The organism is Photobacterium minamisatsumaniensis, assembly GCF_050336695.1.
GTDB lineage: Bacteria > Pseudomonadota > Gammaproteobacteria > Enterobacterales > Vibrionaceae > Photobacterium > Photobacterium minamisatsumaniensis.
Genome location: NZ_JAKJSI010000053.1, coordinates 1 through 54,068, shown reverse-complemented (window position 1 = coordinate 54,068; position 54,068 = coordinate 1). Strand labels below are relative to the sequence as shown.

Sequence of the window (54,068 nt, the reverse complement as noted above, 5' to 3'; positions counted from 1 at the left end):
GATTTATACTTAGTTAAATGTCATTAATTACAATTATCAAATCAAAAAATTGCATATTGAAAATATTTCCTAGTCATCATTGCAAAGTGTTTCTTAATATCAAAAAACATCTTATTATTGAGACATATTTCGTCGTAATGCTTGTTTTTTTGCTGCTAGTTTTATTATTACTTAAGCAGCATCAATGGAACCAGTATGTTAAAGCAGTTACTCACTACCCCCTATTTACCTTTAGTCGCCTTCTTATATTCTGGAGTGGCTATGTCAGCAGACAATTTCGATGACCCTTTGGCTGAGTTTAACCATACAATTTGGTGGAAATCCGATGGCTGGAGTAATGGCTTTCCATTTTATAATCGTTGGGAAGGAGAATCGATTGTAAACAGTGCTGAAGGCATGGCGATTACTCTTGATTATTCTCCTGTTGCCGATAATAGCGTCGAATTTCGTTCTGGCGAACTTAGAAGCCATGACTATTACGGCTACGGCTGTTTTGAAGCCGAAATAAAACCAGCCGCTGCCTCGGGCGTCATTACTTCATTTTTCTTATTCGCCGGCCCCTATGACAAACCAGAGAATGGCAATGGTATGCACAACGAAATTGATATTGAGTTTCTTGGTAATAACACCAATTTACTTCAGGTTAACTATTGGACCAATGACGACCGATACGAAAGAAGCAATGAGCACCTTATTTACTTAAATTTTGATGCATCAGAAGATTTCCATCGTTACGGTATAAAATGGACCAAGAATGCTATCAAATGGTACATCGATGGTGATTTGGTATACAAAGTAAAAAAAGCTACAGCAACGACTCCTATTCCGTCAAAAGCAGACAGTGAGCTTCGAATCATGGCCAATGTCTGGGCAACTGATAACCGTATATCAAACTGGGCTGGTGAATTTGATATAAATAGCAGAACGGCACACACGGCTTATTATCGTAACATCCGGTTTGAGTCAGGTCGAAAATGCACGTTTGAATAACCAAAAACGGTGGCTAGTACAGTTTAACCCGTACGACCTTCATCACTTCAATCTCAAAACCTGCAACAGTTTCTATTGCGGGGTAATAGGTTAAATTAACCTTTGCCCCCTTCAAGCTTTTGTACTTTTTCTGACGTTTGAACTTAAATGGCACATCGATGCCTTCTAGCATCAGTGTATGCAAGATCCAATCAGCATCTTCACGCTGCGTATGAGATACCACCTTGACCCCTTCGGAGTGCACTAAATCACGGTGATTATTCAATAGCTTATCAACATCGGACTTCATAATAGGCTTCTACTCACGAAAAATGTCAAAGTTGAGACAGAAAATCGCATCATAACTTACTATTATAAATTTGTCCTTAGGTCTTATACGCAGTTTAAGTGCCAACGTGGTATCACAATGGTACAGGGATAACCGTAACATTATCCCATAAAAAAACAGAGTGCTTAGCACTCTGTTTTTCTTTTGAACCGGATTAACCAATGATTCTCAAATCACCCATTCATCGTTCTAAAATGATAAAAACACACCTGCAATTGTTGCACTCATCAAGTTTGCGAGCGTTGCTGCGAAAATAGCCTTAAAGCCTAAACGTGCGATATCAGGTCGGCGACTAGGTACAACACCACCCAGACCGCCCATCAGCATTGCAATCGATGTTAAGTTTGCAAATCCACATAATGCAAAAGTAACAATCGCTTGTGAATGCGTACTTAATTGGTCTTTCACTACCATTAGATCAGCAAATGCAACAAACTCGTTCACAGCAATCTTTTTGCCAATAAGGCTCGCAGCAATCGTTGCTTCAGACCATGGCACACCAATTAGCCATGCAACAGGCGCAAATAGGTAGCCAAAAATGAATTCTAGGCTCAGGTTATCAATACCAGTCCAGCCACCAATATGGCCAAGACCACCATTAATCATGGCAATCAAGCTAATAATAGCTAACAAACTTGCCCCAACCGCCATCACAATTTGTAAACCACCCAACGCACCGCGTGTCGCTGCATCAATGATGTTCACTGGTTCATCTTCTTCATCATCAGAAGTGCTTTCTTGATCATCAATGATTTCTGTTTGTGGCACCAAGATCTTTGCCATCATTAAACCAGCGGGGGCCGACATGAAGCTCGCTGCTATTAAATAGCTAATATCAACGCCTAAACCGGCATAACCAACAAGCGTGCCACCAGCAACCGACGCTAAACCACCCACCATAACAGCAAAGAGTTCTGAACGAGTCATCTTGGCCAAATATGGACGAACAACTAACGGGGCTTCAACAGAGCCAACAAATATATTAGCCGTTGCCGACATTGACTCAGTACGAGTTGTACCTAAGAAACGTTGTAATAAGCCACCAATAGTGCGGATGATAAAGCCCATTACACCAAGATAATAAAGAACAGAGATCAACGCAGAAAAGAAAACAATGGTAGGCAGTACATTAACTGCAAAAATGAAGCCGAGCTTAAACTGAGCCAATTCTCCGAATAGAAATTCTGTACCCACACGGCCATAGTCAATGATGCCAGAAACTGCTGATGACACATTATTCAAAATCTCTCGGCCTACTGGGACATACAAAATGAAACCAGCAAAAACTAGCTGGATAACAAATGCACCACCAACGGTACGCCAATTGATTTCTTTACGGCTTTCAGAGAAAAGAACTGCTACAGCAAAAAGCGTGATAACGCCTAATGCGCTGACCAGATAGCTCATGGCCAAACTCCACAATGTTGTTAGTAAACGATTGCGGAGGGATTCTATTCATAATAAAAAGTGTGACAAGGATCATCTTGTTACACACATTTACAGTTTGGAAACATGAAGACACGAAGTAGTATGTTTTCCGTGCAATATCTATGAATTTAAGCCCATTAGTGCAAATACGGGATACTGTTGTTACCTCCGGTGACAATCACTGCTCTTTCATGACCGTCGGTAGCGTTTTTTTCAGCAATATCACCATGACTAATCTTTCAAAATCTTGTCCCAATAAACAGGCTCACCGATCTGACAGCGTACAAACTCGATAAAACGGTGTACTTTTTTGGGAAGAAACTTATAACGTGGGTATATCGCGTACAAAGGCATATATTGATTTAAGGCCCAGTCTGGCATTAAACGCACCAGCTTGCCCTGCTGAAATTCTTTCTCTAATAAATAAGTAGCTAAGTATCCCACGCCATGCCCTGCGAGAGTTGCATCGAGAATCGCATCAGCTGAATCTACTCGATAATTACCTGTAACCTTTATATCTATGCTCTCTTCACCCTGCTGAAAGCTCCACGTGTTATCTTTACGCTCTCTACTGTGATAAATAATACAGTTATGATCAATAAGATCGTTGGGCTGATATGGCACACCATTCTTGGCAAGATAATCAGGGCTGGCTGCGAGCACAAAGTGGCAATCCGCTAAATGCCTCGCCACAAAGCCCTCAGGCGGATTCGATGTCATCCCAATCCACAGGTCTAGCTGTTCGGCAATTAAATCTACCTTATGGTCAAACAAGCTCATTTCAACATCAAGCTGCGGGTATTTAAGGTGAAAGTCAGCGATATATGGTGATATGTGGTGACGAGCAAATGACTGAGCGCTCCCAACCCGTAAGATCCCCTGCATGCTATCGTTCGATTGCACTAGCTCACTTTCGGCTTCATTCACTTCATCGACAATGTTGGCACAGTGTATGGCAAACCGCTGGCCTGCATCTGTCAATGCGAAAGAACGTGTCGTGCGTTGAACTAACTGTACGCCCAGCCTTTCTTCAAGTTGCTGGATTTGTTTACTCACCTGTGTTCTTGATATATCAAGTAGTTGAGCTGCTTTAGTAAAGCTACGCTGATTTGTTAGGGCATTAAAAACGATCATTTGCTGGGCTTTCTTTATCATTATTTTGCCTATCTTGATATTCAGACCACGGTAGCGTGCTTGTCTCTATTTTATCAAACAACATTATAAAAAATAAAAAGGGGCTGAACGCCCCCTTTAATAAGGTTAACAGTTTTAGGGCTAAATCTTAAAGAAAGACAGCTGCTGTTTTTGCTGCTCAGCAAGTTGAGACAACTCATTGCTTGCCATAGCGCTTTGACTAATGCCTGCCACATTCTGATTTACAATCTCAGACATGTTCGTCACATTACGGTTGATATCTTGAGTCACTTGCGATTGTTGCTCAGCCGCTGTTGCTACTTGTGTATTCATATCGCTGATCTGCACAACAGATTCAGTAATGCCAACCAACACGTCATTTGCCTGACTCGTTAGTACTTGATTTTGATCAAGCATTTCAAGGCTGGCCTGCATACTATCGTTGGCATTATTTGACTGCGCTTGAAGCTCTTCAATAATTGTTTGGATTTCTTGCGTCGAATCTTGCGTTCGCGCTGCCAACATACGTACTTCATCGGCAACAACAGCAAAACCACGGCCAGACTCACCAGCACGTGCCGCTTCAATGGCTGCGTTCAATGCTAATAAGTTTGTTTGCTCCGAAATCCCACGGATCACTTCTATCACTTTGCTGATCTGCTCTGATTGATCTTTTAGTCGAGTGACTACACCTGCCGCTTCAGACAAGGTTTGCGACATTTGCTGGCTTGCTGTATTACTTTCTTCGAAAACACTCAGCCCTTGGCGCGCAAGTTCATCGGTTTGCTTCGCAGTAGCATCTGCCGTTGTTGCATTATCGCTCACATTATCTGCCGTGCTTGAAAGCTCATTCACCGCAGACGCTACTTGATCAATTTCGTTTTGCTCTGACTGCGCATTAACTTCAGATTGTGTCATTACCGCAGCTAACTCAGTGGCAGCGGCCGCAACGTCTTCACTGATACGAATTAAAGAGCCCACCGTCGTGTTTAATTGTTCAACGGTTGTATTCACATCGCCACTCAATTGAGCAACTTCATTCGTGCCATCTTGCTCAGCACGTACAGTCAAGTTACCTGCTGCCACTTCACGCATAACAGATTGTAGTTTCAATACTGGGTTTACAATTAAGCCAGACAACCACCATGCACATAGCAAAGCGATAAATAATACAGAAACTATCGTAATGAAAATCGAGGTCATCAAGCTTTCATGTTCAGCATTCGATTTATTCTGCTCACGTTGAGTCAATCGATTTACTTCATTTGATAATGCTTCAATACTGTTCACCATGATGTTGCCTTTCTCACGGTACTGAGTCGTATAGTTGCCGTAAGTATTATCATCCAATAAGCCTTGGTGACGCTTATTCAACACAGGGATCATCGTATTAATGCTGAAACTAACGTACTCATTAAGAGCTGACGTTGCCTGCTGCACCTCATTCTCTAACCCCTCTACTTTACCTAGCTCTCTGAGGTTATTTCTATTTAAAGACATACCACGCTTCAGCTCAGAGTCTAAACGGCTTAGCTGCTCTGAGTCATATAAACTATAAACGGCACTAATACGCATTTTATAGGTATTATCTATTAGGCTCGCAATTTCATTTTTGCTAACGAGTGCTGTTGATGTGGTCGAATTCATTTGTTGTTGTTCTTGCTCTAACCGGTTACCTGAAATAACAACGGTAACGGCAAGGGCCAAAACCAGAAGAATGACTGGAATTATGACTTGAGAACGAATAGATAAATTTTTTAACGAAAGCTGCATACAAACTCCGGGGGACGTAATTCACATCGCTTCCATGCGAAAGTTGACTTATAGGTGACTGTAATTCGCTCGCAAATATAGACGTAGATCACACTAATGTCTAACAATGTCTCAATGAAATTCAATTAGATAGAAGCAACATCAAGACTTCCTGCCTACTTTTGAAGCTATTGTTTTGTCCGAATACTGATAAATATCTAAGATCCTGCCCGGTTTAATGTTTTTTTTACCCTAACTGACTACTTATTAAACATTTATGACGAGCGTCATATAGTGTTCAAAGTTCTGAAACATTACTGTCATATAACTTCCCTAATCTTGGCATCGTTCATTCAAACCTATTGGCAATAACGCCAAGCTTTTTAAGGATTAGGAAAATGAAAACAAAGGTTATTGGTGCGCTAGCCCTAGCAGGTTCAATGGTTTTCAACCCTGCTGTAGCAAACGAAACTGTTTCTGTTGTTGGCTCGAACTCCGTCACCCCAATCATGGAAGTATTAGGTGAAACCTACGCTCAAAAAAACGATGTAACTGTTGAAGTTCAAGGTCCTGGTTCATCAGCTGGCGTTCGTGCAGCTCACGATGGTTCTTCTGACCTAGGCATGAGTTCTCGTGACCTTAAAACAGCTGAAAAAGCAGATAACATTAAAGAAGTTGTTATCGCTCGTGACGGTATCGCAGTTGTTGTTCATAACAACAACCCAGTAAAAGATTTATCTAAAGAAGAAGTTTCAAAAATCTACAAAGGCGAAATCACTAACTGGAAAGATGTTGGTGGCGAAGACAAGCCAATCGTAGTTGCTACTCGTGATACTGCTTCAGGTACTCGTGGTGCTTTCGAAGACATCATGGACCTAAAAATGAAAGTTAATGACATAACTGTTTCAGCTATCTACCAACGTGCACAAGTTGCAAGTGGTAACGGTCAGCTGAAAACAATTGTTGCTAATAACCCATTTGCAATTGGCTACATCTCTCTAGGTTCTGTAGACGAGTCTGTTAAGCCACTGTCTATCGACAACCATGAGCCATCTGTAGAAGCTATCAAAGCAGGTGAGTACGGTGTACAGCGTCCATTCCTTGTTCTTTACAAAGAAGGTCGTCCTTCACAAGCTGCTCTAGACTTCCTAACTTGGATTAAGAGTGCTGAAGGCCAGAAGCTAGTTGCTGATAAAGGCTACATCTCTGTTAAGTAATAACTAATACCTTTACCGGTCATCTCATTTGATGATGACCGGTTTTTATTGATTCCTCGGTATTTGGCTAAACCTTGTTTAACCGATATCTGGAGTAGAAAGTATGACCATCGCAAATAACATAGCAAGCTCAACTAAAAGATCATCGCTCAAAGCCAAAGATAAAATTGACTGGCGTGAACTGTTCTTTAAGTATTTATTTTTATCGAGTGCAGCCATTGGCATTTTGTCACTCATTTTAATTGGTTATTTCATCTTCCGTGAAGGCTACGATGCTTTTGCCCAAGCTGGCGTAACAAATATCGTACTGGGTTCAGACTGGCTTCCACCAGCACTATACGGTATTGCACCAATGATTGTGGCTTCGGTTGTTTCAACCGCCGGTGCTGTTGTAATTGGTGTCCCGATTGGTGTTTTAACCGCTATCTTCATTGCAGAAGTTGCACCAAAACGCCTAGCAAACATTATTCGTCCGATGATTGAACTTCTAGCTGGTATCCCATCTGTTGTTTATGGCTTCTTTGGCTTAGTTATCATCGTACCGCTTATTCAAGATGTTTTTTCTGTACCTGCTGGTAACACTGTTCTAGCTGGTATCATAGTTCTGGCTGTTATGATTCTTCCAACAGTTATAACCGTATCAGAAACATCTATTCGTGCTGTACCTCGTAGCTATAAGGAAGGTTCTTATGCGCTGGGTGCTTCACAAATGTTCACCATTTTTAAGCTGCTTGTACCCGCTGCTCGCTCAGGCATCATGACTGGCGTTATCTTAGGTGTCGCTCGTGCATTAGGTGAGACAATGGCAATCATCATGGTAATGGGTAACTCTCCGGCAATGCCTGAAGGCTTACTGGACTCAGCCCGTACCCTGACAGCAAACATCGCGATTGAGATGTCTTACGCTACGGGGTTACACGCAAGTGCACTTTACGCTACTGGTATTGTTCTACTTGTCTTCATCATGATGCTTAACGCTGTGCTTCTTTACTTAAACCGTGAGCGTGCGAGGTAATTATTATGGCTTTACAAGGTACAAATACACAAAAGCAGCAGATGAAAGATAAAATTTCATTAGTGCTAATCTGGTCAGCTGCCGCGGTTACAGTAGGTTTCTTACTGTGGGTTGTTTGGTACATCCTAAGCAACGGCTTATCGCACGTAGACTGGACATTTATTTCAAGTGACTACACCACTATCGGACAAGAGTCTGGTATCTGGCCAATGATTGTGACTACCCTTTACATGGTCGCGGCATCTGTAGGTGTAGCAGCACCATTAGGCATCATGACTGCAATTTACTTAACTGAGTATGCAGCAGTCGGTAGTCGTTTAGTTAAAGTTGTTCGTTTCTGTACAGAATCACTTGCTGGTATTCCGTCGATTATTTACGGTTTATTCGGTATGACATTCTTCGTTGTAGTAATGGGCTTTGGTTACTCTATCCTGTCAGGTGCACTGACACTGAGTATTCTAATTCTTCCAGTTATCATCCGCACAACAGAAGAAGCATTAATGGCCGTTCCTCAGACTTACCGCGAAGGTTCATATGGTCTGGGTGCGTCAAAAATTTATACAATCTGGAGACTTATTCTGCCAAGCGCTATGCCTGGTATCGTAACCTCCATCATCCTCAGCGTAGGTCGTGTTATTGGTGAATCAGCACCGGTATTCATGACAGCAGGTATGGTAGCCCGTATCCCAGAGAGCATGCTTGACTCTGGCCGTACGTTAACCGTTCACCTGTACAAGCTAACACAAGAGCTTTACACCATTCATGAATGGAACCAGGCATATGCAACTGCCACCGTTCTGATTGTGATTGTTCTTTGTATTAACTTGTTAACCAAAATCATTGCTAGCCGTTTCAATACTGCGTCTTACTAATTTCTGAGGAAAAGAAACATGAACAAATTTAATATTGATAACCTAAACCTGCACTACGGCGAAAACCAAGCTCTTAAGCAAATTTGCTTACCGATCCCTAACCGTCAGGTAACGGCATTAATCGGGCCTTCTGGTTGTGGTAAATCAACACTATTACGCTGCTTGAACCGTATGAACGACCTTATTGAAGGCGTTAAAATTGATGGCAACCTAACCATGGATGGCGAAGATGTTTATGGCAACATCGACGTTGCTCAGCTTCGCATCAAAGTAGGTATGGTTTTCCAAAAAGCAAACCCGTTCCCAATGAGCATCTACGAGAACATTGCTTACGGTTTGCGTGCTCAAGGTGTTAAAGATAAAAAAGTACTTGATGAAGTGGTAGAAAAATCACTTCGTGGTGCAGCGCTTTGGGACGAAGTTAAAGACCGTCTAAAATCGCATGCATTCGGTCTATCTGGTGGTCAGCAACAGCGCCTATGTATTGCACGTACTATCGCGATGCAGCCTGAAGTTATCCTAATGGATGAACCAACCTCGGCACTTGACCCAATTGCGACCAAGAAGATCGAAGACTTAATGGAGTCTTTAAAGAAAGACTTTACGATTGTTATCGTTACTCACTCAATGCAGCAAGCACGCCGCATTTCAGACCGAACTGCCTTCTTCCTAATGGGCGAATTGGTTGAGCACGATGACACTCACGCACTATTTACAAACCCTCGCGATGACCGCACCCGTGGTTACGTGAACGGTGACTTTGGCTAATTAGAGGAGTATTCCTCAGTTAAAGTCGTATTGAACTGAATAATAATAGCGATGGTACTATTGCCCCCTTCTTGTAAGGGGGCTTTTTTTGTTTTAATGTGTTTTGGACATTCATTTGCAAACATAGTGTTCTCCCATTCCATTACTATATTCAAATGACTTTCTTAGAAAAATAGACACCATTTGAAATCGCTCTACGTGTACATTTAACTACTGGCGTTTCTCTTAAATAGTTATTGCAAGGTGACGGTGAGATGTATGAAAGCGATAAATACGTTGGCAGTACTCGCTTACCATACCTTGAGTTAGATAACGGTGAATTGGCAGACAAAGGCGCGTTATTTTTTAACAAAAAATTTTTGGATGATATCCAGAATATGGAATGCTCATAAGATACGAAGATAAAACGATTTTCATCGACACAAGTAATACGAGAGTTATTAACGGAAAATACTTAATTCAGTTTGATGGCTTAACGACGATTAATGAATTACACCGTGTGCCTGCGAAAGGATGTATATGAATTTCAATGGCGATCAAATCAAAATTGAAGAGCATCAGCTTGTTATTTTTGGCAAGGTTATTTGAAGTAAGAATAGTAAATACTCGGCAAAATAAATTGCCGAGTTGTTGTAATACGTCACCTTGAATACTTGAGTTATTTACCCATGCTTTGAAGAGTTTCTTTTTGAGCCTTCTTGTATACATGCCTTGAAATTACCCACTGAGATTTCTTTTGCATGTAACTCTATACCACCAGCGTTTTTATAAGTTGTGTAATCTTTATTTGGCATATGACCAGAAATATACCACGCATTTCCATCAATGTTATCAGAACAGGAACCTGAATCAGTTAATGTCCACGTCTGCCTTAAATAACAATTTTTAGCCGTTTGGATATATGTATCTTCTGTTTTAACTGTATCGCCCTTTGAACCCCAAATTTTTACTAATGTTACTTCCGTAGCTACTCCATCCATACCATTTGCATGTTTATTAATATAAAAATTCCAGTTCCCTTTCAACTCACTATTTTCAATAATGAAGTTATCACATTTTTTTATGCCATAGTCATGAAATGAACTGAGTAACTTTTGATTATCATTAGCAAAACTTGATTGGCTAACCAATAAACATGCTGATACAGCTAAACTTGTTATTACTTTTATTCTCATTTGTATATTCCTTATTYATTATAAATAAATTCCATTTCTAAACTTTAATCATAGTGAATAGCATGGACTCCCCCTAATCAGGCTTTGCCACATTTGGTAATGCCTGACGACCAAATTCCTTGGAGACCATCATGTCATTCTCTATCTATGGCATTGATTTAGCCAAAGTCATAGTTTCATTATCCACGGTGAAGATCATCAAGGCAAGCGACTGATTCACAAAACAATAAACAGAACGAATGTAGAACGGCAGTCCCAAACCTACCATTACCTCAGGGCGGGATCGCACTTTGTTAAAACTATTGATTTAACCAGTAAGGTAATGACCTAATAGAATAAGTATTTTCTCGGTTGCTTTATATATCACTTTTCCATCACTTGTCTTTAGTTGAAGGCACGAGTTTTTATCTCTCATCTCATGGATTGAACCTGAATTTATAAGTAACGCCGTACGTGGACACTGAAAATCGAGAATAGCCTGCACTGGGTTTTGGATGTGGTATACAGGGAAGATGCCTGTCGAGTTCATGACCTGAATGCAACTGAATCACTAGCGATAATAAGGCAAGTGGCGCTGAACTTGGCGAAACTTGAAACAACCCAAAAACGAAGTATGAAGAACAAGCTACAGCGTGCATTGTTAAGTGATGACTACCGTGAGCTTCTAATTTTTGCTGATGTTAAATCAGTTTAACAAAGTATGCTCCAGCCCTGAGCCATTACCCCTAACGACTGACCTTTGATTTTATATTCCGACTGTTTTCATGTTTACTCCATAACTTGAACAGCAATATTCTTGTGTATCAGCGTACACTAGGTCATACCGATTTAAGATAAAATAGTAGGGAATTTGGTTTTCGCAATTCGCCTATCTCCCCATTCTATCGCCCAAAAAATCCAGCATTTGAGCCAACAAACAGACCACAACGTCTTATTCTTACAAAGGTCTGATGAGGTTGGAGCTGCTCGCTATGCGTTTGTTGATGATCATTTTTACGTTATTCACATCCATCTGTCTCGCTGAAACAGAGCAAAGTACAGAAACCAATACAGAAGCAAACACAGAAACTGAACAGGTCGTCGCTAAACCCGCATTCACCGATAAACTACAAAACCTTGAAGATGAAATTGCGGTTCTTTATAAAGAATCACTGACTAAGACAGGCACCGCTAAAAATATCGTCGAAATGCAGATGATCAAAAAAAACGATGAGATAAGAGCGGAGTTACAAAACCTCATCAACAAAAGAACAGACGATACAGCCCCCAAGATTATCAAGTTTGTCGATGACCAAGTCGAATACCTTTCAAGAGCCTCGCAATTCCTTTCCGAACAAATAAGCTCAAAACAAAAAGAACTCGATGAGGCAGAAGAAGAGCAAAAGCTTCTCATTCAAAAAAATATTCAGGATGCAACCCGCTTTTATCACCGACTGTTAGGCGACCAATGGGTAAATTACCAATGGCTCAAATTGTTAGACGTTCCTCACCCTGAAGAGTCAGAGGCTCTTATTGATGATATTGAGCAACGGCTAGACTTTATGTCAGCAATGCTCACCTTTGACAACCAACAAGAATCAGCACTTCAAAACCAATTAAAAAATGCCACTGAGGCCGAAAAACCATCATTACAATTACAGCATATTCTTGCTCAAAGAAAAGTCGCCAGTGATATCGAGGGACTACAATTTTTAGTCGACCTCGGTAACAAAATGAAACTAGATACGACGCGTTATACTAAACAACTGTTCGAGACAACGGGTAACCTCACCAATGAGTTACTCGATATAAAAGTCATCTGGTCGATATTCACAAGCTGGTTTGATGACATCAAAAGCTGGTTAATTGAGAATACGCCGCAATTATTGTTCAAACTCTTTGTCTTTTTAGTCATCATTTCCATATTTCGTGTATTGAAAAAGATCACTCGCCGAATGGTGACTAGAGCCGTATCCTCTCCCACTCTCCATTTATCACAATTGATGAAAGACTTCTTTATATCGATGTCGGGAAATATTGTCTTTTTTATTGGTTTACTGATCGCCCTCTCGCAGGTAGGGCTTGATCTCACACCAATATTGACCGGCTTTGGGGTCGCAGGTGTGATTATCGGCTTTGCCTTGCAAGATACTCTATCTAATTTTGCCTCCGGCATGATGTTGCTGATTTATCGTCCCTTTGATGTGGATGACTTTGTCGAAGCGGGTGGTACCTCAGGGAAAGTGAGTCACATGAGCTTAGTCAGCACGACAATTAAAACATTTGATAACCAAATATTAATCGTCCCGAACAGTAAGATTTGGGGAGATACGATTAAAAACATCACCCACGAGCGTGTACGCCGCGTTGATATGGTGTTTGGCATTGGATATAGCGATGATATTGAGCGTACCGAACAAGTATTACTCGAGGTCATCACAGCCCACTCAATGGTACTTCGCTCGCCAGAGCCCACCATTAGACTTCATACACTTAATACTTCATCGGTGGACTTTATCGTTCGCCCTTGGGTTAAAACGGAAGACTATTGGGATGTGTATTGGGACATTACGCGTGAAGTAAAAATGCGTTTCGATCGAGAAGGCATTTCTATCCCCTTTCCTCAGCAAGATGTTCACCTGCACATGGTTGATAAAAAATCGACCGACTAATTACCGGTTACTCTTCAAGGTTTAAACCAAATAAAACAAGCGCCGTTATGCTATAAAATAAAAATGACGTAGGCTTAACAATCAGTTGAGACGGTATCAGTAAGATACTATCTTTAAGGTTGTACAGAATTTAATATAACCTGAATACTCAATCGGTTGTCATTATTTTATGTTCACACGAACTACACCTTGATATATAGTAACAATGAAAGAATAAAAACATCGTTCAATTAAAGTTATTTTTTGACCAGTTTACATTCAGGAAAAGCATGTTTAACTGGTAATCTAAGCATTATCATTGGGAATCAATTATGATAAAGAAACGTTATCTTGCTGCATTAGCAATGCCCGTTATCCTTGCAGCTTGTGCATCTAACGATACACCGGTAATCAATATGACAACTGACGCTGATATTGCAACTCATAACTGGGTACTTACAAAAGTAGATAATAAAGCAATCGAGCTTCCTGAACCATTTAAAGCGCCAAACCTACAGCTAACTGCAGATCTGAACGCGAATGGCCACTCTGGCTGTAACCGTTACTTCGGCCAAGCCGAGCTACAAGACGGTAAGCTACGCATTGAAAAAATGGGGATGACTATGATGGCTTGCCCTGAGCCTGCGATGGAAATGGAGCGCCTGATGAGCGCTACATTAATGGATTGGAGCACCGCAGACGTTGCAGGTAACCAATTGACACTAACGGGTGCAGAGCACAAGTTGACGTTTACTCGCGCTGCAGCAGAGTAAAGCAGTAACACCTCTATCTTGATAAACGCCTGTATAACAGGCGTTTTCTTCTTTCACAATTATTCAGCAGATAATACAAAAATAAAACCTCCTACCACTTAGCACAGTCCAGCGACTGTTTCCGGCTGAGGTTTAGCAACCTTCATCGCTCTTACGCAATTTCGTCCTGAATTTTTGGCTTGATAAAGAGCCACATCGGCATGATTAAACATTGAGTCTATGGTTTGATCAGTAAGGGTGTATAACGTTACAACCCCAATAGAGACGGTTACCACATCAGATACTTTCGAACCTGAGTGTGCAATAGCAAGACGCTCTATAACCTGACGGCACTGCTTGGCGACAACCTCACCATTTGTTGTATTTGGTAAAATAATGCCAAACTCCTCCCCCCCGATCCTTGCTAGCATATCTGCAGGGCGCTTTAATACTCGCTCCAGCTCACCCGCAACTATGCGCAAGCAACGGTCACCAGCCTGATGGCCATAGGTATCGTTAAACGCTTTAAAGTAATCAATATCTATCACCATTAATGCTAGCGGCCGACCATCACGGCTTGCGCGCATGAATTCTCTTTCTAAACTTTCATCAAAGTACCGGCGATTCGCAATACCGACAAGCACATCGGTTTTTGTCAGCCTTTCCAATTTTTTATTGGCTTCATCAAGTGCTTTATTCTTTATATCAAGTGACAAGAGTATTTGATGATTCCGCTTCATAATAATAAAGCCATAAAACATCGATAAACCGAACACTAATACCCCAACCGCAAACACCATCAATGGCAACTTTGTTCGTTTTGATGTGAAGTACAGTTTCGTTGGGATAGCTTCAAATACCCACCTTCGTCCCCCATCATCAAGCACTGACTTTGAAACAATAAATTGATTCTCTGGCATCAGGTGTTCAGAATCTGTCAATTTATTATTAAAGAGCACTTTATTTGCATCGATTGCCCCCACATCTATTAGCTTGAAAGCCATACCTTCCGTTTCTGCGTCTTGCAATATATTCGCTAGAATATCAGTGAGATTATAAACGCCCAACACAAACCCAAGTAACGATTCTCGGCGTTTTTTCACTGTTTGAGGAGAGACAGTCTCATACACCGGCAGTAAAATCAGTAAACCAACGTTTGCTGATTCAATGCCGGATTGAACCAATTTTACGCCTTCTGATATTTGTATTTTGCCACTATCTGTGGCACTCATGATAGCGTTAAGACGAATCGCATTTGATCCCAAGTCAAACCCAATAGCCGCTTCATTGCCATTTACTGGCTCAACATAATAAACCGGGTAATATTCATTACGAACGGAAGCTGTGACCATTTCGCCAGAGGCGACACGCTCGGTAAATTTAAAATTCGGTATTCTTATGCTCGCTTGTTGTTCAAAGGCTTGCCGTTGTTCTTCAGTTACCCTTGGAATCCACTCTAATGCTTGGATATTCTGATGCCGTGAAATTGAGGATTGGGCGATGCTTGAAAATGCACTTGGCTCAAGCCCCCCTAAATTATCAAATGCCACTTTAATACTGTGTAATACTTCTAAATGTAATGCGATTTCCTGCGATAACGCATCAACTTTTTCTTGGGTATCAGACTCAAACTGCCGCTGAATATTTGAAGTTTCAACTTGATAAAAAAGTTTAAAAAGAACACACAACAAGATTACCCCAGTGAGTACCGTGCATGCCGTGATAAAAAGAAGCCTACGATCCATGATGCCCTTAATTGTCTATTTTGATACTTTAATTAAAGACAATATTTTTTAATTTTCAAATACCTAGATCCCCTACCACATAATTCAACGCAAAACTGAGACTTCAGGTAGATTATTCTTGTTAGTGATACCTTTTTTGGCTGGCTAGCTACAATTGTATTGTAGGCAACATACTTTCACCATTTGCTAAGGTAAGCCGTTATGAACAAGTTAATATTACTGTCAGCTGTTGTGTTTTCTTTTTCTTCACAAGCATTTGAATTACAAGGTAGGGAAGATAATTATCATATTTCTGAGCAGAACGTGAAATATATAAARTCTGATTATAAACCGTCATTTAATGATATTCAGGGGCAAAGAGAAACAACCGACTTCCCAAAGCTAGACCCCAAATACACACCTTCAAATTACAAGCCATCATTTGATGATATTAAAGGACGCTCTTAACGATTCTATTTTATAAATTGATCGATTTATGTCTATTCAAATGAATAATACCAAATAAAAAGAGCGCTAAGCGCTCTTTTTGTTTATTCCATTCACCAACACTAGTATTAGTTGACTACTTTCAAACTAAACCGCTTTAGCTTGCCATTGTTTACGTAACACTTTTGCGGCTTTGACCATATTTGTTAATGCATTTTCTGTTTCTTCCCAATTGCGGGTTTTTAATCCACAATCTGGGTTGATCCACAAGCGCTCGGCTGGAATCAAGGCCTCCGCTTTTTCCACTAAATCAACAATTTGCTCAACCTCAGGTATATTTGGTGAATGAATATCATAAACACCTGGACCAATTTCATTCGGGTAATCAAATTTTTCAAACGCTTTCAGTAATTCCATATCTGAGCGTGACGTTTCAATCGTGATCACATCAGCATCTAAAGCAGCAACAGCTTTAATGATATCGTTAAATTCGCTGTAACACATATGAGTGTGGATCTGTGTTTCTGGCTCTGCGCTTGCCGCTGAAATCTTAAATGCCTTCACTGCCCACTTTAAGTATGCTTGCCACTCACTGACTTTCAACGGTAAGCCTTCACGGATTGCAGGCTCATCAATCTGAATGACTTTAATGCCTTTATTTTGCAAATCCGCCACTTCATCTCTTAGTGCTAGCGCGATTTGGTTTGCTATCGCTTCACGGCTTAAGTCTTCACGTGGGAATGTCCAGCCCAGAATAGTAACAGGACCAGTTAGCATGCCTTTTACTGGTTTTTCAGATAACGATTGCGCATAACTTGTCCACTCAACAGTCATCGGCTTTGCACGATAGATATCAGAAACAATGACTGCCGGCTTAACACACCGAGAGCCGTAGCTTTGAACCCAACCAAAACGCGTGACAGCAAACCCTTCTAGCTGCTCTGCAAAATACTCAACCATGTCATTACGTTCAGCTTCACCGTGTACCAACACATCTAAACCAAGACGCTGTTGGCGTTCGATGGCATCTGCAATATGGCTTTTCATTGCTGTGGTGTAATCTTGTTCTGATAGCCGCCCCGCTTTAAAATCACGTCGCTGAGTACGAATTTCCGATGTTTGAGGAAATGAACCAATTGTCGTAGTAGGCAGTAATGGCAAGTTTAATGACTGGCGTTGTTTTCTTGCTCGTTCATTATATGGCAACTTACGGTCAGCTAAGGCATCGCTTATTGCTTGAGTTCGTAGGCTTACTGCTTTGTTATTAACACGTTCACTGGTTGCCCTCGCCTTAATTGGCGCACTGTAGCGTACACAATCATCAATGGCGATTTGGTTTCCATCCAATGCTTGAGCTAGCAGCGTAACTTCACGGCATTTTTGCTTCGCAAACGCTAACCACTGACGAACTTCTGGATCGAGTCCTGTTTCTAAGTCTAAATCAATCGGGGTATGAAGTAATGAACAAGATGTTGCCACCCACAGTCGTTCACCTAGCTGCGCTTTTATTGGGATGAGTGATTCAAGTATTGCACTAACATCTGCACGCCATACATTTCGCCCATTAATCACACCCGCTGAAAATACCCAGTTATCAGGTAAAGCATCTGCCACCGTTTGAAGCTGCGCAGGTGCTGAGGCTATATCGAGATGTAAACCGTCAACCTTTAATGCTGTTATACGGTCGAGATGGTGGGTAACGTTATCGAAGTAAGTCGTCAATAGCAGCTTGGTGCTTCCGTGTAGTACTTGATAAGTAATCTTGAACGAATCAGCCCACGCTTTAGGTAACTCTAACGCCAATATCGGCTCATCAATCTGAACCCACTCAACACCCAAGTTAGCCAGTTTACTCAGTATTTGTTGGTAGGCTGTTAGTAACCTTGGTAACAGCGAAAGACGGTCAAAACCCTGTTCTTTTTCTTTACCTAGCCATAAGTAAGACACAGGGCCAAGCAGTACAGGCTTTACTTTGTGACCGGCTTTTTGTGCTTCAGCAACTTCTTCAAACAATTGCTGCCAGCTCACCTTAAACTCATCATCCGCACTGAATTCCGGCACAATATAATGGTAATTCGTGTTAAACCACTTAGTCATATCAGAAGCGGCACACGCACAGCCTGTTGGAGCCTTACCACGAGCAACACGGAATAACGTATCGAGATCAGGAAAGCCAGTCCGGTGCCTTTTAGGTACATGTCCTAACAATAGGCTTGTTCCAAGCACATGGTCATACCATGCAAAGTCACCCACCGAAACATACTCTAAACCTGCTCCTGATTGGTCACCCCAGTGACGGTGACGTAACAAGCTACCCACTTCCTTTAATTCAGATTGGCTGATTTCTCCACGCCAGTATTTCTCTTGTGCAAATTTTAATTCTCGTTGGCTACCAACGCGTGGGTAGCCAAGAATGTGTGTAGTCGTACCCGCTGTTTCTGCTACGTCTTTTCGTTCTACTATCGTCATCGTGCTCTCTCATCCATGTCAGCGGTATTCCGCGTTGATGTATAAACAATGACGCACAGCCGAATTATGAGCAATTTCTAATACTTAATGATTAGCATGAAATATATTCATAATTATTAGAATCGAAAAAACAACAACACTTTAGCCGTCTAGATGTTTACACATCCAGTAATACACAGTACATTGGCACAAAGATAGGTTGCATACTCAACCTGTAGACAGACATTGAAGCGGATCTTCAGCTGCCTCTTTCAATCAACAACAAGGATGAATTTGCAACGATGATTGAAATAAAACACCTTAGAACGTTATCAGTGTTACGCGACACGGGCTCACTAACGGCAACCGCAAATACGTTGTGCTTAACCCAGTCAGCGCTTTCACATCAGTTAAAAGATCTGGAACAACGCCTTGGCGGTCAGCTATTCTTACGGAAAACCCGTCCAGTGAAATTTACGGCAGAAGGACAAATACTCCTGCGCCTTGCTGATGACCTGATCCCAAGAATAACCAAAGCAGAACATGAATTAGCCAGCTTAAAAGAAGATACTAATGGACGTTTACATATGGCCATTGAATGCCATTCTTGTTTTCAGTGGCTCATGCCTGCGTTAAAAGAATACCAAATACACTGGCCTAGTGTAACGCTCGATTTCTCATCTGGATTTGGTTTTGAGCCGATACCTGCCTTATCCGCAGGTGAATTAGATCTTGTTATTACGTCAGATATACAACCACGTAATGAAATACATTTCGAACCCTTATTTGATTTTGAAATGCGACTCATCGTTTCACCACAGTCACATCTTGTCGATAAAGAATATATAAGCCCTGAAGATCTACTTGATCAAACCATGCTGACCTACCCCGTACAGAAAAACCGCTTAGATGTGGTTAAACACTTTTTACAACCTGCTGGTATTGAACCGAATCATTGGAAACAAGCTGACAACACCCTAATGCTCATTCAAATGGTCTCGGCAGGGCTTGGTGTGGCCGCATTACCCAATTGGGCCGTTTATGATTATGCCCGCCAGGGACTCATTGTGAGTAAGCCACTTGGGGATGGACTATGGCGTCGTTTGTTTGCAGGAGTTCGAGCCTCAGAGCGAGAAAGGCATTACTTATCGGCATTTTTTGCCACAGCAAAACAGCAATGCCAAACGCATTTAGAAGGGATAAAGCCAGCATAGCCGCAATTAATTAATAATTGCGGCTATTTATGCTAAAAGAATGAGGCTATTTAAATTGATTATTGATGGGATCGTAGTGGTAACCCAGCGATTCCATTTTTTCATTTAGCTCGTTGAAGTCTAGTTCGTATCGACTCACGAGCTCTTCAACCGTTGAGCATTCAAGACGCAGCCTTTCGTTAACGATGCCCAGCACAATGTTTCCATCCATGCTTAACAAGTTATTGATCTCCATACCTACCTCCTTGATACCAATTAACCAAATATTGATAACCAATATAAGCATAGTCAGAGTTAAGCTGATTGAAAAAATCCGCGTCACATATCTTACTTTTCCTCTGCAATGTAATAAGCCGAGGTAATGTTAAACAAGCGCGATTTGTAGGCTAGCTGAAACAGCCATAAAACAAGCCGCAACAACAAGTTGCCACTTATTCACAACCTTACCTGTTAGTAAGTGCATCGCCCATACCAATAAAGCACATACCATTAATAGTAATGAGCCTATTACATTGCTGGTTAATTCGCTTAATGCTGTTTCACTCAATGAAGAGGACAACCATAAAATACACAACACGCTTAACATCGCACTAGCAAAGCCGGCGAAAGGCAGTAGGCGATGAAATGCCTGTAGGCGAGTACGAGCTTGCGTTAATAATAAATGCGCAGTCAATGAGCCAAACAGTACAACGGCACAAAGGCTCAACGCTGCACCTTGCAGCGTTAATACTGGTAATAAACCTAACCAAGCAATAAACGCTAACGCATCTGCTGCATAGAAAACCTTTAGGGGACCAGCATCACGGGTTTTGCCGGTTTTAACTTTCAATGTGAAGTAACCCAACGCCACCATGGGTAAAACAGCAATTGGCTGAAATACCGATGCAATAAGCCAACCAAGAATCAGTACTGGCAGCGTTTTGTGTACTCGACCACGTTGCCCTGGACAGATATCGCCCTTAGTAAGAACGAGAGTCAATATAAGCTGAGCGCCAAGTAGCGCAGGAATAAGAAACATAACACCTGTGTTCATAAAACGGGTTCTTTACTATTTGTAGGCCAATTAATATGGTGCTGATAATAGCAAGTCCCGCCTACGATACCAAATCAAGTACAACCAAAAGGCAGCAACATACTGTCTATGCTAATTCAGCATTATCCTATGTGCATATCAACTTACTGGATCAGTATCACTGAAATCAGTTGTGCTCTATAGGATAATGGTGAGTCACAGTTTACACATCCTGTTAATTACGTCAGTGAATGGGATTTTTGTACTAATATCGATGAAATCGATATAAGCGAGAATGATGCACGAAACACCGAATCAGATAATACGATCTATAAAGCTATACATCCCTGATTTATGGAGTGCGGATGCTCATTCAAACAGCTTTCGCAATACCCGCAGTGGTTACCTTTGTAGCAGAGTGAGTATGCTGGGTTCTGTATGGGGAATGCTTGTACTCGCTTGGCTACCTTTTGACTTGGCTTTTCTCGCCGAGCATCAAAGCTACCCTATTATTCTGGCGCGGGCACTGCTTGGTATTTTCCTTCTTGTTCTTGCTAAATATAACCATCAAGTCACTTCACTAAAGCATTCCAAGTCATCCATTATTCTTATGGTCATCTTAATGAATGCTTTTTATCTGTACTGCATGTGGATACTTGATTTTCCAACGGTTTACAGCGGCTATATTTATGGTTACACGTTATTACCTGTTATTCATGTTGCCATGTTAACCGTATTGCCAATCACACTGAAAGAGAGTTTGAGTTTACTCACTGTAACAGCATTGAGCCAACTGATAGCTGACTACCAATCTACATCCTTCATTAGCCCTGAAAACATTGCGAGTTATTGGTTACAGACAACATTAGCTTTTATCGTTATTTGGTCTCAGCTGTCAAAGTTGTATATGTTAATGCGGCTATACCGACAAGCAACACTCGATCCACTGACGGGGATTTATAATCGCCGAATGTTACTCCAGCTTGCACAAAAAAATTTAACACTCTGTAAAAGTAAAAAGCAGCCTTTCTCAGTATTACTTATTGATATTGATAAATTTAAACGTATTAACGACACATGGGGCCACAATACAGGCGACCATGTTCTGCGTGGTTTTACCGATTTAATCCAACGTCAGGTTAAATCAACCGATTTATTTGGCCGCTATGGTGGAGAAGAGTTCGTCCTATTCTTACCGAATACCCCTTCACATATTGCGCAATATATTGCCGAGCAAATGCTAACCAATATTCGCCAACTCAAGTTTCCTACCATCGAGGAAAACAATCGGTTCTCTGTTACTGCAAGTATTGGAATAACAAGCTATTGTGAAGGTGATAACATCAGCACGATGCTAGAACGCGCTGATCAAGCACTCTATACATGTAAAGATGCAGGTCGCGACTGCTCAAGATTATTTTTAGCGGAGCACTTCCACGTAAAAGATCAGTGCAGTACAGTCACGGTTTAAGTGAATCAGAAAAAGAGTCAAGATGGACTCTACAAACTGAGACTGGCTAAGTTTCACGCTAGGCAGTCTCAATATGAAAAATCAGCATCTACTCAGGGCGGGAAAGGCTTTTTTATGGGTCCAGCCGAATATCATGCCAGTGATGAATAGCGTGATAACAATGCTAGCCCCGCTGGGCAAATCATAATACGCCGATGCAACGATCCCTGTAATGATACCCACACAACCAATACCAATACTCGCGATAAAGAACTGGCGTCCTTTTATAGAAGAGGCACAGAGTGCAGGGATCACGAGTAAAGCAAACTCAAGATAAATCCCAGTTAGCTTCACCGTAATGGGCATAAGCAGCGCAAAAATAATGTAGAACCCTTTCCCTTCCATGAATTGTGGCCAGCGCAAAATCACAATTAGCATTAGCGCTGTTATTATTGCCAGTGGCCAAAAATCATCCCACGTCGCCCATAATAGCTGTCCATTCAAAATGTTTTGAATGAAGTCCGCACCATGCGGATCCTTACTGACCAAAATAATTGCTAACGAAGCCGATACCGCGAATAAACTACCAATTAACGGCTCAAGGTGCTGCTTATAACGCGTTTCGATAAACGCAATAAAAGAGCAAAAAAGTAGAGATAACCCCCAAGCACCCGCCATGCTACCTAGCCAACTGCCAGAAAATAATGCTGATGTATTTAACCAATAATGACTGACTACGGCACCAAGTGCTGCAACTTGAGCAACCGCTAGATCAATAAAAATAATTTGGCGCTTCAACACCTGCTGCCCTAATACTACGTTGCCGATTAAAGCGATAACCCCACAAGCAATGGCAGGTAGTAACCATGAATAGTTCGCAATCATTTATCTAACATCACTAATAACTTATCGATCACTTCATCGTACAGATCTGACAGCGATTGACCTTCTGAAACAGAAAGAGGGAGTTCAATCATTGGCTTTTTCGTCTGTCGATGTAGCCAACTTGCTGGCCGTTTATCTTGATGAGTGGAATAAATTATCGCATCAATGTCATCGTGATTTAGCTGGCTCAGTGATTGTAGGTGTGAGGTTGTTGGCGATATCCCCGGCTTTGGTTCGAGATCGGCAACTTGCTCGACACCTAACCAGTCATATAGGTATCTATAAGTCGCATGGTACCCCACCACTTTTTGACCTTTTAATGGCGCAGCTTTGTCTTGCCAATCATTTAATTTTTTCACCCAATTAGCACGAAAGCGCATACCATCTAGTTGATACTGACCATGTTGCTCTGGGTCTAGTGCCTGAAGCTTACGGGTAACAGCACGAGAAATCGCAATCATATCTTGCGCCGCAAATTGGACATGTGGATTGCCATGCGCATGAACATCTCCCATTGCACGGTCAACATGGTTATGGGTATCAAGCATTCTTACAAAATCAGAAGCATACAGCAGGCCTTTGCCATTCTCTTGAACCGCTGGATTACCACTCCGGTTTTGTAGCATCGGCAACCAACCAATTTCTAATTCAGCCCCTGAACACATCACCATATCAGCTTGGCGCATTTTGGCGATCAGTGATGGTCGAGCCTGAACATAATGGGGGTCTTGCTTCGCTGTGGTTGCCGAAAAAATATCGGCTTCAGGCGCATGCTCATGGATAAGCGCTTGCCATTCCGGTTCACAAACAAAAATATTAAGGGCTAATGCTGGGGCTGAAAAAATGGCTGCCCCCGCAGCCATCATTCTTAGCCCTTGCTTAGAAAGCATGAGCACCGTGCGCACCGAATGTCATTACATACTGTAAGGTGAAGACATTATCAGTGTTTTCTTTACTACCGTCTTTTTCACTTTCTACGCGTGAATATTGAGCGCGAATAGTGCCGAAGTGAGATGAATTCCATGCGACCATGGCATCGAACTCTTTATCTTTCTGGTCATGGAAACCAATGTTAGGAGTGTGACCATGAGAATGGTGACCGTGTTCATGGCCATAATAGTTTTCAGCCTCACCATAACGAATACCCGCCGACCAGCTTGGGTTAAAACGGTAGACACCAGAAGCATAGTAAGCGTGTAAATTATCCGGGGCAGAATGGAATTTTTTATCCGCTAAGTTATCGAGCATCATGTATTCAGCTGCAAAGGTAAAATTGCGGTACTTATAGTTACCGTCTGGCGCCCATTTCCATACAAAATCTGCACCGTATAAATTTTCACCCGTCATTGCTGCACTATGACTATGGTCATGATCGTGCTCATGACCACTGTGCCCATGGGCATGATCATCATCGAAACTATTCGCCTTGCCATTTTCATTGCGTAAATAGCTTAAACCAAACTGCCAACTTGATTCTGCCGATAAATCTCCTCCCATTTTCATGGTGGCACCGTACACACCAATTGTTGAACCGTCTTCAACTGCAGACATCTTGTCACCGCTTAATGCCTCAACACCAAAACGTACATACAGATCCGTTGGTAGTACGACGCTCGCACGTACACCATCATCATAATAGTGCGAACCGAGAAAGGTTCGGTAAGCTGCAGGTCGCTCAGCAAAGTTATCTTCATGCATATGCTGGTTATTCAAATAACCAAAATCTGATAGGAAACGGCCTGCGCGAATATTCACCCCGTTCGGCATTGCTAAGGTTTCAATAAATGCTTCTTCAATCAGTAAATCGGTGTGATCACCATGACTCTCAAGCACCGTTGTTAGCGAGCCATAAAACTTATCATCAATGTTCGCAGACATATTAAGCTCGGTATGACCCAAGCCAAAACCTTCCTCTCTTTCTGAATTATTACGCTGTCCATCTTGATAATAACCATCCAGCACCACGCCAATCTGTGGATTAGAAAGCGTATTTGCTACAGCAGGTACTGCGACCATAGTACCGATAATAAGCGAGAGTATTTTCTTTTTCACAAGTTACATCCTAATTGTTATGTTATAACATCTCTTTTGTGGCGATACGTTATAACATAACAATTAGATCATCAAAAAATGAAATGTTTCATTTTGTTAACCAACAGATGGCCAATGCAAAGATATAAAACCAATTCGCTTTCTTCACTTACCATTGAATACTTTTTCATCAAACAATCACATTAAAGCGCGAACGAATGCTCGTTCGCTCATTAGTGTGTGCTTGATCAAATAATAACCCTAAGAAAAGTGGCATATTTAGCAGCATAAAAACGAAGGAAACCACCATTTTCCTGATTCATGGACCAAACAATAAGCGAAAACGAACATGAATAGTTGGTTTGAAACAGATGTTGTTATTATCGGCGGGGGCGCGACAGGCACTGGTATTATGCGAGATTGTGCTTTGCGTGGGCTGTCTTGCATTCTCGTTGAGAAGGATGATCTCGCTTCTGGTACAACGGGGCGTAACCACGGCCTACTGCACTCTGGAGCCCGATATGCCGTTACTGATCAGGAATCGGCAAAGGAATGCATTCAAGAAAACCGAATTCTTAAGAACATTGCTCGCCACTGTGTTGAAGATACACAAGGCTTGTTTATCTCTTTACCTGATGATGATCTCGACTTTCAAAAGCACTTTATTTCATCGTGTCAGCAAGCAGATATAAATGTTGAACAACTATCACCACAAGATGCACTGCGCTTGGAGCCAAACTGTAATCCAAATATGATTGGTGCAGTCAAAGTACCCGACGGCACGCTCGACCCATTCCGGCTTGCGGCATCTAACGTGATTGATGCCGTTGAGCATGGCGGAAAATTATTCAATCACACCCACGTTACTGGGCTCATTCGTGATGGGGCTACAGTTCGTGGCGTGAAATGCTTGAACATGAAAACTGGCGAGCACTTCGACATCCACGCTAAACAGGTTGTAAATGCCGCAGGGATCTGGGGACAGCAAATCTGTGAGTACGGCGATCTCTCCATTAAGATGTTCCCAGCCAAAGGATCGTTACTGATCCTCGACTACCGCATCAACAACCTTGTCATTAACCGCTGCCGTAAGCCATCGGATGCCGACATCCTTGTACCAGGAGATACCATCTCATTAATTGGTACCACCTCCGAACGCATTGACTACGACCAAATTGATGACCTGCATGTGACCAGCAAAGAAATTGACATCTTGCTGGAAGAAGGCACAAAACTTGCGCCAATTATGGCCAATACACGCGTATTACGTGCTTATGCAGGTGTGCGCCCTCTGGTTGCTGTTGATGGTGATACCAGTGGTCGAAACATAAGCCGCGGCATTGTACTGCTAGATCATGCTGAGCGAGATGGTCTTGATGGCTTCATTACTATTACTGGCGGCAAGCTGATGACTTACCGCATGATGGCCGAATGGACAACCGATCTTGTCGCGAAAAAATTGGGTAATACCGCACCTTGCATTACCCACGAGAAGCCATTACCAGGCTCTGAGCAAGCAAAACCAAAGAAAAAGCCAACAGCCAGTTTAGCAAAGCCTGTTTACCAATCGGCCTTTTACCGTCATGGCGAACGCGCTGAAAAGTTCCTCAATAACGATAAGAAAAGTCAGGCTGTCATTTGCGAATGTGAAATGGTGACCTGCGGTGAAGTGGAATATGCCATTAAAGATTTAGATGTGCATAACTTAATCGATCTTCGCCGTCGTACACGTATTGGGATGGGGCCATGCCAAGGTGAGCTCTGCTCATACCGTGCTGCGGGTTTGTTTTCTGAATTTGGCAAAACATCGGGCAATGAAGCTAGTCATTTACTAGAAGACTTTTTAGAAGAACGCTGGAAAGGGATCAAACCTGTTTTCTGGGGTGATGCCCTTCGCGAAGGTGAATTCACTTATTGGATCTATGAAGGCTTATTCGGTGTAAGTGATTTACCAGAACAACAAACATTAGAAACTGCGCACAAAAATACCGAACAAGAGGTAGCACAATGAAATTTGATAGCATCGTAATTGGTGGTGGCGTTGCTGGACTCAGCTGTGCGATACGTTGTGCTGAAGCAGGCTTAAAAACCGCTGTGATTGCAGCAGGCCAAAGTGCATTACACTTCTCATCCGGCTCTGTCGATATATTAAGCCACCTACCTAATGGCAAAGCGGTTACATCACCATTCAAGGTTTTTGACTTACTGGCAGAGCAAAGCCCCGAGCACCCATATAGTAAAATTGGGCCTATCGCTAGCCGCGAGGCGATTAATTGGTATCAGGGCATGATGGAGCAATGTGGTATATACCTTAGTGCTCAAGAAAATGAAGATAACCACTACCGTGTCACGCCTATGGGAACATTTCGTTCAACTTGGCTTTCTCAACAGACCGTTCATCAGTTTCCACTGAATAATCTTTGCCAAGGCTTAACAGATGTTGCACTCGTCACTGTCGATGGTTTCCGTGATTTCCAGCCTCAACTTGCAGCCGATAACCTTGCTAAATTGCCACAGTTCGCTCATGTAAATATCAAAACAGCTGCTGTTGAGTTACCTGATTTTGACAATATGCAGCGTAACCCGTGTGAGTTCCGTTCTATTGATATTTCTCGTGTACTTCGAGATGAAGTTAAATTGCACGCCTTTGCCAAATCCATGATCCAACAGGTAGGCAAAGCCGACCTTGTGATTTTGCCAGCAATTTTTGGCAATGGCGATGGCGCTGCCACCATCAAGCTTCTTGAAGGGCTCACCGGATTTAAAATTTGCGAGCTACCAACCATGCCACCATCACTTCTTGGTATCCGCCTAGAAGAGGCCATGAAATCACATTATAAAAAGTTAGGTGGCTTACTGCTGGCCGGTGATGAAGTGCTAAAAGGCGATGTCGAAGGTAATAAACTAACAAGAGTTTATACACGCAACCACCATGATATTGCGTTAAGTGCTGATAACTTTTTAATAGCAAGTGGTAGTTTCTTCAGTAAAGGATTAGCGGCTCATCGTGAAAGTATTGAAGAACCTATTTTCGGTTTAGATATTGCTAAAAACTCACACCGTGATCACTGGTATCAAAGCCAATTTTTTGCCAAGCAAAGCCACCCTTTTATGAAAATGGGTGTCAGCTGTAACCAACAACTTAACCCTTCTATCGCTGGTAAAGCAATCAGTAATTTGTATTGTGCTGGCGCCATTTTGGCACATTACGATCCAGTACAAGAGGGCTCTGGTTCTGGCGTAGCTATTTCTACAGGCCATTATGTCGCCGAAAGAATGATTGCTCAATCTTGCCATCAAGCAATGCCACATTCAGACACAATCGTAAAACAAGAAAGGACAACAGCATGAGCCTTCTTCAAAAAGACACCAGTTTTGACCAGTGCATAAAGTGTACAGTCTGTACCGTTTATTGCCCTGTCGCCAAAGCAAACCCAGAATACCCAGGGCCAAAACAATGTGGTCCAGATGGCGAACGGTTACGCATTAAAAGTCCTGAGTTTTATGATGAAACCTTGAAGCTATGCACAAACTGCAAGCGCTGTGAAACCGCTTGTCCTTCAGGTGTTAAAATTGGTGATATGATCGCAGTTGCCCGCGATAATCATGCAAAGCTCCCCCTCAATATCAAAACAATTCGTGATTATGTGCTAAGCCACACTGATTTGATGGGCTCAGCGGCCACCCCCTTTGCGCCTATTGTTAATACCATTACGAGCTTAAAACCCGTTAAAAAAATCATGCATAAAACCATTGGTGTGCATGACCATAAAAGCTTGCCAAAATATTCACACGGTACATTCCGTCGCTGGTACAAACAGAACTGTACCAGTCAGGCGCTATACCCGCAGCAAGTGCACTATTTTCATGGCTGCTATGTGAATTATAACCATCCCCAGCTTGGCAAAGACTTTGTTAAAGTAATGAATGCCATGAGTATTGGTGTACAACTACTTGATAAAGAGAAGTGCTGCGGTGTACCGCTAATTGCTAACGGCTTCTTTGATAAAGCGAAGAAGAATGCACGGCTAAATGTCAAAAATTTCACCGCTGCTGTTGAAAAGTATGACTCACAAATTATTTCAACGTCATCGACTTGCTCGTTCACGTTAAAAGAAGAATATCCAAATGTACTTAAGGTTGATAACCATAAAGTGGCTGACAAAATTGAGTACGTCACTCGGTTTTTACTGAAGCAGTTCATGAACGGTAAAGTGCCGAAAATGAAACCGATTAATAAAAAGGTCGTTTACCACACCCCTTGCCATTTAGAGCGTACGGGCGGTAGTCTTTATACCATTGAACTATTGAAAATGATCCCCGGTTTAGAGGTCGAAGTGCTAGACAGCCAATGTTGTGGCCTAGCTGGTACCTATGGGTTTAAAACCGAGAACTATGGTACTTCAATGGCTATCGGCGATAATCTGTTTAACCAAATTAAACGTTCAAAAGCTGACTTTGCCATTACTGACTGCGAAACCTGCAAATGGCAAATTGAAGAAAATACGGATTTAGAAACTATCCACCCCGTTTCTTTATTAGCAATGGCGATTAACTAATGTAATACCCGTTTTCACCAAAGTAACACCCTACTGACAAAAATCTCAGATTTAGCCGCAGTTCCCCTCATTTTGCTGCTATTTCTGGGGTTTTTCACATTTCCCTCCCGTCTGAGCCTATAGTTATAAAGTATGGAAAGTTTGTCTTGGGTATACATGAAGCTAGGCTAAAGCCCTATCAGCCTGTCGAGCCCTAAAAAGCAAATAACAGGAGAAAACAATGCGGGTGCCATCATTTCACACAATTAAAGCTAAATTATTACTCACCACCGTTCTGCTTGTCTGCACCATGATTGCTTTTGGCGCCTTTGAGGCCTTATCATTTAAAAAACTCGACCAACTACAATTTGCGGTTCAAGAAACAGTACATAGTAATTCCGACCTGCTCACACTTCGTCGTCATGAAAAAGACTTCCTTGCCCGGCTCGATCCACAATATATCGAGCAGTTTAACCAGAAGCAGATACAGCTTAGCCTACGGCTCAAGAATATTAAGGCGCTTCTCGCACAATACAATGACTCAAATAACGCCAAATTTGATAACCTCCAGCTTTCTCTTGATACATATTCCACCCAGTTCAACATCATTGCCGATCAAACAATTCTGTTAGGTTTAACACCTCAAGAAGGTTTACGGGGGAACATCCGTAATGTAGCAAATGACGCAGAGGAAAAGATATTAGTCACTGGCAATGAGCTCCTCTACCGGATGTTATTAACATTACGCCGTAATGAAAAAGATTTCCTCATCACCAAAAACAGCGATCATATTGCTTCGTTCAATAATAATATAGAAAGCTTAACCTCCGCACTAAGCAACAGTGAACTCACGGTACGAGAACAAAAAACAATCCGCCGCAGTATCATCATGTACCAAATGATGTTTGATGAACTCGCCGAAGGTTTTACCACTATCGGACTGACTTACAATGCGGGTCTTTATGGTGAATTACGCAGTAATGTTCAGGCCGTTGAGCATGATATAGAACAACTTGAAGCATCTATCGTTAACAGCATTCAGGAAGAGCAACAGTCTGAAAAAGTCGCCTTGCTAGTTGGAGGTAGCTTATTAACACTATTGATGGTGGTCGCTCTCGGCACTATTAGCCGGAAGATCACCCGCCGCTTACACACCGTCAACCAAGTCATGAAAGACATTGCCAATGGCAACGGGGATTTAACCGTAAGAATGAATGACAAAGGCAAAGATGAACTTTCCGTACTAAGCCAATCGTTCGACCAATTTGCAGAGAAACTACAGTCTATCATTCAAAATGTAGCGTCTATATCCCAGCAGTTAAACACCAGTGCCAACGAATCAAGTGCTTCGGCCGCTAATAGCCTCAACAATGCCCAGCAGCAACAAAACGAATCCGCCAATGTGGCGACCTCTATTAATGAACTGCTAGCCACCAGCAATGAAATTGCTAGCAATATAACCGATGCTGCCGATTCCGCCGAGCAAGGGAAGAAAAATGCACAACAAAGCTTAGCTATTAGCCAACGGGCTGGAGAAGGCATTCAATCGCTGGCAGAGAAAATTCATACCGCGCAACAGCAAATTCAAACACTAGAAGCAGAAAGTAATAATATCAACAAAGTGATATCGGTGATCCGTGATATTACCGACCAAACTAATTTACTGGCTTTAAATGCTGCAATCGAAGCGGCTCGAGCTGGTGAGTATGGTCGAGGCTTTGCCGTTGTTGCTGATGAAGTACGTTCACTCGCCCAACGAACTCACAGCTCAACAGAAGAAATAGAGCAAACTATTGAACGGCTTCACATTGGTGTTAGCCAAAGTGTTTCACTTATGAAAGACAGCCAAACGTTGGCAATATCGACTGTCGAGCAAACAAAAGAAGCCACCGATGCCGTCAACCGTATTACGGAAGCCATCACTGGTATCTCAGATAAAAGCCTGCAAATTGCATCAGCTTCTGAGCAGCAAGCTATGGTTTCCTCAGAAATAGACCAAAATATTATCCGTATTGCTGAACTGGCAACAAACACGGCAAGTGCTGTTGATCAGTCATCGATAGCCAGCAAACAAGTAACCGAAATGGCCAAAGAGCTCGATCATGTCGTGGGTCAATTCAAATTTTAATTCTTAGGCCTTGAGAATAGGGTCTTGATAATAGAGTATTGATGCTGGGGCGTTAACTAACGCCCTTTTTATCAGTACCAACGTCATGGTAATGGCTCTCATCTTTAGTGATACGTTGTAAACGAAAACATAACCAATAGATAATAAAGTAGAGTGCCGAGCCCCCACTAATCACACCACCCCAACCATAGTATTCCCAGCAAGCAATCAGGAAGAAACCACCTAAACTTCCGCCGACATAATAGTGCACCAAATACAGTGCTGTTGCGGTCGCTTTAGATAATTGAGCGCGTTGACTCACCCATCCATACGCTAAAGAGTGCGTAAAAAAAGCGCCTGAGCTGATTAGGACCAGACCAATAAGCATCGTTGGTATCGATTCAATTAAGGCAAGCCACATGCCAAAACCGCTAACGGTCGTCCCCATAACCATGCCCGATATAGCACTAAAATGTTGCGTCCAGCGCCCACTCAGTTTTGCTGTAACGGTGCCACTTAAGTAACACAAAAATATCATCGACGCCCAGCTCACCGGTACACTATAAGGTTCAGCAACTAACCTAAAGCCCATTACCGAATAAAGGTTTACGAACAACGCAAAATTTACCCCACCAATCATCATTGCAAACCACAACTCACGATTACGTAAATGATGGATCACACTGTATGTTTGGTTACGAAGCTGCCCTTTAACAGGTTTAAAGTGTTGCTGCTTGGGTAACAAGCGATATACCAAAATCGCAATGAATAGGCTAAATAGCGACATCGCAATAACGGCAACCTGCCAGCCAAAACTATCTGCAATTAATCCACCGCTGATTCGGCCAAAAATGCCACCTAATGAATTAGCACTAATATACCCACCGACCGCTAGCATTAAGGCTTTAGGCGTAAATTCCTCAGCCATGTAGGCAACAGCTACTGCAGCAAAACCCGCTAAAGCCGCCCCCATTAAGGCTCGTCCAAAACTCAGCGCCCATAGCGAATTGAAGAACACCATCATGAAGCCAATAACAGGGAGTAACGCTAAGCTGAGTAGCATAACTTCTCTACGCCCTATTCGCTCTGATAGAACAGCCCAAGGAACCAGCATCACCGCAAGCGCAAGCGTGCCAGCAGCCACTAGCCAATTAACCTGCGTCGCCGAGGCCGAAAAGGCTTCAGCCATTAAGGGAAGCATTGGTTGAAAGAGGTATAAATTACAAAATATTAAAAAAGATCCTAAGCACAAAGCCAAGCTCGCCCGCCGATACTCAGGTGTTTTTATCTCTATCATGTTCCATTGCTCGTCAGTAATCCTATACAAAAAGTAGCAATTTAAGCTTAATAATGAAAATATATAAAAACTATAAAGATGATAAATAAAAGATATAGCTATGGATATTCGCCAGCTCACCTATTTCACGACGCTTGCACATACGGGTAACTTTACCCGAGCAGCACAAGCACTGAATATTGCTCAACCGGCACTCAGTATCGCGATCAAAAAATTTGAAGCTCAGCTTGGCATCATTTTGTTTGATCGTAATGACCGCCGGGTCACCCTTACTCCAGAAGGTGAGGTATTACTTCGCCATGCTCGCTTGATATTGCAAAATGTTCAGGATGCAACCACCGCAATGGAAGAGCTAAAAGGGCTAACCAAAGGTGAAGTAAAACTAGGGGTACCGAGTTCACTTGGGTCTTACTATCTGCCTGAAATCCTCATGGGGTTTAAGAGCCAGTACCCAGAACTAAAACTAACCATTGTCGAAGCTGGAACTGAAACAATAAGACAGATGCTACTCAGTAAAGAATTGGATCTTGGAGTCATACATTGTAGCCATGTACCCGAAAGCCTTTCTACGGAGCACTTAATTACTACACAGATGGTTGCAGCAGTCAGCCCAGACAACCCATTAGCGCAATATAAAAGCATCAACTTTGATACTTTCTTTAAGCAAGAGCTCGTCATGTTCAAAGCTGGCTATTTTCATCGTGAATATATCGACCAAATCTGTAATGAATATAACTACAGCCCAAAAATAGCTTTCGAAACTAACTTGTTACCAATGATATTAAAAATAGTGCGTAATGATTTTGCCATTGCTGCGCTTTTAGAGATGGTGACAGAGCATGAAGCAGGATTAGTCCCAATCCCCTTTGAGCACCCCGTTTACCTAAATATTGCCATTGCATGGCGGAAAGATGGCTATTTATCTGTTGCAGATCGTGCTTTTATGGAATTTGTTAAAAAACACCACCAAATATAAATTATATTTACATTTAGATACAACAAACCAGCAAGCTAACGCTTATTAACCCACTGTTTACTACGTGTTAGCTTTAGTTTGTATAAAATACATGCAAATAATAACATTTAACCAAATATAAACAGCTGTTTATTCATTGTTTTTCATTCTTGTAGCGCAAATATAACACACTACTTTAAATGCTGTTTCAGATCATAAAGTGGTACCATTTCTATCGTTCTACTGCCTATTTTTAGGTAAATTTAAACCCAATTAATATGTAAGAATATTTTTCAAAGTTACATATTTTTTCTTTTTATTTTACTTGTGGTTTAAGAGGATTTTTTCCATGTTGGAACTATTAATTGGCTTAGCAGTAACTGTTGCTGTTGGCTACTTCATTATCAAAGGATATAAAGCTGCAGGGGTATTGCTAACAGCAGGTATCCTCTTGTTATTGATCACTGGTGTAATGGGCATGAAAGTACTGCCTGACAGCATCAACTCGACCGGTAACTTTGTTACAGACTCACTGGAATACGTGAAGTACATGCTTCAGTACCGTGGGGGCGGCCTAGGTCTACAAATCATGCTGCTTTGTGGTTTTGCCTCTTACATGACGCACATCGGCGCCAATAATGTGGTCGTTAAGCAATTCTCTAAACCACTCTCTTTCATCAAATCACCTTATGTTCTACTTGTTGCGGCTTATATCGTTGCATGTTTAATGTCGCTAGCAGTTAGTTCAGCAACAGGCCTTGGTGTACTTTTGATGGCAACCCTGTTCCCAATGATGACAGCAATGGGTATCTCTCGCCCTGCCGCGGTTGCAATCTGTGCATCACCTGCAGCGATCATTCTGTCACCAACATCGGGTGACGTGATTGTCGCAGCAGAAAAATCAGGCTTACCACTCCATGTCTTTGCGGTAGAAACCGTATTGCCTGTTTCAATCTGTGCAATCATCGTAATGGCAGCGGCGGCATTCTTCTGGAATAAATACCTTGATAAGAAAGAAAATATCAAAATGGAAAAAGTTGATATTTCTGAAATCGAAGTAAAAGCGCCAGCCTACTACGCAATTCTGCCTTTCATGCCTATCTTTGGTGTATTCCTATTTAACGGCAGCACCATTGAGGGGCTAACGCTAGACATCTATACCATCGTAGTACTCTCTATCACCATTGGTGCTCTCGTTGATTTCGTTACTAAGCGATTCAAGGGTAAAGAAACACTTGAAGATCTAGAAGCATGTTACCAAGGCATGGCAGAAGCATTCAAAGGCGTTGTAATGCTTCTTGTTGCTGCGGGTGTGTTTGCACAGGGCCTTATGTCTATCGGTGCAATCGACAACCTAATTGGCCTTGCTGAAGCTGCTGGTGCTGGTGGTTTCGCCCTTATGCTACTGTTAACAGGCCTAACCGTTGCTGCTGCTATCGCAACAGGTTCTGGTAACGCACCTTTCTACGCTTTCGTAGAACTTGCCCCTGCATTAGCAGGTAAGATGGGCCTAAGCCCTGCTTTCCTTATTATCCCAATGCTTCAGGCTTCCAACTTAGGCCGTACAATTTCTCCAGTTTCTGGCGTTATCGTTGCGACCTCTGGTATGGGGAACGTTAACCCGTTTGAAGTGGTTAAACGTACTTCTGTCCCTGTTATCTGTGGCCTGATCACCGTCATTATTGGTACTGTTGTGCTGGTACCAATGTACAGCTAAATGACAGTTTATGCCCTCGAAGCTTAACTGAATAAGTAAAAACACCACGAAATTTCGTGGTGTTTTTGTATATAGAGCAAATCACTATCAATAAAAGATAAGACTAAAACAGATATCTCACCTACCATTTATATGAAAGAACATTCAGGCTTGAGAGTTTGTTGTCCCCCCCTCTGCCGTCAAGCTAATGCGTGTAGAGAGGGGCAAAAAATGAATAAAATTCGTATAAAACAAGGGGCGGAACCTTGTTTTTACATGAATCTAACCTAGAAGCAGAATTTATCGTCTATATTCGCCTATTAGCTTATATAACGAAAAATGACGCCTATGCCCCACACCGAACAAAGTGAACCGCAAACTATCACATTGCAAACCTTGCGTTTTTCTGGGTCTGACTTAGCGGTTATAAACACCATTAATGGTGCAAAAAGCCAGCTAAGAGTAAAAGAAGCGGAGCTATTAAAGTTACTTTGTCAAAAGTATCCGCATGTCGCGTTGCGAAAAGACCTTGCTGAAAACATATGGGCAGGAACGTATGTTTCTGATTTCACGATAAACCAAACCGTTAATGGCCTTCGTTCGAAGCTCTTTGATTTGGGTAAAAGCTTGATTATAACCGTGCCTAAGCGCGGATATAAACTCACCACCGAACCGCAATATGGTGAAATAGATAACCCTGTTATTCCTCTTGCGACTGACGATAACAAGCAAAAGTCTGGTATTTTGTTGCACTCAAATTCTGAGTCGGTTGATACTGGTAACGCCCAAAACACCAACCAAACCACAACCAACCTAATTCGCTCACCATGGCTATATATTACAGCGTTTGTAGTCAGCGTATTTATTGTCACTCTTGCTCATTGGGTTATTCCTGAAGCGCCTTCTGGCGATATTGATCGAACAACGGTTTTGTTTATACCTACAGAAGAAGAACTTCCTTTCATTGAAAAAGCCGTTGAATCAGAAGAATATCAATACATTGATAAAGTCAAAGAAACGCTATATGGCTGTAAGGAGGACGATACATGCATAAAGATCGCACCGTAGTTTTAACCTTTTTTATTGCCGTATTATTATTTACTGGCGCACTTTTTTACATTAAAGATCGCATTATGCCGACATTTTCCAGCTATCAAGGAATGTGGTATACCGAAACTGAAAAGAGTATGCGCTTTTATATTGATTTCGATGGCAACCATTTAAGCGTTTATGGGCAAGATAAAGATGCTCAAAAGTTCGATGTGAGATATTTAAGTCATTATCAAAAAGATGTTGATGGGCGAATTATTATTCGTCAGATTGATGCAAATGCCGACGACCCTGAATTAAAAGCCAAACTCGATTTAAACACCAATGTGATCAGTTCAATTCGACTACTGATTGAAGACGATGTACTCATCGCCAGCTTCTATAATGGCCACCAGCTCAAAGTCTACCGACTAAAACCTGTGCAGTAATGAGCTAACATCCAACTTTCTTCGTTTCTATTGATAACGGCTGTATCTATGGCAGCCGTTATCATCTTTGGTTAAAGCATTAATCAAACACTTCTTCTACGAAATCCTCTCTACGCTCCTCACGGCGGTCTTCCCTACGTTCCTCTTTCCGCTCATCTTGTCGCTCGTCTCGGCGATCTTCCCTTCGGTCTTCACGACGTTCTTCTACACGCTCTTCATGCCACTCTTCTATATCAGCGTATGACACCGGTGAAAAACATAACGCAGAAACAAGGCCTACAGCCCAATGCACTTTTTTATTCATATTCGCCACTACCTACCTTCACTTTAAATAACACCCACAATGCATAATTGCTTAGCCGCAAATCAGCACTGATTTGAGTGGTACGAATCCTGAAATGAATAGTCGCGAATGGGCTATATCTTAGCTAATTCAATATTTATTTTTTATACTTTTAAAAATAAACATGCAGTAACCCATTGTTAGGAAAGTAAATAATTAAGATGTAAAAAAAGAGGCTTAAACCTCTTTTTTGTATGTCGACATTGTTTCTCTGAGGTAGTAACCATCACCAGTGCCATTGCTCACCAAATCAACAGACTCAATAACATGAACCGCTAGCGTTGAATGCAGTAAAACCATCGCAATAGCACTAAGCGTAAACTGCTTAAATTTTATGTATGTAGATTCTGGAATACGGCCTGTCTTAACTAAGTAAATCAAGACAACCCATTTGAGTAACGAAAAAATTGTGTACATGACTCTCACTCAAATTTAAAAGTTATTACTATCCATTCGTATTCAAATTTAGCTCAACGTTACCGTCCCCTGAGCTATAAGCTATCTCGCCTTTTTCACCGAAGTAAGAATAAGTACATGTTTTGCTTCTTCGTTTATATTTAGTAAGCAACTCGTTATTATCCGCGTTACGCCTAACTGCTTCAGTACCCTCTATCAATGTATTCCAAATGTTAACGCACTCACGTTTATTTTTCGCAAACGGATAATCGTATCGATTTTTCTTATGAGCAAACTGTAAGGTACTGCCATTAATAGTTAAAGTACTCGGCTCTCCCTCTAGCTTGTGTTTGCCATATATTATCGCTAGCGAACTTTCAAACGCACTTTTCATACCATGAAGAGCCGACTCATGTGCATCATCATCCAAATCTAAAAATCGTGGTGCAGCTGTAACAGCCAATATCCCAACGACCACCACAACAATCACCAACTCTATTAATGTAAAACCTGCGTGATTTTTCATAGTACTCTTACTGCTTTAGAGGAATGTTCATCCATGAAGGTGAACATATTGTAAAGCAATATACCGCTCACACTCAAGGTGATAAGGATTTATACAGAATCTTAATGAGGCAGTAAGAACATTACACCAGTAAGTACAAGCATCTGTTCATTCTTACTGATTAGTATAGCGACGTTGCTACCCGACTCAGACAACCCGCCACAAATCAGTAAAACTTACACCAAGCAATAACCATATCATTTTTATTGATACCACTGCATCATCTATGACATAATGCAGTTCTTCTTGATGTTTAATACTTATCAAGAAATCTACGTTTACCGTCGTACCCTTTTTGTACGACGGTTTTTTTTGCCTTGTGAAAGCCAATTAAAGACAAACCCAGCATCACTTACATAGAATCGACACCACTCCTCAGTGCTAATATTTACGGGTTCACTTCAATACCACTCGGTGACTTAATCGCACATTATCCATACAATAAACATGGACTAAAACCAGATATCAACAACTTATAGTCAAATCTCGTCCAACAACTGTTAAGAAAATCGCCAAAAAACAGAAATTGATGTAATACAGCGCGAACATGTTAAACTTCCTTCCCTTTTAAAGCCCTATACTACATTTAGCGTTACGACGATGAGTGTCAATAGAACCAATTACTGGCAGGGTTTGAGTACATTTACAGCTACTAAATGGGGCATTCGAATGCAAGACAAGCCCATTGAATATGACCAATACTGAGCCTGTTCTAATTCGCTCCTTATTAAAGAAATAAGACATATTGCATATAGATAAATGTCCCTATATGCCCCTAATTTAAAATAGTTTAATGTAAGAGCATGATTACAAAAAAAATTAACGAATATCCAAAATACTGGGCAGAATGCTACGGTGTAGCACCATTTTTGCCAACATCTCGTGCAGAGATGGACGCGCTCGGCTGGGACAGTTGCGATATTATTATCGTGACTGGTGATGCCTATGTTGACCACCCAAGCTTTGGTATGGCGGTTATTGGCCGCTTGCTAGAATCTCAAGGCTTCCGTGTCGGTATCATCGCTCAACCAGAATGGGATAACAAAGACGCTTTCATGGCCTTAGGCCAGCCAAATCTATTCTTTGGTATTACCGCTGGTAACATGGACTCCATGATCAACCGTTATACTGCGGATAGAAAGCTTCGTCATGACGATGCTTACACGCCAAATAATGAAGGCGGAAAACGCCCAGATCGTGCCGTATTAGTGTATTCACAACGTTGTCGCGAAGCTTATAAAGAAACACCGATTGTGCTTGGTGGTATTGAAGCGAGCCTACGTCGCTTAACACACTATGACTACTGGTCAGACAAAGTACGTCGTTCTGTTATTGTTGATGCCAAGGCAGATATTCTACTTTTTGGTAATGCTGAACGTGCATTAGTCGAAGTTGCGCATCGCCTCGCTAAAGGCGATTCAGTTGATGAAATGAAAAACATTGCAGGCACCGCTGTAATGTTAAAAGAAATCCCTGAGCGTTTTCGCGAAATTGACTCTTCACGTATCGAAAAACCGGGCCGTGCAATGCCAATGCCGAACCCATACGCAACAGAAGAAGAGTGCAAAACCAAGCAAAGTGACGATGCAAAGGCTGAGCCAGCAGCTAAGCCAATCGTTGTAACGGCTTCGCGTCATGACCCGAAGAACACAGTTGTTCGCTTGCCATCATACGAAAAACTGCGTAACGACCGTATTCTTTACGCACATGCTAGCCGTGTTATGCACCTTGAAGCGAATCCATACTCTGCCCGTGCATTAGTACAAAAGCACGGTGATCGTGAATTATGGGTAAATACCCCACCAATCCCGCTAACCACGGAAGAAATGGATTTCGTGTTTGGTTTACCTTTTGCGCGTGTACCACACCCATCTTATGGTAAGGCAAAAATTCCAGCTTACGATATGATCAAAACGTCGATCAATATCATGCGTGGCTGTTTTGGTGGCTGTAGTTTCTGTTCAATCACAGAGCATGAAGGCCGTATCATTCAAAACCGCTCTGAAGACTCGATCATCAGTGAAATGGAAGACATTCGCGATAAAGTCCCAGGTTTTACAGGTACAATTTCTGATTTAGGTGGCCCAACTGCGAACATGTATCGCTTAGGATGTTCTGATCCTAAAGCTGAAATAAACTGCCGTCGCCCATCGTGCGTATTTCCAAAGATTTGTGAAAAGCTAAATACTGACCACAAACATACCATTGATTTGTACCGCAGGGCGCGCCAAGTGAAAGGGGTCAAAAAAGTAATGATCGCTTCTGGTGTTCGTTACGATTTAGCAATTGAGTCACCGGAATACGTTAAAGAGTTGGTTACCCACCACGTAGGTGGCTACCTTAAAATCGCACCTGAACATACTGAAAAAGGCACGCTTGATCTGATGATGAAGCCGGGGATGGGCTCGTACGATCGCTTTAAAAACCTATTTGAAAAATACAGTAAAGAAGCAGGTAAAAAACAATACCTGATCCCTTACTTTATTTCAGCTCACCCAGGCTCAACCAATGACGACATGCTTAACTTAGCATTGTGGCTGAAGAAGAATGAATTTGAGTGTGATCAAGTTCAGAATTTCTATCCATCTCCAATGTGTAATGCAACGTCAATGTATCACTCAGAAACAAACCCACTTAAGCGTGTGAAGTACAAAAAACGCGAAGAGTTATTTGTTGCGAAAGGTGAACGTCAGCGCCGTGTACATAAGGCGTTATTACGCTATCATGATCCATCGAACTGGCCATTGATCCGCGAAACACTGATCAATATGGGTAAGAAACACCTTATTGGTAATCGCGATAATTGCTTAGTGCCGGAAGAAGGTTCAGAGCAAGAGGAGCAGCTGACGCCAGCACAACGCCGTCAATCGGGTCGCCATGGTGCAAAACGATTTGCAACCAAGCACCCTAACCAGCCAGACATCCGTAAAGACGGTAAACGTGGTAATCAATCACGCAACGGCAACGGCAACGGCAACGGCAACGCAAATGGTAGTAAGCGTGGTGGCCAAAATGCCAAAAACGGAAATGGTGGCAACCAAAGCCAATCAGGTAATGGTCGTCCATCGCAGCGACAAGGCGAGCAATCTCAAGGGCAACGCAAGTCACCCAATGGCTCTCGTCCAAATCGCAATGGCTCGCAAGGCAGTAAACCTAGCCGCTCGCGTGCTCGTTAAACGTTAAAACCAAATAGGCTCGCATCATGCGAGCCTATTACTATCAATATCAATTAAATTATCGATATTGCTAATCAAAACATTTAAGCAGTTATTCTCAGCGTATTAGTTCTGACCCCATAAAAGTCACAATTGCAGCAAGAACCAGTACACCAAATCCAATCAGCACTTTCTTTTGAGCATTTTCATCAAGGTATTTGGTTGCTAATGCCCCTAGCAATAACAAAACAATGATTACGCCTAGCTTTAACATAGTAATACCAACAATATTGACTGCAAGAGTAAAACAATAACATAGCTATTGATGGCATATCGTTATCGACATCAACCAAATGGTAACCGATTGTATTTATGTTACCTGAAAGACCTTATCCACGTACCCAACACAACATTTTGGGGAATGTGGTGTTGCTATCAACATTCTGACGTGTGGGCTCTACTGTCATACCAACATTTTGCAATAATGGTACCCCCAAAAATCGACAGTCGCTCCAGCGCTCGAGTACTTGGTAGCAAGGTGCGTTGGAAAATGAATACAGCAATATATCAATACTCAATTCTAAATGGTGTATTGCCGCCCAACACCAAGCTAGTGCCATCATATTGTCATGGTTATCATTGCACTTGGCACAACTTAGCCGAAAGCGTTCTTCTTCAGGCGTAATTGCAATCAAAGCAGCCATGAACAAGATCTCGCCAGTTTTTACTTCCCTATTAGGCTGATGTTGGAAATAAATACGCCCAGCCTTAATCCAGCAATGGCTTTCAGTACTTACCTCACCCTGTTTTTTTTCTATAATCGTTAAGCCTATATCCTGAATAAACTCCGTCACTATTGAAAAAGAATAGTAATGCTCTTCTAGATACACTTTTATTCCAACTTCCTCTGTTTAACTAAAAGGGTTAATAACATTAAATTTCAAACATTGGATATGGTGCTAACTCTGGCACTATCATTTGTAATTCTTTTTCGTCTTCAGCTAAATCTTTAATTGAATCACACAGTTCATTAGCTTTATCAGCTACAGCACCTGACTGCTCATGAACTTGCTCTTGCAGTCGGCTTTTTAGCTCTGAAAATTTGGTCTGAAGTTCTGAAAAATTAATTTCCCCATTTTTCATTTCTTCAGACAACGCCGCAAATAGACTACTTATCGACTCAAGGCTTATGTGTTGGAGTGCTTGTTCAAACTCTTGTTTCCAGTCACTGTCAGACACTTCAAAAATATGTGCTGGCATAACAAACTCATCGTCCTGATAGAACTTTTGCCGTGCTTTATCACTGTATTCTTGTATTAGGCTTTCGACATTTTCAAACGATGCTTGTGAATCAAAGCTCGCCGAAATTTCCTGTAAAATACCGTTTGCCACATCGGCACCATCATCTGCAATATCAGCCATCAGAGGTAAGTAATGCTGAACATTTTTACTATAGACTTCCAAGGCTTGCTGCTGGAGTTCCGATAGTTCAATTTTCTCACCATTAATAAACAGTTGATATTGTTCATCAATCATCATCTTTGGCACGCCATCTTGATAGACAGATACCTGTTCGCTGCTAATGTGAATATCATTCGGTACCGCCACTGGGCACGTTTTAGCTGCGAGTCCAAAGGAAGTAACCAGTAAAGGAATCGCAATTACAATGATTCTCATAGCCAATCTCTTTATTGATGATTTTTATTGCCATACTTTCACATTTTTTGTGTTCAACAACAAGCTTCAGCCTCTCTGTTAGAGAAGTCATTTGCCATTAAATAGGTACTTTGATGTGTCAAAATATTAACGATGAATATTTAATGTTGATAATAATGCTACTGAACTCTCTTTTACGTTGATTTGAGTAAAAAACGACCGTTCCGACACGTTTAAGTGGCAGACTCTCCTATACGGCAAGGCGGCTCTAATACCGGTTTATCGCCGTCGATGAATAATATAAACTCCAGTTCAAATACTAAGTAAATACCATTGAAACACGCCTTGTGGTAATTTGGGTATATACTACCGTTGTCATTCATCAAGTTAGGTTAGCTGTGGAAAAAGTCGCTATTTTTGTTGATGTTCAAAACATCTATTACACCGTTAAAGACACCTACGGTTGTAACTTTGATTACAATGCATTCTGGGCTGAAGCTACCCAAGGGCGGGAAGTCGTTGCTGCCTACGCTTACGCAATTCATCGTGGTGATGAAAAACAGCGTCAATTTCAAAATATACTCCGTGGTATCGGCTTTGACGTAAAACTCAAACCCTTTATTCAACGTAGTGATGGCTCGGCAAAAGGTGACTGGGATGTAGGCATTACACTTGATGTTATTGAGCATGCACAAGATGCCGACCGTGTGATCCTACTTTCAGGTGATGGTGACTTTGATTTACTGGTCGACAAAGTACAATCTAAATACGGTAAAGATGTAGAAATCTATGGCGTACCGGGACTAACCGCAACGTCACTCATTAATACAGCACGTTTCTTCCGTGAGATTGAAGAAACCCTATTGCTCGGACAAATCCGTAAATAGTGATCTCCTATATTCAATAATAAAAAAGGAATTAGCCATTTGGCTGATTCCTTTTTTATTCATCACTCTGTTAGCTCGAGCTTTAACTCTTTCAATGCACCAAACATCATTTTAATCGGGACTATCACAAAATAGATAGAAGCGATAACGACCATCGCAGGATCAGCATATGCTGCATACTGTGCATGTCCTACAACCACTAATAACGACGCGACAACAAAGCCCACCATCACTGCCCCACTAATCACAGTGTCCATCAGCCACTGCTTTGATTCCGCATCCACCAGCGCAGAGTTTGCACGTTTGCCGTACTTCTTTAATACCCAGTATGATGCACAGCACCCAATGACATTGATGACACCAAACAGTAAAGCCAAGCCTGTATTCACCTCACGGCCACCACTCATAATAGCCAGTACCGCAGAATAAAATGACACGACACACATGAGTGTTATGACTAACCCCTTAAATGCGATTACGGCGGGTTCGATAAATGCAGCTTCACGTTTGGCATTTTTACGTACAGGAGAGTGTATATAAGACGCTGCTATCAACGAAATAATGGTCAATGACAAACTAATAAATGAGTATGCGCCATCAAATACAATAACAAGTGAATTCATCCATAAACCCAACCCGATCCCAAGTAAGGCAAAAATAAACGCAGACACGGTAGAGAACTGTAATAATTTCCGCTCTAAAGATACAACGGTATGCTTTGTCATTTTATACCGACAGGTTGTTCGTCTGCCGCCTCTTTCTTAATTACTTTATATTGCATACTACTGGGTATTACCGCATGATTAAAATCACTCAGCGACGTAATTTCCGTCGCTCAGTCTAGCGACTGCTTTTACGACACAAATAACGGGTATAACTGGAATCACAATAACGTTTGAGGTCTAAATATGAAAATAACCCAGATTGAGATGTTTCTTGAAGCAAGTGTTTCAAACTCAATATCAGAAGCAAGTCGAAAGCTAGGTAAAAGCCGGACAACAGTTAGCTCTACCATTAACTCCCTTGAAGATACGTTAGGCGTTGAGCTCTTTAAGCGTTCTGGCAACCATGTTGAACTAACGCCTATCGGCGAGGCGATTAAAAACGACTGTGAACGTATGATGATGATTGCTGGCGATATCAATGCAAAATGCCAGCAACATTTAGGGGGGGTAGAATCCGCGTTAAGGATCGCTCGTGATGATGCCCTGCCAGAATCATTCTGGCGTCAACTTGTTCATAAAATGAGTTCAGAATTTCCCAATACCAGCGTCTCTGTTTATGTTGCGCCACCGCCAGAGCTTGACGGCATGGTTGAAGAAAACAAAGTAGACGTGGCATTTTGTTTACTGCCACAGGCTGAAAGCCTATCAAAGAACCATTATTTGAAATTAGGACAGATACGGATGATGTCTGTCGCTCACGCTGATCACCCTTTATGTCATCTCAGCAACGTTGTAAGTTCTGATTTAGAACGATACACGGAGTTTGCGTTATCCGCTTTTGATGATGAGGGGCTAAAAGCCGTTTCACCAGCGTCAAATAATTATATTGCCTTACCGTTCTATGAACATTTAAGAGATGCAGTATTAGATGGAAATGGTTGGTCAATCGTCCCTTCAGTGTTAATTAATACATCATTACGTGACGGTACAGTCAAGGTGCTCAATCATTATCAATCAATGCGGCTGCAGCCCTATGGCGTCATACACACAAGCAACAGCCAACAAGGCGCATTAACGTATTGGCTATCCGAAAAAATTGAACACTACCTAACTGACCATATGCCCAAGTAAACCCTCATCCTGTACATGCCTTGATATTGCTAATTGCTAAAAGGGGTAACCTTGAGGTGCTACTGCACCTTCATTCTCATAAGACTGTTTCATTAATGAGCCATCAAAAGGGCCTAGATGATTCCTATACTCTCACCAGTATAAAAATAACTTTTTATGTATTAGGGAATGGTAAGGGAATCGTAGTTATGATGAAAAAACTGGTCGCAGAATTTATCGGCACATTTTGGTTAGTGCTTGGTGGTTGTGGTAGTGCCGTACTCGCTGCGGCGTTTCCTGATGTAGGGATTGGCCTGCTGGGAGTTTCACTTGCCTTTGGTTTAACGGTTGTCACCATGGCGTATGCCATTGGCCATATATCTGGCTGTCACCTTAACCCGGCAGTTACTGTTGGTTTATGCTCTGGTGGACGCTTTCCTGCGAGCGAAGTAATTCCTTACATATTATCGCAAGTACTTGGGGCGATAGCAGGCGCTTACATTCTTTATACCATAGCCAGCGGCCAAGCTGGGTTTGATCTAGCTGGCGGCCTCGCGTCAAATGGCTATGGTGATCATTCACCCGGTGGCTACACAATGGTGTCTGGGTTTATTACAGAGTTTGTCATGACGTTTATGTTTCTCATCGTCATTCTTGGTGCTACCCACAAATTAGCAACACCCGCCATGGCAGGCCTTGCGATTGGTTTAGCCCTCGTACTCATTCACCTTATTAGTATCCCGGTTACAAATACTTCGGTAAATCCAGCCCGTAGTACTGGCCCCGCCCTACTCGTTGGCGATTGGGCACTCGCTCAGTTATGGCTATTCTGGCTTGCGCCAATACTTGGGGCGTTTGTCGCAGGGATTGTTTACCGCTGGCTGAGCCCTAACGAAGAATAATACCGAAAAAAAGCGGGAGAAGCACAAACCTCTCCCGCTATACACACAAGCTAAATATAATGCTAAATGGCTTTAGTCACTTGCAATAATACCTGTACAGGGTGCTTCATTTTAATGTGCTCAAAACGTTTAACTTGGCTTCGACACGAATAGCCCGTTGCCATGCAGCGTTCTGGGTCAAGTTGCTCAAGGTTTGGTTGCCAACTCAAGTCATATACGCCGCGTGATGTTTCAAGTTTGTCTTTCTCATGCCCGAATGTACCCGCCATGCCACAACAGCCAACGGCTATCGATTTAAGGCTTGTACCAAAGTGGTCGAATATTGCCCCCCACTCTTTTTCAGCATTAGGCAACATGGTTTTCTCGGTACAGTGGGCGAATAGATACCAACTGTCTCCATTGCGATTAGGGTAAACCGGTAATGAGGGTAACAACGGCAGCAACCATTCATGTGCTGTTAGCACCTGGAAATCGCCACGATTATCGGCTAGCACTTCGTTATATTCATCTCGGTAACAAAGTACCAAGGCAGGATCAACACCTACCATTGGGATCTCAAGTTCCGCCAGTTGATTTAAAAACTCTGCAGTGTTCGCTGCTGTTTTGGCAAACTGACGCAAAAAGCCTTTTACATGCTGTGCTTTCCCATTGGGCTTAAATGGCACAATCATCGGCTTTTTACCAATCTTGTCACACAACTCAACGAAGTCTTTCACCACATCGGCATCATAGAAGCTGGTAAACGGGTCTTGGACGATCAATACATACTGCTCACGCTCTTGCTTTGATAACGCTTGTAGCCACTGTAAATCAAACCGTGTCGCATGATGACCGTCTAGTCCTTCCATTAATGTGGGCACTGAAAGCGCAGGCATATCTACATAACCTATCGACTTCTCAGTCAGCTTTTTCGACCAGGCTGGCCGCATCATGGCATTAAATACCACAGGTGCTTTTGCCATTAATGGCAAATAGTTTTCAACATAAGCAACCAGATAGTCTTTCGCCGGTCTTTGATAACGGCTGTAATATACGTTCATAAACCGAGAGCGGAAACTTGGTACATCGACTTTTATCGGGCATTGGCTCGCACATGCCTTACAAGCCAAACAGCCATTCATCGCTTCCATGACTTCATGCGAGAAATCATAATTTTTTCGTTTCGATCCAAAAGTATTCCGCCAACGATCAATGATCTGCTTCACGCTAGGCGAACGTACCATCAGATCGTTTTCTATTGTTACGGGATCGATACCTTGAGCAGCTAACAGCCTTAACCACTCACGAACAAGGCCAGCCCGCCCTTTCGGCGAATGGCGACGATCCGCTGAAATCTTCATCGATGGGCACATTGGCGAGCTCGTGTCATAATTAAAACACAAGCCATTACCATTACATTCCATCGCTTGTTTGAAGCTATCACGAACCTTTACCGGAATTTGACGGTCATAAAATCCACGCTTCACACCATTCACTTTCACCAATTCAGCTTGGCTGTCTAATGGTGTACAAATTTTCCCTGGATTCATCCGATTATCGGGGTCAAATGCCGCTTTAACGCGCCTTAATTCAGTAAAGAGTGCTTCGCCAAAGAAGTCTGGGCCATATTCGGAACGGTAACCTTTACCGTGTTCGCCCCACATCAAACCGCCGTATTTTGCCACCAACGCAACGACCTGATCTGATATCGATTTCATCAAGCGTTCTTGCTCAGGATCGCATAAATCTAATGCTGGACGTACATGCAAAACCCCCGCATCGACATGACCAAACATGCCGTAATCTAAGTGGTTATCATCAAGCAACTGACGGAACTCAGTAATAAAGTCAGCTAGATTTTCCGGCGGTACACACGTATCTTCAGCAAAAGGAACAGGCTTTTTACGCCCTTTAGCTGCACCTAATAATCCAACCGCTTTCTTTCGCATGCCGTAGATTTTTTGGATGCTCGATAATTCATTGCATACTTGATAGCCAATAATGCCGCTTTGTTGCTTCTCTAGCATGCTATCTAATTGATGACAAAGCGCGGTGACTAATTGCTCATTTTCTTGCAGATCATTGCTGGCATACTCAACAATATTAATACCAAGCATTTCTTTGCCGGGTACATCTTCGATAAGCTCACTCACCGTATGCCAAACAATATCTTGCTTCGCTAAATTCAATACGCGAGAGTCAACCGTTTCAACCGAAAGTGCTTTCGCTTCGACCATCATTGATGCGTTACGAAGTGCAGAATCAAAGCTATCGTACTTAATATTAACGAGCGTTCGGGATTTTGGAATTGGCGTAATATTCAGTTTCGCTTCTGAAATAAACGCAAGTGACCCTTCAGCACCACATAAGAGGCGAGCAATATCGAATTGAGTTACTGTTTCATCAAAACCATTTTTTAAATCATAGCCCGTTAAAAACCGGTTCAGCGGCGGGAATTTATCAACAATCTGCTGCCTGTTTTCACGGCATACTTGCTCGGCCACTTTAAGTGCCTGAGTGGCAAGATCATCGCTCTGAGCTAAGGCTTGGATTTCGGTCGAAGACAGTGCTTCAGTATCGAGTACTGAACCATCAACCAAAATAGCCTTGAGCGATAAAACATGATCAGAGGTTTTGCCGTACTTTAATGAGCCCTGCCCAGAAGCATCTGTATTGATCATTCCACCGACGGTAGCGCGGTTACTGGTCGATAAGTCCGGCGAAAAGAAAAAACCATGTGGCCGAAGTGCATCGTTTAGTTGATCTTTAATAACGCCGGTTTGAACACGAACCCAACCTTCTTCGGGGTTAACTTCGAGAATTTCATTCATATGGCGGGAGATATCAACCACAACTCCCGGCGTTAATGATTGACCATTTGTGCCAGTACCGCCTCCTCGGGCAGAAAATGCAATAGTCGTAAATGCTTCTGATTGGGCAACTTGCCCCAACACAATCAGATCAGCATTATTACGAGGAAAAACGACCGCCTGTGGAAGTTGTTGATAAACGCTATTATCAGTTGCGACGGCAAGGCGACTGGCATAACTGTGTTCGATATCTCCACGAAAGCCAGCTTGTTCTAACTCTTGAAGATAAGACAGTACAGAAGACTCGATACTGTCTTGATGTGTCAGTGCAGGTAACATTGCTCTCCTTGTCCAGTATACCGTCGTATCCTACGACTACTGGCCTCTCTATATAATTTGCCTTTCTCCACTTTACCTTACCGCTAAAATTAAAAAAAGCATGTTGCAATACCAAGTTACCTTTAGCATAAAGGAAAGTATCTTGAGGGTGGCTTCTATACACGAGGCTCTAATGTCATGCCTTGTCTCTCTCATGCTTTAAATGGCCATATTTACGATGCAAATAAGCCGTACTACTGACTAACCATACTGCCACTAGCATTGAACCGGTCCCTTTAATGGCTAAAACCACCAAGCTTACGGTTGAAAGTGAAGCGGCATACGGTATAAGCCAGAACAGTACAGCAATGCCAACAGCAATAACGGCAAAACTGATCACCCCCTGTAACCAAGGCAGCCTTACGGTGTTCGACGATTGTTTGACAATATGATCAACCGTTAAGAATATACCTAGTCCTCCCGTAAACAAATAAGCATGAACAGGCACCAACGTATAGCTCGCAACAATGCCGACAAATATAGTAATAGATAGCCAGAACCATTTATTTAATAAATAGGCATAATACGAAGACTTTATATCTGAACGCCAGATAATGATTACAGAGACAATCACAAGCCCTAGCATAATGCTCATAACCGTATCACTAATGAAATGAACACCATACCAAACCCTTGCCAAGGCCTGTCCGGCGATCATAAAAGTGACCATCGCTGTCAGTAAATACTTATATTTATTCGCCATCACTTTTGATAATACATGCCACATTATTCCCCAGAGCAATGTCGCTAACAGTGTATGCCCACTAGGGAAACCAAAGCCATACGCATTAATTTTTTGTAATTGAGGAATAATCACTGAAGGTCGAGGCGAAGCTAAACCGTATTTCAATAAAGACGACGTAAACGTTGCTAAAAACAAGACAAACAACAATTCAAGTAATGCCTTAGGCCCCCAAAATCCCGCAACAACAAGTAATAACGCAACCACAAACCATGGCTCACCCGATAAATTCAATACAAACATCAATGCATTAAAGGTATCACTAAAAATACTCGGCCATTCACTAACAGTGTGTTGGAGGTTCTTAATCGCTTTCAACTCAACTTGATGTAAGACATTAACGCGATCGCTAAGATCGGTATATTCCAATATCTCACTGTTAGGGGTTTTCTCTAACCAAGCAGATAATAGTTGAGCATCTTCTGCGTAACGGTATTCCTTGGCAGATACATCTTCAGGGTCTATGAGATAAACCCGCTCAACTTCAGTCGCAAAGTGCTTAGAAAACCATGATGCAACAATCAAGTGCCCTGTATAGTCACGAAATGAAGACACAAGAATGGGTGATTGTGCAACGCAACTATAAATGGCGGCACGACCACGATATTGAATAAGATCAGCAACCGTGACATGGATCCCCGTTTCTTCTAAGGCTTCTCTTGCGGCCGCTTGCTGTGGCGTATCTCCCTTGTCAATGTACCCACCAGGCAAAGATAATTTACGCGTGATAACCTCTGATAACATCACCATTTTGTTATCATGACGAATGACACAAACAGCACCAACAATTCCTTCCGGTGTCTCGCTTGCTTTGATATTTTCTTCTTGCGCCGATAAAAAAGGGCTAGCTAAACAGAGTAAAAAAACAAACAGCCAGCGGGTCATTCCAGTTACACTAACAGACACTATAAACCTTTTTATAAAATTGGTGGCTCGTGTGATGATAGCAGCACAAATTAATGTAAGCTATTGAGTATATTAACAAATGAAGATATTTTACGCTTACACTCGTGTTACTTGGATCTGTTTCATAAAATGACAATATAGGTGACAGGATTTTTATTTTACTTAGGTTATGCCATGAATCCCCCACAACCTCTTCGCAATGACTATTACTTAAGTAACTTCTTAACCCTTATAGAGGTGGTCACAAGCCAATATAGCGATGTAATGTCGACAAGCGAACTGGCATGGCTACACACATTCGGCCAGCTTAGTGATGATGCTAAAAAACTATACATACGCCTATTATCCAGAAAAGGCGCATTGTTTCGTCTTGATAAATTAGCCTACAGCGAAATTGACAATATCGAACTGGCAGCTATCGAATTAGCTAACTGCCAGTTTGCATTTATATTCCAACCGGGAAAAGAAAATACGCCGACATGGCCTGTTAATTCAGTCGCCGTTAGTGCACTTTTTACAAAGCCAGAATTACTCCGATTATTTGATGAGTTATCCGCTTGGAAATCCCATAAAAAAGATAAACTCGTTGATGCGTTATGCCAATTATCCCCGGACATTAGTGCGTTTCAACAAGACATTATCGAACTACGTCAAACAGAGCACTTGAATGTATTCTTGTTACTTTTCTTCGGTAATAGCCACCAAAGCCTGACTGACTTTGTACTTAGTGATTTAGGCATTCAGCATTATGAAAACTATAACATAGATCGACAATATCGCTTTTTTAACGCACGTAAAAATATCGAGCAATGGCTGGCACTCTCAGCACTCAATGAACTGTACTGGCAAGCCAAAGAAGAAAAAGATTTTACTGCGATTGAAGTGATGGCCAATCAACTGCCACAACCGATCGAGTGGCTACCACTTGAGCGTAAAAGGCAAAAGTTAATTAACCACATAGCACGGGATCTAGAACGGTTTGCAGAAAATAGTTCAACTAAGCTTGAAAGCGCTCGTTTATTGTTTTCGCAAAGCGAGCTGCCACCATCACGAGAACGGCAGGTACGCATTCTCGATAAACAACACAATTATGCTGATGCCTATCAACTTGCCTGTCAGATGCAATTAGCGCCAAAATCAGAAGAAGAAGCTGATATGGCTGCGACACTGGTGGGGAAACTCGCCCGTAAGTTATCCCTTTCCGTTCCCCCTCGTAAAAGGCCTAGATTCACGAATAGTTTTCTCACACTAAACAATACCGATACAAGTGTTGAGCTTATTGTTGCAGAGCACTACTCGCAACAAGGCTGGCAATGTTACTACCTCGAAAATACCTTTATATGTGGTTTATTTGGACTAGCCTTCTGGGACATTATTTTTAGTGATGTGAAGGGGGCTTTTCTAAACCCCTTTCAACGCTCACCGAAAGGCATGTTCACACCGGAATTTTACCTGCAAAGAAAAGTAGCTATCGACCAGCGCCTCGAAGARCTTCAATCCGGTCATTGGCAACATTGGCTTGATGTATATAAAGAAAAACAAGGTATTGCCAATGATTGGGTTAATTGGACATTAATCACGCCTGAAGTCATTAACCACGCGATTGCTCATTTTCCAATGGAAGCACTGTGCACCCTATTCAAGCGCATTTTGTTTGACCCGAAAAGTAACCGCAGTGGCTTTCCTGATCTCATCGCATTTAATGAGCACACTTTTCGCTGGATAGAGGTAAAAGGCCCCGGCGATAAATTGCAGAGCAACCAGATCCGCTGGCTAAACGTATTTCAAGAGTTAGAGCTGCCTGCTGAAGTGGTATATGTTGAGTGGTCAGAGGCTCAGTGAATCATTTATATCGGATATATTCACCAACTGTATTATCCTGACATTTTACTAATAAAGAACGTTACAGCCTTTATTCACAGTCCAAATCAAAAGCAATAATTCACCAGTACGCCACTAGCTTAATATATACACATGCGTTATATTTATGATGTTTAATATTAACTATGTCAACTCAACCATATGCGCATTATTACGCAATGTAAAATTTAACTTCTATTTATAAACCAACAGATTCAGGAGTTTTATACCAAGGCTATTTCTGCAACTAAAGTTTACTACAGAAAAATAATAAAATACTTTAAAAACAAAAGCTTAAGATATCAAGCAATAATGAGCACTTTAATCACCATAATATAACCTTTACTTTTCATGAAGATAGAATAAAATAC

47 protein-coding genes and 1 pseudogene are annotated in these 54,068 nt (G+C 42.0%); 26 read left to right on the top strand and 22 right to left on the bottom strand.

Annotated elements, in window-relative coordinates; translation table 11 throughout:
* The first annotated feature begins 195 nt into the window (after positions 1-195).
* Positions 196-990, top strand: a complete 795-nt coding sequence (locus L4D78_RS24490) for a family 16 glycosylhydrolase (RefSeq protein ID WP_428469353.1) — start codon at positions 196-198, stop codon at positions 988-990.
* A 13-nt stretch (positions 991-1,003) separates the two neighbouring features.
* Here L4D78_RS24490 and L4D78_RS24485 read toward each other — a convergent pair whose 3' ends face one another.
* The 4 genes from L4D78_RS24485 to L4D78_RS24470 all read right to left on the bottom strand — a co-directional run bounded on the left by L4D78_RS24485 (position 1,004) and on the right by L4D78_RS24470 (position 5,653).
* Positions 1,004-1,279: a hypothetical protein gene (locus L4D78_RS24485; protein WP_428469352.1), complete on the bottom strand. Its 276-nt coding sequence runs from the start codon at positions 1,277-1,279 to the stop codon at positions 1,004-1,006.
* 228 nt (positions 1,280-1,507) lie between these two features.
* Positions 1,508-2,725 carry a NupC/NupG family nucleoside CNT transporter gene (locus L4D78_RS24480; protein ID WP_428469351.1) on the bottom strand — a complete coding sequence of 406 codons (1,218 nt, stop codon included), beginning with the start codon at positions 2,723-2,725 and terminating at the stop codon, positions 1,508-1,510.
* Between the two features lie 252 nt (positions 2,726-2,977).
* Complete coding sequence (locus L4D78_RS24475; RefSeq protein WP_428469350.1) at positions 2,978-3,901, bottom strand: LysR family transcriptional regulator; 924 nt, start codon at positions 3,899-3,901, stop codon at positions 2,978-2,980.
* A 120-nt stretch (positions 3,902-4,021) separates the two neighbouring features.
* Positions 4,022-5,653, bottom strand: a complete 1,632-nt coding sequence (locus L4D78_RS24470; RefSeq protein ID WP_428469349.1) for a methyl-accepting chemotaxis protein — start codon at positions 5,651-5,653, stop codon at positions 4,022-4,024.
* 377 nt (positions 5,654-6,030) lie between these two features.
* Here L4D78_RS24470 and L4D78_RS24465 point away from each other — a divergent pair, with 377 nt between their 5' ends.
* The 6 genes from L4D78_RS24465 (at position 6,031) to L4D78_RS24440 (ending at position 10,027) form a co-directional block, all read left to right on the top strand.
* Positions 6,031-6,849: a phosphate ABC transporter substrate-binding protein gene (locus tag L4D78_RS24465; RefSeq protein WP_428469348.1), complete on the top strand. Its 819-nt coding sequence runs from the start codon at positions 6,031-6,033 to the stop codon at positions 6,847-6,849.
* Between the two features lie 103 nt (positions 6,850-6,952).
* Positions 6,953-7,864 (top strand): phosphate ABC transporter permease subunit PstC, encoded by a 912-nt coding sequence (pstC, locus tag L4D78_RS24460; protein WP_428469347.1) that lies wholly within the window; start codon positions 6,953-6,955, stop codon positions 7,862-7,864.
* A 41-nt stretch (positions 7,865-7,905) separates the two neighbouring features.
* Positions 7,906-8,736 (top strand): phosphate ABC transporter permease PstA, encoded by an 831-nt coding sequence (gene pstA / locus L4D78_RS24455; RefSeq protein WP_428469357.1) that lies wholly within the window; start codon positions 7,906-7,908, stop codon positions 8,734-8,736.
* Between the two features lie 18 nt (positions 8,737-8,754).
* On the top strand, positions 8,755-9,504 hold the full coding sequence (gene pstB, locus L4D78_RS24450; RefSeq protein WP_428469346.1) for a phosphate ABC transporter ATP-binding protein PstB: 750 nt from the start codon (positions 8,755-8,757) through the stop codon (positions 9,502-9,504).
* 254 nt (positions 9,505-9,758) lie between these two features.
* Complete coding sequence (locus tag L4D78_RS24445; RefSeq protein WP_428469345.1) at positions 9,759-9,896, top strand: hypothetical protein; 138 nt, start codon at positions 9,759-9,761, stop codon at positions 9,894-9,896.
* Positions 9,887-10,027 (top strand): S24/S26 family peptidase, encoded by a 141-nt coding sequence (locus tag L4D78_RS24440; RefSeq protein WP_428469344.1) that lies wholly within the window; start codon positions 9,887-9,889, stop codon positions 10,025-10,027. The genes L4D78_RS24445 and L4D78_RS24440 overlap by 10 nt, the downstream gene beginning before the upstream one ends.
* Positions 10,028-10,166: 139 nt before the next feature.
* Here L4D78_RS24440 and L4D78_RS24435 read toward each other — a convergent pair whose 3' ends face one another.
* Positions 10,167-10,679: a hypothetical protein gene (locus L4D78_RS24435; protein ID WP_428469343.1), complete on the bottom strand. Its 513-nt coding sequence runs from the start codon at positions 10,677-10,679 to the stop codon at positions 10,167-10,169.
* 396 nt (positions 10,680-11,075) lie between these two features.
* Here L4D78_RS24435 and L4D78_RS24430 point away from each other — a divergent pair.
* The 3 genes and pseudogenes from L4D78_RS24430 to L4D78_RS24420 form a co-directional block, all read left to right on the top strand.
* Positions 11,076-11,373: pseudogene (locus tag L4D78_RS24430) on the top strand (ISAs1 family transposase); the annotation flags it as partial.
* Positions 11,374-11,650: 277 nt separating this feature from the next.
* Positions 11,651-13,330, top strand: coding sequence for a mechanosensitive ion channel domain-containing protein (locus L4D78_RS24425; RefSeq protein WP_428469342.1), 1,680 nt, complete (start codon positions 11,651-11,653; stop codon positions 13,328-13,330).
* A gap of 314 nt (positions 13,331-13,644) precedes the next feature.
* Positions 13,645-14,082 carry an META domain-containing protein gene (locus tag L4D78_RS24420; RefSeq protein WP_428469356.1) on the top strand — a complete coding sequence of 146 codons (438 nt, stop codon included), beginning with the start codon at positions 13,645-13,647 and terminating at the stop codon, positions 14,080-14,082.
* A gap of 98 nt (positions 14,083-14,180) precedes the next feature.
* On the opposite strand, the gene L4D78_RS24415 is transcribed toward L4D78_RS24420, so the two are convergent.
* Positions 14,181-15,806, bottom strand: a complete 1,626-nt coding sequence (locus L4D78_RS24415; RefSeq protein ID WP_428469341.1) for a diguanylate cyclase domain-containing protein — start codon at positions 15,804-15,806, stop codon at positions 14,181-14,183.
* 201 nt (positions 15,807-16,007) lie between these two features.
* Here L4D78_RS24415 and L4D78_RS24410 point away from each other — a divergent pair, with 201 nt between their 5' ends.
* On the top strand, positions 16,008-16,253 hold the full coding sequence (locus L4D78_RS24410; RefSeq protein WP_428457131.1) for a hypothetical protein: 246 nt from the start codon (positions 16,008-16,010) through the stop codon (positions 16,251-16,253).
* Positions 16,254-16,379: 126 nt separating this feature from the next.
* On the opposite strand, the gene metE is transcribed toward L4D78_RS24410, so the two are convergent.
* Positions 16,380-18,701 carry a 5-methyltetrahydropteroyltriglutamate--homocysteine S-methyltransferase gene (gene metE, locus L4D78_RS24405; protein WP_428469340.1) on the bottom strand — a complete coding sequence of 774 codons (2,322 nt, stop codon included), beginning with the start codon at positions 18,699-18,701 and terminating at the stop codon, positions 16,380-16,382.
* Between the two features lie 281 nt (positions 18,702-18,982).
* Between metE and L4D78_RS24400 the strand changes: the two genes are divergently transcribed.
* Positions 18,983-19,894 carry a LysR substrate-binding domain-containing protein gene (locus L4D78_RS24400; protein WP_428469339.1) on the top strand — a complete coding sequence of 304 codons (912 nt, stop codon included), beginning with the start codon at positions 18,983-18,985 and terminating at the stop codon, positions 19,892-19,894.
* Between the two features lie 46 nt (positions 19,895-19,940).
* Here the strand turns inward: L4D78_RS24400 and L4D78_RS24395 are convergent, their stop codons facing one another.
* A complete protein-coding gene (locus tag L4D78_RS24395; RefSeq protein WP_428457128.1) occupies positions 19,941-20,129 on the bottom strand; it encodes a DUF4250 domain-containing protein in 189 nt (62 codons plus the stop codon).
* A 129-nt stretch (positions 20,130-20,258) separates the two neighbouring features.
* Positions 20,259-20,927, bottom strand: coding sequence for a hypothetical protein (locus L4D78_RS24390; protein WP_428469338.1), 669 nt, complete (start codon positions 20,925-20,927; stop codon positions 20,259-20,261).
* Between the two features lie 403 nt (positions 20,928-21,330).
* Here L4D78_RS24390 and L4D78_RS24385 point away from each other — a divergent pair, with 403 nt between their 5' ends.
* Complete coding sequence (locus tag L4D78_RS24385; RefSeq protein ID WP_428469337.1) at positions 21,331-22,377, top strand: GGDEF domain-containing protein; 1,047 nt, start codon at positions 21,331-21,333, stop codon at positions 22,375-22,377.
* Positions 22,378-22,458: 81 nt separating this feature from the next.
* Here L4D78_RS24385 and L4D78_RS24380 read toward each other — a convergent pair whose 3' ends face one another.
* From L4D78_RS24380 to L4D78_RS24370, 3 genes are read right to left on the bottom strand one after another with little or no spacing between them, the layout of a single operon-like run.
* Complete coding sequence (locus L4D78_RS24380; protein WP_428469355.1) at positions 22,459-23,238, bottom strand: metal ABC transporter permease; 780 nt, start codon at positions 23,236-23,238, stop codon at positions 22,459-22,461.
* Complete coding sequence (locus tag L4D78_RS24375) at positions 23,238-24,146, bottom strand: metal ABC transporter solute-binding protein, Zn/Mn family (RefSeq protein WP_428469336.1); 909 nt, start codon at positions 24,144-24,146, stop codon at positions 23,238-23,240. Before L4D78_RS24375 ends, L4D78_RS24380 begins: the two co-directional genes overlap by 1 nt.
* The gene (locus L4D78_RS24370) at positions 24,121-25,293 is read right to left on the bottom strand and encodes a hypothetical protein (protein ID WP_428469335.1); all 1,173 of its coding nucleotides are present in this window, start codon (positions 25,291-25,293) and stop codon (positions 24,121-24,123) included. The genes L4D78_RS24375 and L4D78_RS24370 overlap by 26 nt, the downstream gene beginning before the upstream one ends.
* A 328-nt stretch (positions 25,294-25,621) precedes the next feature.
* Here L4D78_RS24370 and glpA point away from each other — a divergent pair, with 328 nt between their 5' ends.
* The 4 genes from glpA (at position 25,622) to L4D78_RS24350 (ending at position 31,938) form a co-directional block, all read left to right on the top strand.
* A complete protein-coding gene (gene glpA / locus L4D78_RS24365) occupies positions 25,622-27,283 on the top strand; it encodes an anaerobic glycerol-3-phosphate dehydrogenase subunit A (protein WP_428469334.1) in 1,662 nt (553 codons plus the stop codon).
* Positions 27,280-28,623 (top strand): glycerol-3-phosphate dehydrogenase subunit GlpB, encoded by a 1,344-nt coding sequence (glpB, locus tag L4D78_RS24360; RefSeq protein ID WP_428469333.1) that lies wholly within the window; start codon positions 27,280-27,282, stop codon positions 28,621-28,623. The genes glpA and glpB overlap by 4 nt, the downstream gene beginning before the upstream one ends.
* Positions 28,620-29,831 (top strand): anaerobic glycerol-3-phosphate dehydrogenase subunit GlpC, encoded by a 1,212-nt coding sequence (gene glpC / locus L4D78_RS24355; RefSeq protein ID WP_428469332.1) that lies wholly within the window; start codon positions 28,620-28,622, stop codon positions 29,829-29,831. Before glpB ends, glpC begins: the two co-directional genes overlap by 4 nt.
* A gap of 220 nt (positions 29,832-30,051) precedes the next feature.
* Complete coding sequence (locus tag L4D78_RS24350) at positions 30,052-31,938, top strand: methyl-accepting chemotaxis protein (protein WP_428469331.1); 1,887 nt, start codon at positions 30,052-30,054, stop codon at positions 31,936-31,938.
* Between the two features lie 52 nt (positions 31,939-31,990).
* Here the strand turns inward: L4D78_RS24350 and L4D78_RS24345 are convergent, their stop codons facing one another.
* On the bottom strand, positions 31,991-33,214 hold the full coding sequence (locus L4D78_RS24345) for an MFS transporter (RefSeq protein ID WP_428469330.1): 1,224 nt from the start codon (positions 33,212-33,214) through the stop codon (positions 31,991-31,993).
* A 100-nt stretch (positions 33,215-33,314) separates the two neighbouring features.
* On the opposite strand from L4D78_RS24345, the gene L4D78_RS24340 reads away from it, so the two are divergent.
* The 4 genes from L4D78_RS24340 (at position 33,315) to L4D78_RS24325 (ending at position 37,343) form a co-directional block, all read left to right on the top strand.
* Entirely contained in the window at positions 33,315-34,190 is an 876-nt protein-coding gene (locus tag L4D78_RS24340; protein ID WP_428469329.1) for a LysR family transcriptional regulator, read from the top strand.
* A gap of 328 nt (positions 34,191-34,518) precedes the next feature.
* Positions 34,519-35,886, top strand: coding sequence for an anaerobic C4-dicarboxylate transporter DcuC (gene dcuC, locus L4D78_RS24335; RefSeq protein ID WP_428469328.1), 1,368 nt, complete (start codon positions 34,519-34,521; stop codon positions 35,884-35,886).
* A 327-nt stretch (positions 35,887-36,213) separates the two neighbouring features.
* Positions 36,214-36,933, top strand: a complete 720-nt coding sequence (locus L4D78_RS24330; RefSeq protein WP_428469327.1) for a winged helix-turn-helix domain-containing protein — start codon at positions 36,214-36,216, stop codon at positions 36,931-36,933.
* Positions 36,912-37,343 (top strand): hypothetical protein, encoded by a 432-nt coding sequence (locus L4D78_RS24325; RefSeq protein WP_428469326.1) that lies wholly within the window; start codon positions 36,912-36,914, stop codon positions 37,341-37,343. The genes L4D78_RS24330 and L4D78_RS24325 overlap by 22 nt, the downstream gene beginning before the upstream one ends.
* Positions 37,344-37,422: 79 nt before the next feature.
* Here the strand turns inward: L4D78_RS24325 and L4D78_RS24320 are convergent, their stop codons facing one another.
* From L4D78_RS24320 to L4D78_RS24310, 3 genes are all read right to left on the bottom strand, one after another.
* Positions 37,423-37,647, bottom strand: a complete 225-nt coding sequence (locus L4D78_RS24320) for a hypothetical protein (protein WP_428469325.1) — start codon at positions 37,645-37,647, stop codon at positions 37,423-37,425.
* A 216-nt stretch (positions 37,648-37,863) separates the two neighbouring features.
* Positions 37,864-38,103: a hypothetical protein gene (locus L4D78_RS24315; protein WP_428469324.1), complete on the bottom strand. Its 240-nt coding sequence runs from the start codon at positions 38,101-38,103 to the stop codon at positions 37,864-37,866.
* Between the two features lie 28 nt (positions 38,104-38,131).
* Complete coding sequence (locus L4D78_RS24310; protein ID WP_428469323.1) at positions 38,132-38,608, bottom strand: prepilin-type N-terminal cleavage/methylation domain-containing protein; 477 nt, start codon at positions 38,606-38,608, stop codon at positions 38,132-38,134.
* An 842-nt stretch (positions 38,609-39,450) separates the two neighbouring features.
* Here L4D78_RS24310 and L4D78_RS24305 point away from each other — a divergent pair.
* Positions 39,451-41,823 carry a YgiQ family radical SAM protein gene (locus L4D78_RS24305; RefSeq protein ID WP_428469322.1) on the top strand — a complete coding sequence of 791 codons (2,373 nt, stop codon included), beginning with the start codon at positions 39,451-39,453 and terminating at the stop codon, positions 41,821-41,823.
* Positions 41,824-41,920: 97 nt separating this feature from the next.
* On the opposite strand, the gene L4D78_RS24300 is transcribed toward L4D78_RS24305, so the two are convergent.
* The 3 genes from L4D78_RS24300 to L4D78_RS24290 all read right to left on the bottom strand — a co-directional run bounded on the left by L4D78_RS24300 (position 41,921) and on the right by L4D78_RS24290 (position 43,479).
* Positions 41,921-42,076, bottom strand: a complete 156-nt coding sequence (locus tag L4D78_RS24300; RefSeq protein WP_428469321.1) for a hypothetical protein — start codon at positions 42,074-42,076, stop codon at positions 41,921-41,923.
* Positions 42,077-42,191: 115 nt separating this feature from the next.
* Complete coding sequence (locus L4D78_RS24295; protein WP_428469320.1) at positions 42,192-42,692, bottom strand: hypothetical protein; 501 nt, start codon at positions 42,690-42,692, stop codon at positions 42,192-42,194.
* A gap of 43 nt (positions 42,693-42,735) precedes the next feature.
* Positions 42,736-43,479, bottom strand: coding sequence for a YggN family protein (locus L4D78_RS24290; RefSeq protein WP_428469319.1), 744 nt, complete (start codon positions 43,477-43,479; stop codon positions 42,736-42,738).
* A 377-nt stretch (positions 43,480-43,856) separates the two neighbouring features.
* Between L4D78_RS24290 and L4D78_RS24285 the strand changes: the two genes are divergently transcribed.
* Positions 43,857-44,345 (top strand): LabA-like NYN domain-containing protein, encoded by a 489-nt coding sequence (locus L4D78_RS24285; protein WP_428457105.1) that lies wholly within the window; start codon positions 43,857-43,859, stop codon positions 44,343-44,345.
* 62 nt (positions 44,346-44,407) lie between these two features.
* Here L4D78_RS24285 and L4D78_RS24280 read toward each other — a convergent pair whose 3' ends face one another.
* A complete protein-coding gene (locus L4D78_RS24280) occupies positions 44,408-45,070 on the bottom strand; it encodes a cation efflux transmembrane domain-containing protein (RefSeq protein ID WP_428469318.1) in 663 nt (220 codons plus the stop codon).
* A gap of 183 nt (positions 45,071-45,253) precedes the next feature.
* Between L4D78_RS24280 and L4D78_RS24275 the strand changes: the two genes are divergently transcribed.
* Positions 45,254-46,141, top strand: a complete 888-nt coding sequence (locus tag L4D78_RS24275; RefSeq protein WP_428469317.1) for a LysR family transcriptional regulator — start codon at positions 45,254-45,256, stop codon at positions 46,139-46,141.
* A 191-nt stretch (positions 46,142-46,332) separates the two neighbouring features.
* Positions 46,333-47,022 (top strand): aquaporin Z, encoded by a 690-nt coding sequence (gene aqpZ / locus L4D78_RS24270; protein WP_428469354.1) that lies wholly within the window; start codon positions 46,333-46,335, stop codon positions 47,020-47,022.
* Between the two features lie 62 nt (positions 47,023-47,084).
* On the opposite strand, the gene ydiJ is transcribed toward aqpZ, so the two are convergent.
* Together ydiJ and L4D78_RS24260 are read right to left on the bottom strand one after the other, a co-directional pair.
* Positions 47,085-50,150 (bottom strand): D-2-hydroxyglutarate dehydrogenase YdiJ, encoded by a 3,066-nt coding sequence (gene ydiJ / locus L4D78_RS24265; protein WP_428469316.1) that lies wholly within the window; start codon positions 50,148-50,150, stop codon positions 47,085-47,087.
* A 175-nt stretch (positions 50,151-50,325) separates the two neighbouring features.
* Entirely contained in the window at positions 50,326-51,837 is a 1,512-nt protein-coding gene (locus L4D78_RS24260; RefSeq protein WP_428469315.1) for a bifunctional NUDIX hydrolase/phosphatase PAP2 family protein, read from the bottom strand.
* A gap of 174 nt (positions 51,838-52,011) precedes the next feature.
* On the opposite strand from L4D78_RS24260, the gene L4D78_RS24255 reads away from it, so the two are divergent.
* The gene (locus tag L4D78_RS24255; protein WP_428469314.1) at positions 52,012-53,679 is read left to right on the top strand and encodes a VRR-NUC domain-containing protein; all 1,668 of its coding nucleotides are present in this window, start codon (positions 52,012-52,014) and stop codon (positions 53,677-53,679) included.
* The last annotated feature ends 389 nt before the right edge of the window (positions 53,680-54,068 follow it).

What these genes read in the sequence shown, in the direction of transcription:
- L4D78_RS24280 (WP_428469318.1), bottom strand. Translation starts at nt 45,070, where the DNA reads ATGACAAAGCATACCGTTGTATCTTTAGAGCGGAAATTATTACAGTTC.
- L4D78_RS24330 (WP_428469327.1), top strand. Translation starts at nt 36,214, where the DNA reads ATGCCCCACACCGAACAAAGTGAACCGCAAACTATCACATTGCAAACC.
- L4D78_RS24390 (WP_428469338.1), bottom strand. Translation starts at nt 20,927, where the DNA reads ATGAACACAGGTGTTATGTTTCTTATTCCTGCGCTACTTGGCGCTCAG.
- L4D78_RS24440 (WP_428469344.1), top strand. Translation starts at nt 9,887, where the DNA reads ATGCTCATAAGATACGAAGATAAAACGATTTTCATCGACACAAGTAAT.
- L4D78_RS24415 (WP_428469341.1), bottom strand. Translation starts at nt 15,806, where the DNA reads ATGGATCGTAGGCTTCTTTTTATCACGGCATGCACGGTACTCACTGGG.
- L4D78_RS24485 (WP_428469352.1), bottom strand. Translation starts at nt 1,279, where the DNA reads ATGAAGTCCGATGTTGATAAGCTATTGAATAATCACCGTGATTTAGTG.
- L4D78_RS24470 (WP_428469349.1), bottom strand. Translation starts at nt 5,653, where the DNA reads ATGCAGCTTTCGTTAAAAAATTTATCTATTCGTTCTCAAGTCATAATT.
- metE (WP_428469340.1), bottom strand. Translation starts at nt 18,701, where the DNA reads ATGACGATAGTAGAACGAAAAGACGTAGCAGAAACAGCGGGTACGACT.
- L4D78_RS24325 (WP_428469326.1), top strand. Translation starts at nt 36,912, where the DNA reads ATGCATAAAGATCGCACCGTAGTTTTAACCTTTTTTATTGCCGTATTA.
- L4D78_RS24275 (WP_428469317.1), top strand. Translation starts at nt 45,254, where the DNA reads ATGAAAATAACCCAGATTGAGATGTTTCTTGAAGCAAGTGTTTCAAAC.
- L4D78_RS24385 (WP_428469337.1), top strand. Translation starts at nt 21,331, where the DNA reads ATGCTGGGTTCTGTATGGGGAATGCTTGTACTCGCTTGGCTACCTTTT.
- L4D78_RS24345 (WP_428469330.1), bottom strand. Translation starts at nt 33,214, where the DNA reads ATGATAGAGATAAAAACACCTGAGTATCGGCGGGCGAGCTTGGCTTTG.
- L4D78_RS24475 (WP_428469350.1), bottom strand. Translation starts at nt 3,901, where the DNA reads ATGATAAAGAAAGCCCAGCAAATGATCGTTTTTAATGCCCTAACAAAT.
- pstC (WP_428469347.1), top strand. Translation starts at nt 6,953, where the DNA reads ATGACCATCGCAAATAACATAGCAAGCTCAACTAAAAGATCATCGCTC.
- pstB (WP_428469346.1), top strand. Translation starts at nt 8,755, where the DNA reads ATGAACAAATTTAATATTGATAACCTAAACCTGCACTACGGCGAAAAC.
- aqpZ (WP_428469354.1), top strand. Translation starts at nt 46,333, where the DNA reads ATGAAAAAACTGGTCGCAGAATTTATCGGCACATTTTGGTTAGTGCTT.
- L4D78_RS24465 (WP_428469348.1), top strand. Translation starts at nt 6,031, where the DNA reads ATGAAAACAAAGGTTATTGGTGCGCTAGCCCTAGCAGGTTCAATGGTT.
- pstA (WP_428469357.1), top strand. Translation starts at nt 7,906, where the DNA reads ATGAAAGATAAAATTTCATTAGTGCTAATCTGGTCAGCTGCCGCGGTT.
- L4D78_RS24320 (WP_428469325.1), bottom strand. Translation starts at nt 37,647, where the DNA reads ATGAATAAAAAAGTGCATTGGGCTGTAGGCCTTGTTTCTGCGTTATGT.
- L4D78_RS24395 (WP_428457128.1), bottom strand. Translation starts at nt 20,129, where the DNA reads ATGGAGATCAATAACTTGTTAAGCATGGATGGAAACATTGTGCTGGGC.
- ydiJ (WP_428469316.1), bottom strand. Translation starts at nt 50,150, where the DNA reads ATGTTACCTGCACTGACACATCAAGACAGTATCGAGTCTTCTGTACTG.
- glpC (WP_428469332.1), top strand. Translation starts at nt 28,620, where the DNA reads ATGAGCCTTCTTCAAAAAGACACCAGTTTTGACCAGTGCATAAAGTGT.
- L4D78_RS24290 (WP_428469319.1), bottom strand. Translation starts at nt 43,479, where the DNA reads ATGAGAATCATTGTAATTGCGATTCCTTTACTGGTTACTTCCTTTGGA.
- L4D78_RS24445 (WP_428469345.1), top strand. Translation starts at nt 9,759, where the DNA reads ATGTATGAAAGCGATAAATACGTTGGCAGTACTCGCTTACCATACCTT.
- glpA (WP_428469334.1), top strand. Translation starts at nt 25,622, where the DNA reads ATGAATAGTTGGTTTGAAACAGATGTTGTTATTATCGGCGGGGGCGCG.
- L4D78_RS24480 (WP_428469351.1), bottom strand. Translation starts at nt 2,725, where the DNA reads ATGAGCTATCTGGTCAGCGCATTAGGCGTTATCACGCTTTTTGCTGTA.
- glpB (WP_428469333.1), top strand. Translation starts at nt 27,280, where the DNA reads ATGAAATTTGATAGCATCGTAATTGGTGGTGGCGTTGCTGGACTCAGC.
- L4D78_RS24350 (WP_428469331.1), top strand. Translation starts at nt 30,052, where the DNA reads ATGCGGGTGCCATCATTTCACACAATTAAAGCTAAATTATTACTCACC.
- L4D78_RS24305 (WP_428469322.1), top strand. Translation starts at nt 39,451, where the DNA reads ATGATTACAAAAAAAATTAACGAATATCCAAAATACTGGGCAGAATGC.
- L4D78_RS24435 (WP_428469343.1), bottom strand. Translation starts at nt 10,679, where the DNA reads ATGAGAATAAAAGTAATAACAAGTTTAGCTGTATCAGCATGTTTATTG.
- L4D78_RS24315 (WP_428469324.1), bottom strand. Translation starts at nt 38,103, where the DNA reads ATGTACACAATTTTTTCGTTACTCAAATGGGTTGTCTTGATTTACTTA.
- L4D78_RS24425 (WP_428469342.1), top strand. Translation starts at nt 11,651, where the DNA reads ATGCGTTTGTTGATGATCATTTTTACGTTATTCACATCCATCTGTCTC.
- L4D78_RS24310 (WP_428469323.1), bottom strand. Translation starts at nt 38,608, where the DNA reads ATGAAAAATCACGCAGGTTTTACATTAATAGAGTTGGTGATTGTTGTG.
- dcuC (WP_428469328.1), top strand. Translation starts at nt 34,519, where the DNA reads ATGTTGGAACTATTAATTGGCTTAGCAGTAACTGTTGCTGTTGGCTAC.
- L4D78_RS24490 (WP_428469353.1), top strand. Translation starts at nt 196, where the DNA reads ATGTTAAAGCAGTTACTCACTACCCCCTATTTACCTTTAGTCGCCTTC.
- L4D78_RS24300 (WP_428469321.1), bottom strand. Translation starts at nt 42,076, where the DNA reads ATGTTAAAGCTAGGCGTAATCATTGTTTTGTTATTGCTAGGGGCATTA.
- L4D78_RS24400 (WP_428469339.1), top strand. Translation starts at nt 18,983, where the DNA reads ATGATTGAAATAAAACACCTTAGAACGTTATCAGTGTTACGCGACACG.
- L4D78_RS24340 (WP_428469329.1), top strand. Translation starts at nt 33,315, where the DNA reads ATGGATATTCGCCAGCTCACCTATTTCACGACGCTTGCACATACGGGT.